This window comes from Trinickia sp. (assembly GCF_036503415.1).
GTDB lineage: Bacteria > Pseudomonadota > Gammaproteobacteria > Burkholderiales > Burkholderiaceae > Trinickia.
The window spans coordinates 1-56,882 of record NZ_DASXWY010000167.1 but is presented as its reverse complement, the minus strand read 5'-3'; the positions used below and the strand labels follow the sequence as shown (position 1 = coordinate 56,882).

Here is a 56,882-nt window from a genome sequence, read left to right as displayed (position 1 = left end):
CGACCGCAGCCTGTCGGCGCAGTGGGAGCATACGGTGCTCGTCACCGATACGGGTTTCGACGTGCTGACCGTTTCGGCCGGAACGCCCGAACGGCCCCGTCTGTCCGTCGCCGCCTAGCGGCGGCGCGCATCCGGTCAGTTGGCGGGGCCGCGGCGCGCATCGCGCGCGAGCGGCGGCGCCCGCTGCCTGGCCACCGTTTGTTGCCATCGTCAGCCGCATCTTCGTCGTCACATGAGCGTCCCAGCCGCCCTGCCCCACTCCATGTCGCTCAAAGCGGATTACCGCGTCGCCAAGACGGCGCTTCTCGATCGCTTCAAAACCGCCGGCAATGTCGATGCGGCCATGCGCGCGCTCGCGCGCGCCACGGACGACGCGTTGCGCCGCGCTTGGCTCGCCTGCGAAATGCCGGCCTCGCTCGCACTCGTCGCCGTCGGCGGGTACGGTCGCGGCGAGCTTTCGCCCTATTCCGACATCGACATTCTCGTGCTGTTGCACGAAACCCCCGGGCCCGAGCTCGAGGCGCGCATCGAGCGGTTCATCGGCATGGCGTGGGACCTCGGGCTCGAACTGGGCAGCAGCGTGCGCACCGTCGACGAATGCATCGACGAAGGAGAGCGCGACATCACGGTGCGCACATCCTTGCTCGAAGCGCGACGCATCACGGGCAGCACGGCGCTCTTTCAGCGTTTCGCACTGCGCTTTAACGAAACGCTCGACGCGCGCGCATTTTTCCAGGCGAAAGTCCTCGAAATGCGTCAGCGCCATGCGAAGTTCCAGGACTCGCCGTATAGCCTCGAGCCCAATGTCAAGGAAAGTCCCGGCGGGCTGCGCGACTTGCAGCTGATTCTGTGGATCGCCCGTGCCGCCGGCTTCGGCAGCAGTTGGCGCGAGCTCGACCAGCGCGGTCTCATTACGGCGCGCGAAGCGCGCGAGCTGCGCCGCAACGAAGGCTTCCTGAAGATGCTGCGTGCCCGTTTGCATCTGATCGCGGGGCGTCGCCAGGATGTGCTCGTTTTCGATCTGCAAACCGCTGCCGCCGAGAGCTTCGGCTACCACTCGACGCAGGCGCGGCGGGCGAGCGAGCAGCTCATGCGCCGCTATTACTGGGCAGCGAAAGCCGTGACGCAGCTCGCGACGATCCTGATTCAGAATGTCGAAGCGCAGCTCTTCCCGCGCACGAGCGGCATTACGCGCGTGCTATCGGATCGCTTCGTCGAGAAGCAAGGCATGATCGAGATCGTCAGCGACGACGTGTTCGAGCGCGCGCCGTCCGCCATTCTCGAGGCGTTCTTGCTCTACGAGGCCACGCCGGGCACCAAAGGGCTCTCCGCACGTACGCTGCGAGCGCTTTACAACGCCCGCGAAATCATGGATTCGCGCTGGCGCAAGGCGCCCGAGAACCGGCGCCTCTTCATGCAGATCCTCAAAGAGCCGCAGGGCATCACCCATGCACTGCGCCTCATGAATCAAACGAGCGTGCTCGGCCGGTATTTACTGAATTTTCGTCGCATCGTCGGCCAGATGCAGCACGACCTCTATCACGTCTATACGGTCGATCAGCACATTCTGATGGTGCTGCGCAATCTGCGCCGTTTCGCCCTGGCCGAGCATGCGCACGAGTACCCGTTTTGCAGTCAGTTGATGGCCAATTTCGAGCACCACTGGGTGCTCTACGTGGCCGCGCTTTTTCATGACATCGCGAAAGGCCGCGGGGGCGATCATTCGACGCTCGGCATGGCCGACGCGCGACGCTTTTGCCGCGAGCACGGCATCACGGGAGACGACGCCTCGCTGATCGTCTGGCTCGTGCAGCAGCATCTGACGATGAGTCAGGTTGCGCAAAAGCAAGACACGAGCGACCCGGCTGTCATCAAGCAATTCGCCGAACTCGTCGGCACCGAGCGGCGGCTCACCGCGCTATATCTGCTGACGGTCGCCGATATCCGCGGCACGAGCCCCAAGGTCTGGAACACCTGGAAAGGCAAGCTGCTCGAGGACCTTTACCGCATGACGCTCGCCGTGCTGGGCGGCGCACGCCCCGACGAGCACTCCGAGCTCAAGACGCGCAAGGAGGAAGCGCTCGCGCTGCTGCGGCTCGAGACCGTGCCGGAGAACGCGCAGCGCGCGCTGTGGGAGCAGCTCGATGTCGGGTACTTCCTGCGGCACGACGCCGCCGATATCGCCTGGCAAACGCGCGTGCTGTATCGCCACGTCGAAGCCGAGGCGCCCATCGTACGCGCACGCCCGGCGCCCATCGGCGAAGCGCTGCAAGTGCTCGTCTATGTGCGCGATCGCCCGGATCTGTTCGCTGGCATTTGCGCCTACTTCGAGCGCAACGGATTGTCCGTGCTCGATGCCCGCATCAGCACGACCCGCCACGGCTATGCGCTCGACAACTTCATCGTCGCGCATCCGGAGCAAGACGTGCAGTATCGCGATATCGCGAATCTCGTCGAGCAGCAGCTCAGTGCCTGGCTTTCATCGGGCGAGCCGTTGCCCGAGCCGTCCAAGGGCCGGCTGTCGCGCCTTTCGCGCACGTTCCCGATCACGCCGCGCGTCGATTTGCGGGCCGACGAGCGCGGCCAGTACTACATTCTCTCGGTCTCGGCAAACGACCGGCTGGGTCTGCTTTATTCGATCGCGCGCGTGCTCGCCAACCATTGTGTCGGCGTGCATGCCGCTCGCATCAATACGCTCGGCGAGCGCGTCGAAGACGTCTTCCTGCTCGATGGCCGGGGTCTGTCCGACAGCCGGCTGCAAATTCAGCTGGAAACCGAACTGCTGCGAGCCATCGCGCTATAGGCGCTGTTTCATTGCCGCTCTGGCCCTACGCCCGCGGTCCCGTTTTTTAGAGAATCTATGCGCGTCAAACTGACAGCCAAGCATCCGCGACCGGACACACCGGATCGCGCTCCCGTTCGTTCCGGCAGCCCGTCGGCACGCAAGCCGGCGCGAGGTGCCGCAGCGCCGCGTGCAGCGGGCACAGCGCCCGGCAAGGCAGCGCCGGCGCCACGCGCCCCCGCCGCGAAATCCGCGGGCGGCGCGCGGGGCGCGGGCACGGCACTCGCGCGTCGCACGCGCGAGGACAAGCCGGGCTCGTCGCCCGGTGAAAGAAGCCGGCGACCGGCAGCACCGGGCGCCCGCAGGGCAACCGCGTCCGGCAGTTCCCCGGCAGGCGCGCCGGCCGGCGTGCCGCGCGGCCGTGAGCGCGACAGCGTAGCGGGAACTCGCAGGGCTGCGGCAAGCAACGATAAGCGCACGGGGGGCGTCGCTAACGAAACGGGAACCCGCACGCCGAGAACCGGAACGGGCAGCGACAAACGCGCGGGCGCCGCCGGCGACGTGAGTCGGAGTGGCGCCCGTGCACCCCGGGCTGCGGCAAGCCACGACAGACGCACGGGGGCTGGGTTCAACGAAAGCGGAACCCGCACGCCGAGGACCGGAACGGGCAGCGGTAAACGCACGGCTGCCGCTGGGGACGTGAGTCGGAGTGACACCCGCGCGCCCAGGACCGCGGCGGGCAGCGGCAAACGTGGAGGCGCCACCGCGAGCGAAAGCGGAACTCGCGCGCCCCACCGGAGCGCAGCGGGCACGGGCAAACGCTCGGGCGCCGCCGTGCAAGCGCGGCCCGAGCGTAAGACCGGCTCGCCGGTCAAGCGCCAGGCGACGGAACGTGCGGAACGTCCGGAACGTGCGGACCGTGCGGACCGTGCGGACCGTGCGGACCGTGCGGGGCGTCCGGAGCGTGCCGGGCGTCCTGAGCACCGCCCGAGCGGTGCCGCCGCAGCTAAGGCCCCGGCGAACCCCGAAACGGCGGGGACGATGCGCCTATCGAAACGCATGTCGGAACTCGGTCTATGTTCGCGCCGGGAAGCCGATGAGTGGATTGCGAATGGCTGGGTGCGCGTCGATGGCGAACGAATCGATACGCTCGGCGCTCGCGTACGCCCCGATCAGAAGATAGACATCACGCGCGATGCGCACGCCGCGCAATCGCGGCAAGTCACGATCCTTCTGCACAAGCCCGTCGGCTACGTGTCGGGACAGGCCGAAGACGGCTACGAACCCGCCGTCACGCTCGTCACCGCAGCCAATCGCTGGGACGGGGACCGTTCGCCCGTGCGCTTCTCCCCGAGTCATCTGCGCGCGCTCGCGCCCGCTGGCCGCCTCGATATCGATTCGACGGGGCTGCTCGTGCTGACACAGGACGGCCGCGTCGCAAAGCAGCTGATCGGCGAGCATTCGAGCGTGGAAAAGGAATATCTCGTACGTGTGACCTACGGCGAGCACACGACCGATGTCGATCAGCACTTTCCCGCCGACAAACTCGCGTTGCTGCGGTTCGGTTTGTCGCTCGATGACGCGGCGCTGAAACCGGCCAAGGTCAGTTGGCAAAACGGCGAACAACTGCGCTTCGCCCTGCGCGAAGGCAAGAAGCGGCAAATCCGTCGCATGTGCGAACTCGTCGGCTTGCACGTCGTCGGACTGAAGCGCGTCCGCATGGGCCGCGTGGCGCTGGGCGCACTGCCGCAGGGAAAATGGCGCTATCTGCTTGCGGACGAGGCGTTTTGAACAGCGACGCCGTCCGGGGCTCGCTCTCGCGAGCTCGCCCGACGAACGGGAAGCGCGCGTCAGTCGTCGCTGTTGGGGTCGAGATCGGGGAAGAGCACCTCGGTGAAGCCGAAATTCGAGAAATCGGTTATCCGCATCGGATAGAGCTTGCCGATCAGATGATCGCATTCGTGCTGCACGACGCGCGCATGAAAGCCTTCCGCCACGCGGTCGATCGGCTGCCCATACTGATCGAACCCGTGGTAGCGGATCATCGAAAATCGTCCGACGATCCCGCGCATGCCCGGCACTGACAGGCACCCTTCCCAGCCCTCTTCCGTATCTTGCGATACCGGTGTGATGGTCGGGTTGATGAGCACCGTCTCAGGCACCGGCGGTGCCTCGGGATAGCGTTCGTTGTGTCCAAAGCCGAAGATGACCACCTGCTGATCGACACCGATCTGCGGTGCGGCAAGCCCCGCGCCGTTGGCGGCATGCATCGTCTCGAACATGTCCGCGATGAGTGCATGAAGCTCGGGCGTGTCGAAATGATCGACGGGGTGGGCAATGCGCAAAAGACGCGGATCGCCCATCTTGAGAATTTCGCGAATCATGGATTGTGACCCTCCAGAAGCTTGCGCATACCGTCTTCGTCGAGCACGGGAATGCCGAGTTCCTCGGCTTTCGCAAGCTTGCTGCCCGCCTCGCTTCCCGCCACCACATAATCGGTTTTCTTCGACACGGAGCCGGACACCTTTGCGCCGGCCGCCTCCAGCAGTTCCTTGGCGTCTTCGCGCGAGTATGTCGGCAGCGTACCGGTCAACACGACGGTCTTGCCGGCCAGCGCGCCTTGCGGCGCGCGCGGCGCCGGCGGCCCTTCGGGCCAGCTCACTTTGCCGGGCGCCCGCAACTGTTCGATGACAGTCCGATTGTGCTCTTCCGCGAAGAACTGATGAATCGACTCGGCCACGACGGGGCCGACATCGTTGACTTCGAGCAATTCCTCCATCGACGCGTTCATCAACGGATCGAGCGAGCCGAAATGGCGCGCGAGGTCCTTCGCCGTCGATTCGCCCACGTGCCGAATACCGAGCGCATAGATGAAGCGGGCAAGCGTCGTGTGCTTGGCCTGTTCGAGCGAATCCAGCAGATTCTGCGCCGATTTTTCGGCAAAGCGGTCGAGTTGGGCCAGCGTCGCAAAGCCCAGATTGAAAAGATCGGCCGGTGTACGCACGAGCTGCTGCTCGACGAGCTGGTCGATGATCCTTTCACCGAGCCCATCGATATCGAGCGCGCGGCGCTGCGCAAAATGCCAGATGGCCTGCTTGCGCTGCGCAGGACAGAACAGCCCCCCGGTGCATCGTGCGACGGCTTCGTCCGGCAGCCGCTCGATGCGCGAACCGCAGACCGGGCAGTGCGTGGGCATCACGAACTCGCGCGCGTTCTCGGGCCGGCGCTCGAGCATGACGGACACGAGCTCGGGGATCACATCGCCCGCGCGTCGTACGACGACGGTGTCGCCAATGCGGGCGTCCTTGCGGCGTACCTCGTCTTCGTTGTGCAAGGTGGCGTTCGTGACGGTCACGCCGCCGACGAAGACCGGCTTCAGCCGCGCCACCGGCGTAATCGCGCCCGTGCGCCCGACGTTGACGTAGATGTCGAGCAGCTCCGTCATGGCCTCTTCGGCCGGGAATTTATGCGCGAGCGCGAAACGCGGCGCTCTCGAAACGAATCCGAGCCGGTCCTGCTCGTCTCGCCGATTGACCTTGTAGACGACGCCGTCGATCTCGTAAGGCAACGACTTGCGTTTTTCGCCGATACGTCGGAAGAATTCGAGGAGCCCTTGCGCGCCGTTGACCGTGGCGCGTTCGGCGCACACCGGCAACCCGAGCTCGCCGTACCAGTCGAGCAGCGCGCTATGCGTACCGGGCATCTCGATACCGTCGAGTTCGCCGATGCCGTATGAAAAAAAGGAAAGCGGCCGATGAGCGGTGATTCTCGGATCGAGCTGCCGCAGACTGCCCGCCGCCGCATTGCGCGGATTCGCGAATTCGCGTTGCTCGGCTTCGCGTTGACGCGCGTTGAGCCGCTCGAAGTCGCGCTTGAACATCAGCACCTCGCCTCGCACCTCGACGAGGCGCGGCACGCGATCGCCCTTCAGCTTGAGCGGAATGGAACGGATCGTACGCACGTTCTGGGTCACATCCTCGCCCGTCGCGCCATCGCCGCGCGTCGCTGCCTGCACGAGCCGGCCGTTCTCGTAGCGCAGCGCGATCGCGAGGCCGTCGAACTTCAGCTCGCACGCGTATTCGACCGATTCGCTGTGGAGCACGTCGGCAACGCGTTTGTCGAAGGCGACGATATCTTCGTCGGTAAAGCCGTTGTTCAGCGAGAGCATCGGCACCGCATGGTGCACGGGCGCGAAGCCGCTCGATGCCTGGCCGCCGACACGCTGCGTCGGCGACTCGGGCGTGATCAGATCGGGGTGTTCGCTTTCGATGCGCTGCAGTTCGAGAAAGAGCCGGTCGTATTCGGCATCGGGCAGCTCGGGCTGATCGAGCACGTAGTACTGATAGTTGGCGCGATCGAGCTCCGCACGCAGCCATGCTGCGCGCTCGGCGGGTTGGTCTGTCGGTGCTTGTGCAGTGTGTGGGGCCATGCCGGGGCGCTCTTGTTCGATTTCGAGTTCACCCCGGCATTATCGCAGCGCCCGTCATGCGCGCAAGCCGTCCGGCGTCATTGACTGAATAACCGGCGCGTCGCCGCGGAGCCGGCGGGGATGCCGGCCTCCTCGAGCTTGGCGTAAAGCGTCATCAGTTGTTTTTCGATCGCCAGCAGCGCCGATTCGGGAAGCGGCCGACGCTGATCGTCGACGACACGCCCGCCGATGCGCTCGGCCAGCGACTTCGCATAGTCGCACATGAGCCTGAACGGCAGAATATCCTCGTCGGCCACCGGCACATCGAGAATCAGCGTGATCATCTGCCCGCCCTTGTAGGTCAGGTCATCGCGCAGGAAGTTGGTGTCGCCGAACTGCAGCATGAAAACGGGGCTTTGCCTAGCATCGAGCTTGACGAAGCGCGTACCGTCGCGCGAGAGCAGCAATCCGTCCTGGGAAGCCACGGCCTGCACGTAGTTGGCCGACCAGGGCGCCCCATCCGAGAGCACGTTGATCGACAACTGCGCGTCGCACTGCGCCGCGAAGCTGTCGAGTTCGCGCGCCATCGATACCGTTTCGAGCATGTCCGGAAATTCGGGCGCGCCGTCGACCGCGTCGGCGAACTGCTGCACCCCGGAGACGAATTCCGAGAACTCGAGCTCGTTCAACGCACCGCCGCGGTTCGCCAGCTGGACCGCCGCGCGCAGTTCGTCATAACGTTGCCCGTTTTGCAGCAGCTCCCAGGCGCCGGCGCCTTCGGCCTTGCCCTCGATATAGACGGGCTTGCTGCCGGCTCGGCGCAATCGCTGCGCGAACGGCACCGCTTTGTCGCCGGCAACGGAGCCGCCTAGCTTGATCGGCACCACGCAGTCGATGCGGCGATCGACGACATGCGGCGGCGCCGAGGAAATCGTCGTGGCAGCCGGCGCGACGGGCGCATCGGACATCTGCTCCGCGTGCCGCGCTCCTGGCACGTCGCGCGACAGATCGCCGTCGGGCACCGTCGCGTCCGCTTGAAGATCGGCCGGCGTGTCGAGCGGCGCGGCGCCGAAGCTCGGTTCGATCCTGGGCGCCTCGGCTGCGGCCGGCGCATCGGAGAGCGCCGGCTCGCGGCGAACGTTTGCGCGCGCGGGCTCGATAAACGGCCGCTCCTCCTCGGAATCGTGACGCGCAAGTGCTTCGGCGGCGTCGGGCGGCATCGGTCTTGGCATCCTGCGGCGCACTTTCGCCCCCTGCCATGCGTTGTATCCGACCACTCCCGCCACCACCACGGCGCCCGCGCCGATCAACCCGAGTGTCAACTCGTCCATGCACGCTCCATGAAGCACGTTCTTTCGTCGAGGGCGGCCGTGCAGTGTGCCGACCGCCGCTGTCGTTCGTTCAAGCCGTATTCTGTGCGAAACCGGCCGCGGTTTCCATGTCGACCGCCACGATGCGCGAGACACCCTGCTCCTGCATCGTCACGCCGATCAGTTGCTGCGCCATCTCCATCGCGATCTTGTTGTGCGAAATGAAGAGGAACTGCGTCTTTTCGGACATGGCGCGCACGAGATTGGCAAAGCGTTCCGTGTTTGCGTCGTCGAGCGGCGCATCGACCTCGTCGAGCAGGCAGAACGGCGCGGGATTGAGCTGGAACATCGCGAAGACGAGCGCCGTGGCCGTCAGCGCCTTCTCGCCGCCCGACAGCAAGTGGATGGTCGAATTTTTCTTGCCGGGCGGCTGGGCCATCACCTGCACGCCCGCATCGAGAATCTCGTCGCCCGTCATGATGAGCTTCGCCTGCCCGCCGCCGAAAAGACGCGGGAAGAGCTCGCCGAAATGCCGGTTGACTTCGTCGAACGTGCCTTGCAGCAGCGTACGGGTCTCCTGGTCGATCTTGCGGATGGCGTCTTCGAGCGTATCGATGGCGGCCGTCAGGTCGGCCGATTGCGCGTCGAGGAACGTCTTGCGCTCGGTCGCGGCCGCCAGCTCGTCGAGCGCCGCCATGTTGACGGGCCCCAACGCATTGATCGCGTTGTTGATGCGCGTCACTTCCCCTTGCAGGTACGACGGCTTCATATCCGGCGTCAACTTTTGCTGCAGCTCGGCTTCGTCGACACCCGCCTCGGCGAGTTGCTCGACGAACTGCTCGCCGGCGATGCGCGCCGCTTGCTCCTTCAACTGCAGTTCGGTGATGCGCTCGCGCAGCGGCTGCAGCGAACGCTCGGTCGTCAACCGCATTTCGTCGGCATGACGCAGCTTCGCCGTCAGGTCGTCGAGCTCGATGCGCGCGGCGCCGAGCGCGGCTTCCTTTTCGGCGCGCACGGCGAGCGCTTCCTGGAGGCCCGTATGCGCGGTCTGCTCGTTGATCGATTCCAGTTCCGCGCGGGCATCCTCGAGCGAGGCCGCGACGCGTTCGCTCTGTTCTTGCGCGATGTGAATGCTGCGCTTGAGCTCCTCGATCCGATTGGCCATGTTGCGCGCGGCGAAGCGCGCGTCGGTGGCCGCCCGGTCGAGATCGCGGGCCTCCGTGCGCGCCGCGCTCAGCGTTTCGTCGAGTGCTTCGAACGCGAGCTGATCGTCCTCGAAACGGGCCTGCAACGCGGCAAGCTCGCCGTCGTGGCGCTCGAAGTTCGCCTCGGATTCGGCGCGCTGCGCGCGCTGATCCTCGATCTGCGCGCCGATTTCGTCCAGTTCCTCGCGAATCTGCGTGCTGCGCTGGGTATAGCGCTCGTGCGCTTGCGTGAGCTTCAGCACGTCGAGCTGCAGCGCATGCACGCGCTGGGTCGCCCGCTCGAGCTGCGCGCGCGCATCGGCCAGCGCTTGCGTCGCCTGGGTGTGCGCCGCATCGGCGCGAATCGCCGCGGTCTTCGCCTCGTCCGCCAACAAAGTCTGCGCGCGCAATTGGCGTGTGAGGTTCTCGATCTCCTGCTCGCGGGCCAACATGCCGGCCTGCTCGGAATCCGCCGCGTAAAGCTGAACGCCTACACGCGTGAGTACGTGCCCCGCCTTGACGACGAAAGCCGCACCCTCCGGCAACTGCGTGCGCTGGGCGAGCGCCGAGCCCAGATCGTCGGCGACGTACACATGACCGAGCCAGTCGGCCAGCACCGCGCGCAGCCCCGCGTCGTCGATGCGCATGAGCGAGAGCAACGGCCGCAGGCCCGGGGCCTGCTCGCGCGGCACGCCAGCCGAAGGCGGCGCGTAGAACGCAAGCTTGGCCGGGGGCGCATCGCTCGCGAACGCCTTGACCCAGTCGAGATTGGAGATCTCGAGCGCGGCGAGCCGTTCGCGCAACACCGACTCGAGCGCCGTTTCCCAGCCCGTTTCGACATGCAGCTTCTTCCACAGACGCGGCAAACCTCCCAGTTCGTGTTTGTCGAGCCAGGGCTGAATCTTGCCGTCGGTCTGTACGTTTTCCTGCAAATGCTTGAGCGCGACGAGCCGCGCTTCGAGCTGATGGATGCGCGCCGTTTCCGTTTGCGTGCGCTCGTGCGCCTCGCGCCGCGCCGCATCGAGCGCCGGCAGCGCGCCCTCGGCCTCGGCCAGACGCGCCTGCGCATCGCGTTGGATCTCCTCATGCTCGGCAAGCTGCATGCGCCCTTCCTCGAGCTGCACCTCGTCCGGCGCGTCGAGGCCACCCGCCTCCGCCTTGAGGCGCTCGTGGCGCTGTTGCAACTGCTGCAACTGTTGATCGGCATTGCGCTGATGCGCTGCCTCGAGCTTGAGCGCCTGTTCGGTCTGGGCGATCTCGCCGCGCTCGTCGTTCAGCCGCGCCTGCGCATCGCGCCATTGCGCCTCGAGCGCCGGCAATGCATCGTGCTTCGCCGCCGCCGCGTCTTCGGCCAGCACTGCCTTTTCTTCGGCGATGGCAAGCTGTGCATCGGCATCCTCGAGCTCGCCGCGCGCCTTTTCGGCCTGCGCCTGCCATTGCTCGCGCTGCGCCGTCAGCGCCGCGATCTGGGCCTGCACGCGATTGCGCGACTCGACGATGAACTTGATTTGCGCTTCGAGCCGGCTCACCTCGGAATTCGCTTCGTACAGAGCGCCCTGCGCACCCTGCATTGCGTCGCTCGCGGCATAGTGCGCGACGCGCAACGTCTCCAGGTCGGCTTCGACTTCGCGCAGGCGCGCGGTCTGCGCCTCGAGATCGATTTGCGCCTCGGAAATGGCGCGCTGTTGCCGCGCCTGCTCGGCAGCGGCCTCGTTCTTGCGCAAGAGCCACAGCAGCCGCTGTTTTTCCTCGCCTTGCGCCTGCAGCGTCTTGAACTCGGTCGCGACGACCGCCTGCGCCTCGAGCTTTTCGAGGTTGGCGCTCAGTTCGCGGACGATGTCCTCCACACGCGTCAGATTCTCGCGCGTGTCGTGCAGGCGGTTCTCCGTCTCGCGGCGCCGCTCCTTGTACTTCGACACGCCGGCGGCTTCCTCGAGAAAGACCCGCAGATCTTCGGGCTTGGCCTCGATGATCCGGGAGATCATGCCCTGCCCGATGATCGCGTAGGCGCGCGGCCCCAGGCCGGTGCCGAGGAAGATGTCCTGAATGTCGCGCCGGCGCGCGGGCAGGTTGTTGATGTAGTAGCTCGACGTGCCGTCGCGCGTAAGCACGCGCTTCACCGCGATTTCGGCGTACTGCCCCCATTGGCCGGCCGCGCGGCCGTCGGCATTGTCGAATACGAGCTCGACGCTCGCGCGGCTGCCGGGCTTGCGCGCAGTCGAGCCGTTGAAGATCACGTCCTGCATCGACTCGCCGCGCAGCTCGGAGGCGCGCGACTCGCCCAGCACCCAGCGCACGGCATCGATGATGTTCGATTTTCCGCAACCGTTGGGCCCGACGACACCGACCAGTTGGCCGGGGACCTGGAAGTGGGTGGGATCGACGAAGGACTTGAAGCCAGCGAGTTTGATCGAGGTCAGACGCACGGCGATATCGCTGATTGAATAGGGGAAGGTCGAACGGACCGCGCAGCCGCATGGCCCGCGGGCAAGTGGCAATCATACCATCGCCCCAATCGCGTCCCGGCCCATCGAGCGACGCAGCGCAACGGGGCGAGCCAGGGCGGCTATAATGGCCGCCTTCTCGATCGTCGCCGCACCGCGGCCGAGCCTCGAGCGCGCTGGCGGGCTTGGCCCCGTAGGCGTCGCCGGATTCGGCATGGTAGCGGGCGAGCACAGCCGCTTTCGATTTCGTCAACGCCGAAGCCCAACGTGAACCCTCGACTCGACAGCCTCCAGCCTTATCCGTTCGAAAAGCTGCGCGCCCTGCTCAAGGACTCGGCACCGCCGAGCGCGCTGCCTCACATCAGCTTCGGCATCGGCGAGCCCAAGCACGCCACGCCGAAGGTCGTCACCGATGCTGTCGTGGCATCGCTCGATACGCTGTCGAACTATCCAGCGACGGCGGGCTCGCCCGCGCTGCGCGAGGCAATCGCGCGCTGGGCCTCCCGGCGCTATGGTCTGCCCGCGCTCGATCCGGCAACCGAAGTGCTGCCCGTGTCGGGTTCGCGCGAAGCGCTTTTTTCGCTTGCGCAAGCGGTGGTGGACGGCTCGCGCCCGGATGCGGTCGTGCTCTGCCCCAACCCGTTTTATCAGATCTATGAGGGCGCGGCGCTGCTGGCCGGCGCGCAACCGTACTTCGCGAACAGCGACCCGGCACGCAACTTCGCGTGCGACTACCGCGCCGTGCCGCGAGACGTCTGGTCGCGCACGCAGTTGCTGTATGTCTGCTCGCCGGGCAATCCGACCGGAGCGGTGCTGACGCTCGACGATTGGCGCGAACTGTTCGCGCTCTCGGACGAGCACGGTTTCGTCATCGCCTCGGACGAGTGCTACTCCGAGATCTATTTCGACGAAGCCAAGCCGCCACTCGGCAGCCTGGAGGCAGCTCACCGGCTCGGCCGCGGCTTCGAGCGTCTCGTCATGCTGTCGAGCCTGTCGAAGCGCTCGAACGTGCCCGGCATGCGCTCGGGCTTCGTGGCGGGCGATGCCCGATTGCTTCAACGCTTCTTGCTCTATCGGACCTATCACGGCGCCGCGCTTTCGCCTGTCTACCAGAGCGCGAGCATTGCCGCCTGGAGCGACGAAGCGCACGTGCGCGAAAACCGCGCGAAATACGTGAGCAAATTTTCGGCGGTCACGCCGATGCTTGCCGAGGTGCTCGACGTGAAGCTGCCCGACGCCGCGTTCTACCTCTGGGCCAACGTCGCACGCACCGGGCTCTCGGACACCGAATTCGCCCGGCGTCTTCACGCCGACTATAATGTGACCGTTTTGCCGGGCTCGTATCTCGCGCGCACCGCGCATGGCGTCAACCCCGGCCGGGATTTCATCCGCCTGGCGCTCGTCGCGAACGAGAGCGAGTGCGTCGAAGGCGCCCGGCGCATTGTCGATTTCTGCCGTTCGCTCGCTCGGTAGCGGTCGCGCCCGCGCGGCGGCTCGCCGCCGCCTGATTGCCGCACCGCTCAGCCGGGCCGGAACTGCCCATCCGATATCCACTTAGCCAAATCGAGACCATGTCGCAACAACTTCAGCAAATCATCGACACCGCCTGGGACAACCGTGCCGAGCTCTCGCCGAAGGCCGCGCCGGCCGAAGTGCGCGAAGCCGTCGCACATGCGATCGGCGAACTCGATCGCGGCGCGCTGCGCGTCGCCGAAAAGAAAGACGGTCAATGGGTCGTCAACCAATGGCTGAAAAAGGCCGTGCTGTTGTCGTTCCGGCTCGAGGACAATGCCCCGATGCCGGCAGGCGGCTACTCGCAGTTCTACGACAAGGTGCCTTCGAAGTTCGCCCATTACACGGCCGAAGACTTCGCGGCGGGCGGCTTTCGCGTCGTGCCCCCCGCCATCGCGCGCCGCGGTTCGTTCATCGCGAAAAACGTCGTGCTGATGCCTTCTTACACCAACATCGGTGCTTATGTCGACGAAGGCTCGATGGTCGATACCTGGGCCACGGTCGGCTCGTGCGCGCAGATCGGCAAGAACGTGCATCTGTCGGGCGGCGTCGGGATCGGCGGCGTGCTCGAACCGCTGCAGGCCAATCCCGTCATCATCGAAGACAACTGCTTCATCGGCGCGCGCTCGGAGGTGGTCGAGGGTGTGATCGTCGGCGAGAATTCGGTCATCTCGATGGGTGTGTACCTCGGCCAGAGCACCAAGATCTACGATCGCGAAACGGGCGAAGTCAGCTACGGCTACGTGCCGCCGGGCTCGGTCGTCGTCGCGGGCAATCTGCCCTCGAAGGACGGGTCGCATAGCCTTTACTGCGCGGTGATCGTCAAGAAGGTCGATGCCAAGACGCGTGCCAAAGTGGGCCTCAACGAGCTGCTGCGGGGCGATTGATGTCGGCCGCGCATACCGTCGTCTACGGCATTCCCAACTGCGATACCGTGAAGAAGGCGCGCACCTGGCTCGAAGCGCGCGGCGTGCCGTTCGAGTTTCACGATTTCAAGAAGGCGGGGCTGACCGCTTCGCTCGTGAACGCGTGGCTCGCCGACGTACCGTTGGAACTGCTGCTGAATCGCCGGGGCACGACGTGGCGGGGCCTCCCGGATGCCGCCAAGGCGGCCGCCGAGACGCGCGACGGCGCCGTTGCGCTCATGGTCGACAAGCCTTCCGTCGTCAAGCGCCCCGTGGTGGTGGTCGACGGCCGCGTGAAGACGCTCGGCTTTTCCGTCGAAGCCTACGAAACGCTTTTCGCGTAGCCCGGTGCCCCGGTGCACTGCCTGCCGCGCACCGGCGCGGCGTGCGTCGCACGGGACAACGCCTCGAACGCAACTGCCGGCCGCCGTGCGGCCGGCATTTTTTGTTGATACGGATTCGAATCCATGTCCGGCACCCTCGCCCTTACCGAACAGCTGATCGCGCGTGCATCCGTCACGCCCGACGATCAGGATTGCCAGCAGTTGCTGATCGAACGCCTGCAAGCCGTCGGCTTCACGTGCGAGACGATCGAAGCGCACGGTGTCACGAACTTGTGGGCCGTCAAGCGCGGCCGCAGCGGCGCAGGCGGAAAGCTGCTCGCGTTCGCCGGCCATACCGATGTCGTGCCGACGGGCCCGCTCGAACAATGGAGTTCGCCGCCGTTCGTCCCCACGCAGCGGGACGGCAAGCTTTACGGCCGTGGCGCGGCTGACATGAAGACATCGATCGCGGGCTTCGTCGTCGCGACCGAGGAGTTCGTCGCCGCTCACCCCGATCACGGCGGCTCGATCGCCTTTTTGATCACGAGCGACGAGGAAGGGCCCGCCACGTACGGTACGGTGAAAGTCGTCGAGGCGCTCAAAGCACGCGGCGAGACGCTCGATTACTGCATCGTCGGCGAACCCACGTCGGACGCGACACTCGGCGACGTCGTCAAGAACGGCCGGCGCGGCTCGATGTCGGGCAAGCTCACGGTCAAAGGGGTGCAAGGCCATATCGCCTATCCGCATCTCGCAAAGAATCCGGTTCATCTCCTGGCGCCCGCGCTGACGGAATTGGTTGCCGAACACTGGGACGCCGGCAACGAATACTTCCCCCCCACGACCTGGCAGGTCTCGAATCTGCACAGCGGCACCGGCGCGAGCAACGTGATTCCGGGGCGGGCCGAGTTGACGTTCAACTTCCGCTTCTCGACCGCGAGCACGGTCGAGGGGCTGCAACAGCGCGTGCATGCCATCCTCGATAAACACGGCCTCGATTACGAACTCGACTGGACCGTCAGCGGGTTGCCGTTTCTCACGCCGCGCGGCGAGCTGTCGAACGCGGTCGTCGCGGCCATCGGGCAGGAGACCGGCGTGAGCGCCGAGCTTTCGACGACAGGGGGCACCTCGGACGGACGCTTCATCGCGCGAATCTGCAAGCAGATCGTGGAGTTCGGCCCGCCGAACGGCAGCATTCACAAGATCGACGAACACATCGAGCTCGCTTTCATCGAGCCCCTCAAAAACATCTATCGGCGCGTGCTTGAAGCGCTGATCGCCTGATGCGCGAAGGAGCTGCAGCAATGACGACGCCGTTCATCACCGTTCGCGACCTGCTCCGTTATGCGGTCTCGCGCTTCAATGCCTCGGGGCTTGCTTACGGCCATGGCAGCGACAACGCCTACGACGAGGCTGCGTACCTGATCCTGCATACGCTGCACCTGCCGCTCGATACGCTCGAACCGTTTTTCGACGCCCGGCTGCTCGCCAGCGAGATCGAAGAAGTGCTCGCCGTGATCGCTCGCCGCGCCGACGAACGGCTGCCCGCTGCCTACATCACGCACGAAGCCTGGATGCACGGCCGGCGCTTTTACGTCGACGAACGCGTCATCGTGCCGCGTTCATTCATCGGCGAGTTGCTCGAAGACGGCCTGCAGCCCTACGTCGCGGACCCCGACGAAGTCGGCGCGGTGCTCGAACTCTGTACCGGTTCCGCATCGCTCGCCATCCTCGCCGCCCACGCGTTTCCGAATGCCGACGTGGATGCGGTCGACATCTCCGCGCCGGCGCTCGAAGTCGCCGCGCTCAACGTGACGGAGTACGGGCTCGAGGACCGCATTGCGCTGTTCGAAGGCGACCTTTTCGCGCCGTTGCCCGAACGCCGCTACGACGTCATCATTGCCAACCCGCCCTACGTGAACAGCGCATCGATGGCGGAGCTGCCGGCCGAGTATCGCCACGAGCCGGCCCTCGCGCTTGCCGGCGGCAACGACGGCATGGATATCGTGCGCCGCATCGTCGGGGAGGCGCGCAACTGGCTGACCGAAGAAGGTGTGCTCATCGTCGAGATCGGCAACGAGCGCGCACATGTCGAAGCGGCATTCGGCGGGCTCGATCTCGTCTGGCTGCCGACGAGCGCAGGCGAAGACAGCGTGTTCCTCCTTTCGGCGAACGATTTGCCGGCACCCTGAGGCACGCTTCGGCCTCACCCTCTTCCGCCCGCGTTTCGGTAAGATGCGCACGGGCGATGCGCGTGTCATCGCGGACGGAACAGGCTGTCTCATGCACTTCGAATTCAACTGGCTTTCGCTCGGCAGTCTCATCTTTGCGGCGCACGTGCTTGGCGCCGTCGCCGCTTGCCATGCGATCTTGCACACGCGCACCTCGCAAGGCGCCATCGCCTGGGCCGTCTCGCTCGTGGCGATGCCGTATTTCACGGTCGTTCCGTATCTTTTTCTCGGACGAAGCAAGTTCGCCGGCTATGTCGACGCGCGCCGGGTCGAGAACGAGCTGGTACGCTCGCGCGCCCACCCGCAGACCTGGGATACGAGCGCCTCGACGGCCGGCGCGCCCGCCGAGGCGCTCGGTCACCATGTCGTGCGCTCGCTGGCAAGCCTGAGCGGCATGCCGTTTCTGCCCGGCAACAGCGCACGCACGCTCGTCAACGGCGACGCGACGTTCGCCGCCATCCTCGACGCCATCGAGCACGCACAGCGCTACGTGCTCGTGCAGTTTTTCATCGTGCGCGACGACGCGCTCGGAAGAATGCTGAGGGATCTGCTCATCGCCAAAGCGGCCGCGGGCGTTCGCGTATCGTTTCTCTACGACAGCATCGGTTCGTTCGATCTGCCGCAGCACTATGTCCTGGCGCTGCGCGCGGCCGGCATCGACATCCATCCGTTTGCGACGAACCGGCGCTTCGTCAACCGCTTCCAGTTGAATTTTCGCAATCACCGCAAGATCGTCGTGGTGGACGGCGAACGCGCATTCGTCGGCGGCCATAACGTCGGCGTGGAGTATCTCGGCGGCAATCCGCGCCTCTCGCCCTGGCGCGATACGCACATCGAGTTGCGCGGGCCTGTGGTGGCGAGCGTGCAGTTCGTGTTCATCGAGGATTGGCACTGGGCCACGCAGGATCTGCCGCAACTGCCGCCGTCGCAAGCCGAGCAACCCGAGGCGGTGGGCGACATGCACTGTCTCGTCGTCGCACCGGGCCCCGCCGACAAGTTCGAAACCGGCTCGCTGTTTTTCGTGGAGGCGATCAATGCCGCCCAGACGCGCGTCTGGATCACGTCGCCCTATCTGATTCCCGACGAGGCGGTGTTCTCGGCGTTGCGGCTCGCCGTGATGCGCGGCGTCGATGTCAGGATCCTGATCCCGAGCCGCCGCGATCACTACGTGGTGTTCGAGGCATCGAAGCTGTATGCCTACGATCTGCTGCGGGCGGGCGTACGCATTTTCAGGTATCGGCCGGGCTTCCTTCACCAGAAGGTCGTGCTGATCGACGATATCGCCGCCGCGATCGGTAGCGCAAATCTCGACAATCGCTCGTTTCGCCTCAATTTCGAAATCATGGTGCTGACGATCGATCCTGGCTTTGCCCGCGAAGTCGAGGCCATGTTGCTTGACGACTTCGAACAGTCCTACCAAGTCGAGCGCAGCGAATACCACGATGCACCCGCGCGGCGGCGGATTCTGATGCATGTGGCTCGGCTTTTTTCGCCGATTCTGTGATGCACCGGCGCAGGGGCAAGCAGGGTGCCGCTTTACAGCAACGCCTCGATATCGCCCTCGAGTTCTTCGGGCTTCGTGGCCGGCGCATAGCGCTTGACGACGCGGCCGCTACGATCGACCAGAAACTTCGTGAAATTCCATTTGATCCAGCGCGTGCCGAGCACTCCTGGCGCCTGCCGCGTCAGATAGCGGTACAGCGGATGCGCGTTCGGTCCCTTGACATCTATTTTTTCGAACATCGGAAAGGCAACACCGTACTGCTTCTCGCAAAAGGTGCCAATCTGGGCCGCGTCCCCGGGCTCCTGCTTGCCGAATTGATTGCACGGAAAGCCCAGCACTTCGAAGCCGCGCGCGGCATAACGGTCATGCAGGCGTTGCAAGCCGGCATACTGCGGCGTGAACCCGCACTCGCTGGCCGTGTTGACGATCAACAGCACCTTGTCCCGGTAGCGTTCCAAGCTCACCGGCTCGCCGCCGAGTTCGCGTGCGGTAAATTCATAAAGCGATGTCATCGTGCCCTCTCCTGCGTTATCGTTCCCGACGAACCGGCAGTCTATGCGATATCGGGGCCAAACTGAGCGCGCCCGATCACGGCAGCCCCGTCTAAAATAGCGTTTTTCGAGCCGTCAAATTCCGTCGTGATCCGTTTCAACCAATTCAGCCTCTCGCGCGGCGTCAAGCCCCTTTTCGAAGCCACGTCGTTCGCCCTCAATCCGGGCGAGAAAGCCGGACTCGTCGGCGCGAACGGCGCGGGCAAGTCGACGCTCTTTGCCGTCTTGCGCGGCGAACTGCATGCCGACGCGGGCGATGTTTCGCTGCCGCCTACCTGGCGCATCGCGCATGTGGCGCAAGACACACCGGCCGCCCAGAAATCGGCCCTCGAATATACGCTCGACGGCGACGCCGATTTGCGCGAGGTCGAAGCGCGCATCGCCGCGGCCGAACGCGCCCATGACGGCGAGGCCCTCGCCCACGAGCATGCAGCCTTCGCCGATGCGGACGGCTATACGGCGCCCGCCCGCGCCGAGGCGCTGCTGCTCGGCTTGGGCTTTACGCTCGCGCAAACGCGCGAAAGCGTCGCGAGCTTTTCGGGCGGCTGGCGCATGCGGCTGAACCTCGCGCAGGCACTGATGTGCCGCTCCGATTTGCTGCTGCTCGACGAGCCGACGAATCACCTCGATCTCGACGCGATCGTCTGGCTCGAGGACTGGCTGCACCGCTACCCCGGCACACTGATCGTGATTTCGCATGACCGCGAGTTCCTGGACTCGGTCTGCAACGTCACGCTGCATCTGGAGAACCGGCGGGTGACGCGCTACGGCGGCAACTACTCGCAGTTCGAGATCCTTCGCGCGCAGCAGCTTGCGTTGCAGCAAAGCGCCTACGAGAAGCAGCAAAAAACGGTCGCCCATCTGCAAAGCTTCATCGATCGCTTCAAGGCCAAGGCCACCAAGGCCCGGCAGGCGCAAAGCCGCATGAAGGCGCTCGAGAAAATGGAGCTCATCGCGCCGGCTCACGTGGCGTCGCCTTTCACGTTCGAGTTTCGCGAGCCCGATGCCGCGCCGAATCCGATGCTCGTCATGGAGGACGTACGGTGCGGTTACCGTGGCGATGGCGGCGATGGCGGCGATATCGACATCCCGATCCTCGAAGGCGTGACGCTGTCGATCCAGAACGGTCAGCGCATCGGGCTGCTGGGCGCGAACGGCCAAGGCAAGTCGACGCTCGTCAAGACACTGGCTGGCACGCTCGAACCGCTCGCGGGCTCGATGCATCAAGGCCGCGGGCTCGTGATCGGCTACTTCGCCCAGCACCAGCTCGAAACGCTGCGGCCCGACGATTCGCCGCTCGCCCATCTGGCGCGCATCGCTCCCGATGCCCGCGAACAAGTGCTGCGCGACTTCCTGGGCGGCTTCAACTTTTCCGGCGACATGGCGAGCGCGCCCATTGCACCGTTCTCGGGCGGCGAAAAGGCGCGGCTCGCGCTGGCGCTCATCATCTGGCAAAAACCGAATCTGCTGTTGCTCGACGAGCCGACGAATCACCTCGATCTCGAAACACGGCACGCATTGACCATGGCGCTTGCGCAGTTCGAAGGGACGCTGATCCTCGTTTCGCACGACCGGCATCTGCTGCGAGCGAGCACCGATCAGTTCATGCTCGTCGCGCATCACCGTGTCGAGCCGTTCGATGGCGATCTCGACGACTATCGCGACTGGCTCCTCGAACACGCCGCGCAAGCGCGCAGCGCGGCCCGAGCGGCGCATGCCGAGGCTGGCGACGCGGTGGATGGCCTCACGGCCGGCGCGGCCAACCGCAAAGATCAGCGCCGCCAGGAGGCGCAGGTTCGACAGAAACTCGCGCAACTGAAAAAGCCGTTGCAAACGAGGATTGCCAGAATCGAGAAAGAGATGGAAACATTGAACACGCAAAAGGCAGCGCTAGACGCGTTCGTCGCGGATGCGGCCAGCTATGAGCCCGCCATGAAGGCCCGGCTGACCGAGACGCTCAGGCAGCAAGCCGATGTCCAATCGCGCCTGGAGACGCTCGAAGCTCAGTGGCTCGAAGCGCAGGAGGAACTCGAACAGATAGGCTAGCGCCCGGGCGCGGGCGCTCATTCGACCGAGAGGAGGTGTGCTCTTGACTGCCCCGTTGCGAGGTCTGCGCGTGCTGGACCTTACCCGTTTGCTGCCCGGACCGCTCGCCACCTTGCGGCTGGCGGAGCTCGGCGCCGACGTACTCAAGATCGAAGAGCCCGGAGCCGGCGACGGCGCGCGGGCGATGCTGCAAAGCGCGGCGGACCGGTCCGCGGGCCGGCCGAGCGCGTTTTACCGGCTCGTCAATCGCGGCAAGCGTGAAACGCGGCTGGACCTGAAGAGCGAGACGGGCCGCACGGTGTTGCGCGCGCTCGTACGCGAATCGCACGTACTCGTCGAGAGCTTCCGGCCCGGCGTGATGGCCCGCCTGGGGCTCGATTACGCAAGCCTCGCCAAAATCAATCCCAAACTGGTCTACTGCGCGATCACCGGCTATGGTGCAAATGGGCCCTTTGCGCATCGGCCCGGACACGACATCAACTATCTGGCTTACGCCGGTGTCCTCGATCAAATCCGAGGGGCGGACGGCACGCCCGTCATTCCCAACATTCAGATCGCCGATATTCTCGGCGGCGCATCGACGGCGCTCACCCAGATTCTTGCCGCGCTATGGCAGGTCACACAGGGAGGCGGCGGCTCGTTTCTCGACATATCGATGACGCATGCCATCCGCGCCTGCAACGTCGTGGCCCACGCCACACTCGAGAATGCCGGCGGGCAGCACGCCGCATCGGCGGAGCTCGCCGCCGGACACGGACTGATGAACGGCGGCGCGCCTTGCTACAACGTCTACAAGACGGCGGACGGACGCTGGCTGGCCATCGGCGCGCTGGAACTCAAATTCTGGGAGAAGCTGTGCCGCGCATTGGGGCGCGAGGATTGGACGAGTCGCCACTGGTGCCTCGGTCAGGCGGCGGGCGGCGCCGACGCTGCATCGCTGACGCACGAGCTGGCCGCGCGCATCGCCAGCCAGCCGCTTGCGGCCTGGCTCGCATTGCTCGAGCCGCTCGATTGCTGTGTGAGCCCCGTATTGACCGTCGATGAAGCGCGCCAGCACCTGTTGTTCACGACAACGGACGCGGACTCGTAGCGCGTACTTCGCGCGCCCGCGCCTGCTATATGCGCTCGCTGCGCAGGGCGCTATGCAGCTAGCGGCTACTCCAGCTCCTTGACGCGGCCGATCGCCTCGTCGATTCGCTCGACGGCCAATACCTGCAATCCCTCGATCGTCTGCTTCGGCGCATTCGCCTTCGGAATCAGCGCCGCCGTGAAACCGAGCTTGGCCGCTTCCTTGAGCCGTTCCTGGCCCCGCGGCGACGGCCGGATTTCACCGGCCAGACCGACTTCGCCAAACACGATCAGCCCTTTCGGCAGCGGCTTGTTGCGCATCGACGAGTGGATCGCAAGCAAGACAGCCAGATCCGCGGCCGGCTCCGCGATCTTCACGCCGCCCACCGCGTTGAGGAACACATCCTGATCGAAACAGGCGATGCCGGCATGCCGATGCAGCACGGCAAGCAGCATCGCGAGCCGGTTTTGCTCGAGCCCGACGGCCAGACGGCGCGGGTTCGGCACATGCGCCGTATCGACGAGCGCCTGAACTTCGACCAGTAGTGGCCGCGACCCCTCTTGCGTCACGAGCACGCACGAGCCCGGTACGATCTGCTCGTGCTGCGAGAGAAAAAGCGCCGAGGGATTCGCCACGCCGCGCAGCCCGCGTTCCGTCATCGCAAAAACGCCGAGTTCGTTGACGGCGCCAAAACGGTTCTTGAACGCACGCACGAGCCTGAACGACGAATGCGTATCGCCTTCGAAGTAAAGCACCGTGTCGACGATATGCTCCAGCACGCGCGGGCCGGCAAGACTGCCCTCCTTCGTCACGTGGCCGACCATGACGACGGTCGTCCCCGATTGCTTGGCGAGCCGCGTGAGCTGTGCCGCACACTCGCGCACCTGGGCGACGGAGCCCGGAGCCGAGCTCAGCGCGTCGGAATAGATCGTTTGAATCGAATCGACGACGGCGACATCGGGCCGCTCCGCCTCGATCGCCGCCTGGATCTTTTCCAGCTGAATCTCGGCGAGCAGCCTCAGCTCGGCCGCCTTCGAGCCTGGCTCCACAAGCGCCAGCCGCTGCGCACGCAAGCCGATCTGGGCCGCCGATTCCTCGCCGCTGATATAGAGTGCGCGGCGCTCTTCGGCCAGCGCGGCGAGCGACTGCAGGAGCAGCGTCGATTTGCCAATGCCGGGATCGCCGCCGATCAACACAACCGCACCTGCGACGAAGCCGCCCCCCAGCACGCGGTCGAACTCCCCGATGCCGGTGGAAAATCGCGGCACGTCGGCCGCTTCGATATCGGCGAGCCGTTGCACGGGGGCGGTTTTCGCGAGCGATTGGAAGCGATGCGCGCCGGCGGCCGGTGCGACCGTCTCGACGAGCGTGTTCCATGCTCCGCAGGCCGGGCACTGCCCTTGCCACTTGGGAGATTGTCCGCCGCACTCGGTACAGCTATACGTCGTTTTTTGTTTTGCCACGCGCTATGGGTCCGCTATCCGGCGGTGCCGGTTCTGCCGTTCTAGATGGTTTCAATGGTGGTCGACGGGTACAACGCAACAGGTGCGAAGCTATTCCGCGCGCACGGGCACGCGTTGCGCCACAGCGCACATGAGCTCGTAGCCGATCGTGCCGCAGGCGCGCGCGACATCGTCGATCGGCACCTGCGCGCCCCAGAGCTCCACGCGCGAGCCGACATTGGCCGCCGGGCACGGCGTGAGATCGACCGTCAGCATATCCATCGAAACACGTCCGATCACGCGCGTGCGAATGCCGTCGACCACGATCGGCGTGCCGTCGGGCGCACAGCGCGGGTAGCCGTCGGCGTAGCCGCAAGCCACGACCCCGATGCGCATCGGGCCCGGGGCCGAGAACGCCGAGCCGTAGCCGACGGTCTGCCCGGCGCTCAGCGTTTGGACGGCGATCAGCTCCGAGGCGAGCGTCATGGCCGGCTGCAGGCCGGTGCCTTCGATCGCGGCGGTGACGCCCGAGGGCGATGCGCCGTAAAGGATGATGCCGGGGCGCACCCAGTCGAAATGCGCGCCAGGGTGCCAGAGCGTGGCGGCCGAGTTCGCAAGACTGCGCGCGCCCGCGATTCCTTCGGCACCGCGTTCGAATGCCGCGAGTTGCTCGTCGACGCCGCGCTTGCCGTCCGCATCGGCAAAATGCGTCATCAACGCGATCTGACCGACTCCGGGGCACGCGCGCGCCCGTTCCCAGGCGGCCCGGAACTTCTCGGGCGTATACCCGAGCCGGTTCATCCCCGTATTCATCTTGAGTTGAATGTTGACGGGCTTCGAGAGCCTCGCCATTTCGAGCATGCGCAACTGCTCGTCGCAGTGCACCGTCGTCGTGAGGCTGTACCGGTCGATCACGTCGATGTCGGTAGGCCGGAAAAAACCCTCAAGCAGGAGAATCGGACCGGCCCAGCCGAGCTCGCGCAACTTGGCCGCCTCTTCGAGGTCGAGCAGACCGAAACCGTCGGTTGCCCGCAGGCCCGGGAACGCACGGGCCAATCCGTGGCCATAGGCATTGGCTTTGACGACTGCCCAGACCTTGGAGTTCGGCGCGTGGCGGCGGGCGACAGCGAGGTTGTTGGCCAGGGCGGCGGTATGGATCGTGGCGAGAAGCGGGCGCGGCATGGGTGTTTTCGTAAGAACTTAAGGGCGCAAGCAGGCGCTATCGGGCGCTCGTGGCGCTCCTTTCGCGCGGGTGAACGGCCGCTGGCGCCGCCTGGGCAACGCGAGCAGCCGTCCGAAGGCACCTATTTTCGTGATATAAAGCCGTGCGCACAACCCATTTCGAACGGCATAGGCCCAAACGCGTCGCTCGCGAGGAGCCAGGACAAGGCACAACGAGGACAGCATCGCATCTGATGAAAAAAGGTTTTTATTCCATCATGGCCGCGCAGTTTTTTTCGTCGCTGGCCGATAGTGCCCTTCTGATTGCCGCCATCGCTCTGCTCAAAGACCTGCATGCCCAGAACTGGATGACGCCGCTGCTCAAGCTGTTTTTCGTCCTCTCGTATGTGGTGCTTGCAGCGTTCGTCGGTGCGTTTGCCGATTCCCGCCCCAAAGGGCGCGTCATGTTCGTCACCAACACGATCAAGATCGTCGGCTGCATCGTCATGATGGTCGGAGCGCATCCGCTGCTCGCCTACGGCATCGTCGGGTTCGGCGCGGCGGCCTATTCGCCCGCCAAATACGGCATCCTCACCGAACTGCTGCCGCCCGAGCGGCTCGTCGCGGCAAACGGGTGGATCGAAGGGACCACGGTCGCATCGATCATCCTCGGTACCGTGCTCGGGGGCGCGCTCATCAGCCCCCATATCGCCGTGCACATCCTTCGGCACCATATTCCGTTCGTCGCCACGCCGGCCGAAGCCGCGATGCTCGTCATCGTCGGCATCTACTTCATTGCGGCGCTCTTCAACCTGCGCATCCCCGATACCGGCGCACGGTATCCGCGGCAGGAACACGGTCCGATCAAGCTCGTCACCGATTTCGCCGAGTGCTTCCTGACACTGTGGCGCGACAAGCTCGGCCAGATCTCGCTGGCGGTCACGACGCTGTTCTGGGGCGCGGGCGCGACGCTTCAGTTCATCGTGCTGAAATGGGCCGAAGTCTCGCTCGGCATGTCGCTGTCCGAAGGCGCGATTCTGCAGGCCGTCGTCGCCCTCGGGGTAGCCTTCGGCGCAATGGCAGCCGCAGCCAAAGTGCCGCTCAAGAAGTCGCTTACCGTACTGCCCGTCGGCGTGCTCATGGGCATCGCCGTCATGCTCATGGCCTTTTACACCCGCCATCTGATTCCCGCGAACTGGGGCCTTTACTTCGGGCGCGTGCATGTGCCCGGCTATCTGATCATTGCTTACTTGTTCCTGATGGTCGTCGGCGCCCTGTCGGGCTTTTTCGTCGTGCCGATGAATGCGCTGCTCCAGCATCGTGGGCACGTGCTGCTTTCCGCGGGACATTCGATCGCCGTGCAGAATTTCAACGAGAATCTGTCCGTGCTGATCATGCTCTGCCTTTATGCGGTGCTCGTCTGGCTCGACGTGCCGGTATCGATCGTGATCGTGCTGTTCGGTACGTTCGTCTGTCTGATGATGTGGGTGGTCATGCGGCGCCACCAAGCCAATCAGCGCGCTTTCGATGCAGTCGCGCTGATCGGCGAAGTCAAACACTGAGTCGAGCACGAAGCCGGCACCGGGCCGGGGAGTCGCCATGTCGCATGCCATACCGAACGTCCTTTCGATCGCCGGCTCCGACTCGGGCGGCGGCGCGGGAATCCAGGCCGACCTCAAGACGTTCTCGGCGCTCGGTGCCTACGGCGCGAGCGTCGTCACGGCGCTGACCGCCCAGAACACGCGCGGCGTCTTCGCCGTGCATGCGCCCGACGCGGCATTCGTCGGCGCCCAACTCGATGCGGTTTTCAGCGACATTCGCATCGATGCGGTCAAGATCGGCATGCTTGCCAACATCGATATCGTGCGCGCCGTAGCCGGTGCGCTGCGCCAGTACCGACCGCAGTTCGTCGTACTCGACACCGTCATTCTTTCATCGAGCCGGCACCCTCTTCTCGCCCCCGACGCCGTGGCCGCCATGCGCGACGAGCTCGTACCGATCGCAAGCCTCGTGACGCCCAATCTGCCCGAAGCGGCGGCGCTCCTCGGCGGCCCCGAGGCCACCGACGAGGCGGCCATGCTCGATCAGGCGCAGGCGCTGCGGGCGCTGGGCGCCCAAGCCGTATTGATGAAGGGCGGTCACCTGGGCGGTGCCCAAAGCCCGGATTGGCTCGTCGAAGCCACGAACACGAGGCGTTTCGGCGCGGCGCGGCTGACAGTACCGAATACGCACGGCACAGGCTGCACGCTCTCCTCCGCCATCGCCGCGCTGATGCCGCGGCATAGCGATCTCGGCGACGCAATCGCCGGTGCCAAGGCCTATTTGCTCGATGCGATGCGCGAAAGCGTACGACTCGACGTGGGTACCGGTACCGGCCCGCTCCATCACTTTTATCGCTGGTGGTAGGACTGCCGGGCGAAGACTGCCGCCGCCCGCGGCCAGCCGTCCGGGACGACGAAGCCGCGCGCCTGCTCGATCCAAGGGTCACCCGAGGCGCAACGGCTGAAGGCGGCCACCATCGTCGGTCCGCTCTGCGAGGCCAGGCGCGCGGCGAGCGCATCGGCCGACACGAATTCCCCCGCTTGCACCGCACGCTCGGATCGGGGGGCGAGCCACGCAAGGCGCGGTAGCACGGCCCAGGCGTCGGCACGGCCCGCGGCAAAACGCGGCAACGCCGTGCGCTCGAGCCAGAACCCCCGCGCGTGCCGCGGATCGATCGCCGCCGGCATCGGCGGCAGTTCGAGCCCGCCCGACGCTTCGTTCCATCGATAGAAAAGCCAGCCTTTCACGAACATCCGCGCGTCCCACGGGCCTGCATGACCGAGCGACGCGAACTCGTCGCGCGCGGAAAGCGGCAGTTGGTGCTCGACGAGATGCGCGAGCTTCAGATCGAAGCGGTCTTGCAAGCTCGGGCCCACGTAGTCGGCCAGCGAGGCATCGGTGACGCCCGCATGCAAATAGCATTTGACCGCGAGCTCCCAATGCAGACGGAGTCCGTCCGGTGTCCGGATCAGAAAATCGCATTCGCCGAGCGTGCGGCCTGCCCGGCGCAACGCCACGTTGGCCGCAACGAGCCTCAGCGAAGGGCCGTGCTCGAGGAAAAACGCGAGCAGGCATTCTGCGTAGCGGCCCAACCGGGTGAATCGCGATGCGGCAAGGCACTCGCGCAGCGGCGCCGGGTCGCGCTCGAGCGTCAGGAGCCACGCGACACTCGCCGCCGCGTCGGCCGGACTGTCGAAAGGCTCGGCAAGCATGCCGAGCGGTGGCTGCGGCCGCAAAAGCGACGGGCTCAAAAGCAGCCATGCGAGATCCCGGACGGACGGCTCATGGAGCCGCTCGAGCAACGCATCGAGCGCGGCCGCCTCGGCTGCCGGCTCGAACGCGCTCATTCACCCGCCCGTTCGGAAAGCGCTTGCCGATAGGTGTCGTCCGCGAGACATAGGTCAGCCCACGCTTTCGCCTTGTCCGGCAGACTGCGCAGCAGATAAGCGGGGTGATAGGTGACGACGACGGGCACGCCCTCGTAACGGTGCACGCGTTGGCGCAGCGACGAAATGCTCGCATCCGTCTTCAACAGGTTTTGCGCCGCGACGCGCCCCAGCGCGACGATCAGTTTTGGCTTGAGGAGCGCGACTTGTCGCTGGAGGTACGGTTCGCAGCGCGCCACCTCGTCGGGCTCCGGATTGCGGTTGCCGGGCGGGCGGCATTTGACGACGTTGGCGATATAGACGTTCTCGCCGCGCGCGAGCGCCAGCGCGCGCAGCATGCTGTCGAGCAGCTTGCCGGCCTGGCCGACGAACGGTTCGCCTTGCTTGTCCTCGTTTTCGCCCGGCGCCTCGCCGATCAGCATCCAATCGGCCTCGCGATCGCCGACCCCGAACACGGTGCGCGTGCGTTTCTCGCACAGGCGGCACTGCTCGCAGCCGGCCACGCGGGCTTCGAGCGCCTCCCAGTCGAGCGCCGCGACATCGGCGCGATCGACCGTCGGCGCCGGCTGAGACGGTTGCACCGCAACTTCGCCGAATGCTTCGAGCAACGCATCGGCTTCGTGCTCGGGTGGGTCGGGGGGCTCGGCACGCGACGCCGTGCCACCGCCGCGCCGAGCCCAAAGCGGTGCAAGCCCCAGCATGTCCAGCGCGGCTTCATCGAGCGCCATGCGCATCCTCCTTCGGAAATGTGAATCGCATGACGAGTGCGTCCTCGCGGCCGCGATGCCGCGCCGGATAGTAGTGCTTGCGGCGCCCGATCGTCGAGAAGCCGAAGCGTTCGTACAGCTTCACGGCCCGGACGTTGGACGGCCGGACCTCGAGCAGCAGGCCCGTCAGGCCCTTGCTGCGCGTGAGACGCGCAGCTTCGCGCAACAACGCGAGGCCCGCGCCCGTGCGCTGCGCCTGCGGCGCGACGCATAAATTGAGCAGGTGCATTTCGTCGACGACAGGCATCAGCACGCAGTACCCGATGAGCGTGCCGGTGACGTGGCGCATGCAAACGCCGAAGTAACCATTGCGCAGCGAGTCTTCGAAATTGCCGCGTGACCAGGGGAACTCGTAGGCTTCGCGCTCGACATAAGCCACCTCGTCGAGATCGGCATCGGTCATCGGCGAGATATACCGATCGGCCAGCAACACGCCACTCATTGCCCGCGCCCCTCCTCGCGCACCGCGCGGACCGCTTCGCGTTCGGCGCTCGTTTGAGCCACCTTGTCGCGAATGTACTCGGGGGCGGCCTGCTCGGCCGACACGACACGCCCGGCGCGATAGGCTCGCCACGCCGCATGCGCGAGCGGCACGGCATGCGGCACCGCTTCGCCGTCCACTGTCCGCGCAGCGCCAGCCGCGGCGAGCCGGTCCCCGAACGCGGCCGCCGCATTGCCGGCCAGCGTGAACGGCTCCGAAGGAATGGCGAGCGCGCCGGGATCGCCGAGGGCGGGTGCCGAAACGATGTGCCATTCGGCGGCATCCGCGCTCCACGCGTAATCGGCCCAGTAGACCTCGCCCATGCGCGCATCGAGCACGGCGAGCACTCGCGTGGCCGCGGGGTCGCGCAAACGCGCGCTTTCGGCGCAGGCGAGCAGCGTGCTCACGGGGACCACCGGTAGCGCGAGACCGAAGGCCAGGCCTTGCGCGACGCCTGCCGCGGTGCGTAGCCCCGTGAACGAACCGGGGCCGGCGCCAAAGGCGATCGCATTGCAATCGCGCAACGCCAAACCGGCTTCGTCGAACAACTCCTTCACGGCGGGCAGCACGCGCGCGCTGGAGACCGCGCCCGTTTTCTCATGCCGAGCCAGCACGCGCGGCGCCGCGGCGGGCGGCTGGCCGGTGCGGGCGTCGGCGTCGAGCAGCGCCACCGAGCAATATTCGGTCGAGGTATCGAGAGCAAGCAGAACGGTTCGGGTCATGGCCGCTATTGTAATGCGGCGCCCGTCGGTTCCGGATCGCAAACCGGCAGCCCGCACGGCCCCACCTGTGCGGCCCGACCTGTGCGGCCCAAGCGTTTGGAAGGTTTGCTCGATGTTTTCGGAGACGGAGCTTGCTATGATCGGCCGCCCAATCGCTCCACAGGGAGAATCCAATGAGCACACTCGATGCGCGCTTCGAGCAGGCACAGACGGACGTCAAGGCGCTACCGGAGAAACCGGGCAACATGACGCTGCTGCGCCTTTACGCGCTTTTCAAGCAGGCCACGGAGGGCGACGTGCAAGGCGAAAAACCCGGTTTCGCCGATATCGTCGGCAAGTACAAACACGACGCGTGGGCTTCACTGAAAGGAACCGCGCAGGACCAGGCGAAGCAACAGTATGTCGAGCTGGTCGAGTCGCTCAAAAACGGCACGGCATCGTAGCAACCGCCAGTTTTTGGCGTCGTGGGTGGCGCAGCGCAGCAAAAACCCTTATACTGCGGCCTGCGCTTCGCCACACAAATGTGCCAAAGGTGTTTTCGGCCTTTCCCGCGGTGCAGCGCTGCGTAGCGTTTTGCTCCAATCCAGTTTAGAAACTGTCCCCTCCTGCCCAGGCCCCTGCGGGCCGCCTCGATCAGGCTGGCGGCGATGCCACACCGGCATCCCGCACTCGATACAGCTTCTAACGAAAAGCTCGCCGTAACTTGCGGGCTGCCCCCGTTTTTCGATTTGCTCGCTGAAGTATTGCATGCTGAATCCGACGACTTGGGTGATGCCGATTGGCGCCGACGTTCCTTCCCACAGTTGTTAAGGATTCTCATGACCTCGAGCTTCACCTCTCCCATGACCGCCATCGCCGATCAAGCACTCGGTCTCGACATCGATACCGCGCCCGCCGCACCCGCCGCCGACTCCGTCGAGACGGCCGGTTCCGGCTTCGCCGCGCTCGGTCTGTCGTCCGAGATCGTTTCGGCGCTGATGGCCGCGGGCTACGTCAAGCCCACCCCGGTGCAAGAACGCGCGATCCCCGCCGCCATCGCCGGGCGTGACCTGCTCGTCTCGAGCCCGACCGGTTCGGGCAAGACGGCGGCGTTCATGCTGCCGGCGATCGAGCGTTTCGCTCAGTTGCAAAAGACGAAAACCGCCGAGCCGCGCGAGGCAGCGGGCGACCGCCGCCCGCGCCGCGGCCCGCCCGTGGCACAGCCGAGCCTGCTCGTGCTGACTCCGACGCGTGAGCTGGCCATGCAGGTGACGACGGCCGCATCGACGTACGGCAAGCACCTGCGGCGTCTGCGTACGGTCAGCATTCTGGGCGGCGTCGCCTACGGTCAGCAGTTGACGCTGCTGGCGAAAAACCCCGAGATTCTCGTTGCCACGCCGGGACGTTTGCTCGATCACCTCGAGCGCGGCCGCATCGATTTGTCGCTGCTGCAAATCCTCGTGATCGATGAAGCGGACCGCATGCTCGACATGGGCTTCATCGAGGATATCGAAACGATCGTCGCGGCCACGCCGGCCACGCGCCAGACGATGTTCTTCTCCGCTACGCTCGACGGCAAGATCGGCTCGCTGACGAACCGGCTGCTGCGCAACCCCGAGCGCATCGAAATCGAGCATCGCCCCGAATCGCGCGACAACATCTCGCAAGCGATTCACTACGTCGACGACCGCGACCACAAAGACCGCCTGCTCGAGCATTTGCTGCGCGACACGGCGCTCGACCAAGCGATCGTCTTCACCGCAACGAAAAGCGAAGCCGACCAGCTGGCCGGCCGTCTCGCCGATGCAGGCTTCGCTTCGGCGGCGCTGCATGGCGATCTGCCGCAAGGCGCCCGCAATCGCACGATCCGCGCGCTGCGCGAGCGCCGTGTGCGCGTGCTCGTCGCGACCGATGTGGCTGCGCGCGGCATCGATATCCCCGGCGTCACGCACGTGTTCAACTACGACCTGCCGAAGTTCGCGGAAGACTACGTGCACCGGATCGGCCGTACCGGCCGGGCCGGACGGACCGGCACGGCCGTCAGCCTCGTCAATCACGCCGAATTCGGTGCGCTCAAGCGCATCGAGCGGTTCGTGCGTACGACGCTGCCCGTCAATGTGGTCGTAGGCTTCGAGCCGCGCAAGGCACCGCCGACGAATAATCGCGGCGGTTTCGGTGGCCGCGGCCGGCCTGGCAGCAGCAGCGCTCCTCGCCGGTTCGGCTCGAACGCAAACGGCGGTGCGCGCAGCGGCAGCGGCTCGTACAGCCACGGCGAAGGCCGTGGCGCCCCCGCCGGCGGCCGTCCCAACGGCGGCGGTTCGCGCGACGGCTATCAGGGTCGGCGTGGCGATTCGGCACGCGGTGGCGCACGCCGCAGCAGCTAACGACTGATGTATCGCGCTTTGCGAGGCCGACGGCCCCGCAAAGCGGGTTCCTTCAAGACCGGTGTCCATGGACACCGGTTTTTTTTTGCCGACTGAGTCGGGCCTTCAGCACAGGCAGGCATCCAACGCGGAGATCGAACAGCATTTCACAATGCGGAAAATTTTTTTGCGTCGTAAAAAACCGTGCTGCGTGGCACAACGTCAGTCGTTGCAGCATAGAAAACCATCTTTCACATTGTGATATATCGTCATAACTAGTTGATAACTAAATAGAATTTTTGTCTAAAAAAGCGGGTAGCATGGCTGTTGCTAAGTTTTGGGTTTGCCTAGACTCTTATATAAGACTTCGTCACGTCGGTGGCACGCGGCAGATGAATCGGTTTTTCCCTCATACGCAACCAGGAGCACACCATGTCACGTCAGCAGCAGGCTCAGGAACTTCAACGCCAGTGGGAAACGGACGCACGCTGGAAAGGCATCAAGCGCAGCTATACCGCCGAAGATGTCGTCCGTCTGCGCGGCTCCCTGCAAGCGGAACATACGCTCGCCCGCGTGGGAGCCGAAAAGCTCTGGAAGGGCGTCAATACCGAACCGTTCGTCAATGCGCTCGGCGCGCTGACGGGCAATCAAGCCATGCAGCAGGTCAAAGCCGGCCTGAGAGCCATTTATCTGTCGGGCTGGCAGGTGGCTGGCGACGCGAACGTTGCCGGCGAGATGTATCCCGATCAGTCGCTCTACCCCGCCAATTCGGTGCCGCTCGTCGTGAAGCGCATCAACAATACGTTGTCGCGCGCAGACCAGATCCAATGGTCCGAGGGCAAGAATCCCGGCGATGAAGGCTATATCGATTTCTTCGCGCCGATCGTTGCGGATGCCGAAGCCGGCTTCGGCGGCGTGCTCAACGCATTCGAGCTCATGAAAGCCATGATCGAGGCGGGCGCCGCCGGCGTGCATTTCGAGGACCAGCTCGCTTCGGTCAAGAAATGCGGCCACATGGGCGGCAAAGTGCTCGTGCCGACGCGCGAAAACATTGCCAAGCTGACCGCGGCGCGGCTCGCGGCCGACGTATGCGGCGTGCCGACCGTTCTCATCGCGCGCACCGACGCCGAAGCGGCGGATCTCGTGACCTCGGATATCGACGAAAACGACCGCCCGTTTCTGACCGGCGAGCGGACTGTGGAGGGCTTTTACAGGACGAAGCCGGGCCTGGCGCAAGCCGTGTCGCGCGGCCTGGCCTATGCGCCCTACGCCGATATGATCTGGTGCGAGACCGGCAAGCCGGACCTCGAATACGCCAAGAAATTCGCCGAAGCGATCCACAAGGTCTTCCCCGACAAGCTGCTGTCGTACAACTGCTCCCCGTCGTTCAACTGGAAGAAGAATCTCGACGACGCGACGATTGCCAAGTTCCAGAAGGAACTGGGTGCGATGGGCTACAAGTTCCAGTTCATCACGCTCGCCGGCTTCCATGCGCTGAATTACTCGATGTTCCACCTCGCGCACGGCTATGCCCGCACGCAGATGAGTGCCTTCGTCGAGTTGCAGCAAGCCGAATTCGAAGCAGCCGAGAAGGGCTTTACGGCGGTCAAGCATCAGCGCGAAGTCGGCACCGGCTACTTCGATGCCGTCACGCAAACGGTCGAAAGCGACGCGTCGACGACGGCGTTGCACGGCTCGACCGAAGACGAACAGTTCTTCGATAGCAAGAAGGTCGCTTAAAGCAGGTCGGCAAGTGCGGTCGCTGCGCCGCGGCCCAACCGCCCGGCGCAGCCGAACCTCTGGCCCGGCAACGCCGACGCGTCGCCGGACGCCGGCTCAGCGATAGACGATCACGGGAATCGTGGTGTGCGTGAGCACGCGCTGCGTCTCGCTACCGATCAGGAGACTGCCCAGCCCACGGCGCCCATGCGACGCCATGAAAATGACGTCGCAGCCGCCGCGTTCGGCCGCATCGATGATCCCGAGATACGGCGAAGGATGCGCGCTCGTCTCGCTCCTGCAGCTCACTCCGACGCGCTCGGCAGCCGCTTCGATCTCGTGCAGAAGCACGCGCGCTTCGCGCTCGCTGCGGGACTGAAAGTCTTCGGGCGGCTCGATCACCACCTCGGCGTAGGGCGAATACGGGTACTGCGGCAAGCAGGTGTAGGCAGTCACCCGCGCACCGACCGTTCGCGCAAGATCGATCGCCCCGTCGATCGCTTTTTGCGACAAGTCCGAACCGTCGGTCGGAACCAGGATGTGCTTGAACATGGCCCTCTCCAGTACTGGCGACATCGCGCAGGGACACCCGCAGCGTCTTTTGCGCGCCTTGCGCCGGGTGCCTGAAGTCGATTGTAGTGCCCGCACCGCCCGGCTTTCGCGCGGCTACGGGACAGTCCGCATATCGAAAACCCGCCTGACACTATTGCCAGTAGCCGGGCTGAGCGTAGGTGTGCTTGAGGAAATCGAGGAAAAGACGGACGCGCAGCGGCAAATGCCGCCGTTGTGCGAACACCGCCTGAATGCCGATGGGCGGCGCCGCGAACCGGTCGAGCACCGTGACGAGGCGCCCCGCCGCGATGTCGCCACCGACCTCCCACCAGGAGCGCCAGGCAAGCCCGTGGCCGGCGAGGCACCACTCATGCAGGACCGCGCCATCGGAGCACTCCACCGCGCCGCCGACCTTGATCGACACGACCTCGCCCGCCTGCTGGAAGGTCCAGACTCGCTGCTGGTTCGCGTTCGCCGCCAGCGTGAGGCAGTTGTGGCTCGCAAGCGCGGCGAGCGAATCCGGCGCGCCGTGACGCGCGAGATAGGCGGGCGCGGCCACACAGACGCGCCGGTTTTCGCCGAGCTTGAGCGAGACGAGCGAGGAGTCGGACAGGTCCCCGAGCCGCACGGCGCAGTCGAAGCCCTCGTTCACGAGATCGACGAGCCGATCCGACAGGTCGAGCGTGACGGAAACGTCGGGATGAGCCGCCGCGAACTCGGGCACGAGCGGCGCCACGTGCTTGCGGCCAAAGCCGGCCGGTGCCGATACGCGCAGATGGCCGCTCGCCTTGACGCCGCCGGCCGACACGCTCGCCTCCGCATCCGCGAGATCGCTGACGATCCGCTGACAATCCTCGAGAAACGCCGCCCCCTCGAACGTGAGCGTCAGTTTGCGCGTCGTCCGCACGACAAGCCTCACGCCGAGCCGCTCTTCGAGTGCGTCGAGCCGGCGCCCGATGACGGCGGGCGCCACGCCTTCGGCCTGGGCGGCCGCGGAAAGACTGCCTTTCGCCGCCACGGCGACGAAGGTCTCGATTTGCTTGAAGCGCGCCATGACCGGGGGTGTAGAGATTCGAACAACCGCAGATTATGTATCAAAAAGTCAAAGATCAATTAACTTCCAAGCGCTTTTTTATACCAAATCATCACCAATAGAATGAGCGATTTTGCCATTTGACCGACCAAGGAGAAACACATGGCGAACACGTTGTCGCTGCCGCAAGGCATGGAGATCACCGGCCCGATCGAGCCCGGTTTCGAAACCATCCTGAGCCCCGACGCGCTTGCGCTCGTCGCGAAGCTGCATCGTCGGTTCGAGCCGCGCCGGCGCGAATTGCTCGAGCGGCGCGCGGCGCGCACGCGGCGGCTGGACGCGGGGGAGCGTCCCGACTTCCTGGCCGAAACGCAGTCGGTGCGCGACGGCGATTGGAGCATTGCGCCGCTGCCCGAGGATCTGGCATGCCGACGTGTCGAAATCACGGGCCCGGTCGAGCGCAAGATGATCATCAATGCGCTGAACTCGGGTGCGGACGCCTATATGACCGACTTCGAGGATTCGAATACCCCGAACTGGCACAACCAGATCACCGGGCAATTGAACCTCAAGGATGCCGTGCGCCGGACGATCTCGCTCGAACAGAACGGCAAGCAATATCGGCTCAACGACAAGGTCGCCACACTGATCGTGCGTCCGCGCGGCTGGCATCTCGACGAAAAACACGTCAAGGTCGACGGCCAGCGCGTCTCGGGCGGCATCTTCGATTTCGCGCTCTACCTCTTTCACAACGCACAAGAATTGATCGCGCGAGGTAGCGGCCCCTACTTCTACCTGCCGAAAATCGAAAGCCATCTCGAAGCGCGCCTGTGGAACGATGTCTTCATCGCGGCGCAGGAAGCGATCGGACTCGCGCGCGGGACGATCCGGGCTACGGTGCTCATCGAAACGATCCTCGCCGCCTTCGAGATGGACGAAATTCTCTACGAGTTGCGCGAGCACAGCTCGGGGCTCAACGCCGGCCGCTGGGACTACATCTTCTCGGCCATCAAGAAGTTCAAGAACGACGAAGCGTTTTGCCTCGCGGACCGCGCTCAGATCACGATGACCGTGCCGTTCATGCGCGCCTACGCGCTGCAGTTGCTGAAGACGTGCCACCGACGCAATGCGCCCGCGATCGGCGGCATGAGTGCGTTGATTCCGATCAAGAGCGACGCCGCGGCGAACGAGAAAGCGATGGCGGGGGTGCGCGCCGATAAGGCGCGCGATGCAACCGACGGTTACGACGGCGGCTGGGTCGCGCATCCCGGCCTCGTGCCGCTCGCGATGGAAGAATTCGTCAAGGTGCTCGGCGACAAGCCGAATCAGATCGGCAAACGACGCGACGATGTACAGGTCACCGCCAAGGACCTGCTCGACTTTCGCCCCGAAGCCCCGATCACCGAGGCGGGTCTGCGCAACAACATCAACGTCGGCATCCATTACCTCGGTTCGTGGCTCACGGGGAACGGCTGCGTGCCGATTCACAATCTGATGGAAGACGCGGCAACCGCCGAGATCTCGCGCTCGCAGGTCTGGCAATGGATCCGCTCGCCGAAGGGCACGCTCGACGACGGCCGCAAGGTCACGGCCGAGCTGGTCCGCGCGCTGGCGCAACAAGAGTTGGAAAAAGTAAAGCAGGCCGTTGACGGGGAAGCGGCGCCTTATGAGCGTGCGGCGCAGATCTTCGAGCAGATGTCGACGTCGGAGCAGTTCACCGAATTCCTGACCTTGCCGCTCTACGAGGAAATCTGATCCGGCGACCGCGTCGCGCCCCGGGCCCGTTGCTGTCAGCTACGCTCAGCTGCCATAGCGGAGCTCGGGTGCCGCGTCGCGTGCGATGCGGTAGCGGACCCAGTCGCCCGCGCGGATTAACAAGCGCTCGGCGACGGACTCCGCCGCCACCGGATAGAACAAACACCGCAGTTCCCGTCCAGCAACGTTGACGCCGATCTCGCGCAAGCGAAAGAGGCCCTCGACGCCGGGATAGACTTCCTCGATCTCGTTGAGCACCGGCAGGAGCGCATCGTCGATCTCGTAGACATCGCCGCGCACTGCGGGAGCCTCGCGGTCCGGCACAAGTCCTGGATAGCTGCCGAAATCGTATAGCCGCCCCTGCACCGAAGCCGCGCCGAGGAGCCGTGGGGCCGGCAGCCCGTGACGCGCGGCGGCCTGGCCGATGTCGTTCACTTCGCCTTCGCGCAAAGTGCCATATACGAAAACGTGTAGCATCTCCACCCCACTGTTCCGGTGCCTTACTCGTTCATACGCCGGTGCCCGGTCGCCGCTCGCGCCGGACATGCATTATGCATGCCGGTCCCCCGAGAGCGATAGTATGCTAACGCAACCATGACCTTACGAGCCTTGGCACCGCCCGCCGCACGCGTGCATTTCGTCGACATTCCGCCCGAATTCGCACCGACGCGCGCCCATCCGATCCGTGTCCGTTCGCGGCCCATGCCGGCCGGCGAACGCATCACCATGCACATGCACGCGTGGGCACAGCTGGCCTACGCCCCGCGCGGCGTGTTGCGGCTCGCGATCGAGAGCAGTAGCTGGATCGTGCCGCCGTCGAGAGCAATCTGGGTGCCGCCGCATGTACCGCATGAAGTGGTCGTCGTCGAGGAGGCCTACATGCGCACGCTTTATATCGACGAGTCCGCGGTTCCGGCCGGGCTCGAGAGCTGCCGTGTCATGGAGGTCTCGTGTCTGTTGCGCGAAGTCATTGCGGCGATGGATATGGCCGATCTCGCGCCGGCTCGCGAGAAGCTGCTCGGCGCGCTCGCGCTCGACGAGCTTGCCCGCGCTGCCCCGTTGCCGCTGTCGGTCCCGATGCCGCGGGAAAAACGGCTCCGTGCATTATGCGAAGCGCTGCTCGCGGATCCGGGCAATACCGATTCGCTCGAATACTGGGCGGCGAGCGTGGGCGCCAGCACGCGCACGATCGCGCGTCTTTTTCGGCAGGAGCTCGGCATGAGCTTCTCCCAGTGGCGACAGCAAGCGGTCCTCGCACGCGCCATTCCTTTGCTCAACCAAGGGCTCGCGCTTTCGCGGATCGCGCGCGAACTCGGTTATCAGAGCCAAAGCGCGTTTTCGGCGATGTTCCGGCGCGCGTTCGGCGAGAGCCCGCGCGCGTTCATGGTGCGCGGCCATGAACGCACCGAGGCCCCTCCCGGGGAGGCCGACGACGAAATCGAGAGTGCTGCCGAAGCCATGTCGCACCGCTGAGCATTACGCTGGCGCCGCAGAACCGGCCGCTCAGACGCGCCGCGTCATATGCCGGATTGCGCCGAACTGCGCCAACCGAGGGCCGGCGCTCCGGTAACCCATACGCAGATAGAGCCGCGCGGCCGGGTTATCGACGAATACACGCAATTGCAGTTCCTGCAAGCCGCGTTCGCGTGCCCATCGGTGGCAAGTTCTCAGCAAGAAGGTGCCGGCGCCCTGACGCCGGTGGTCAGCGGCGATCTGCACGTCGCGAATATGAAGCGAATCGCCCTCTTCCGTCATCCGCAGCACGCCGATCGGTTCGCCGTCCGACTCGAGAACGAAGTTCTCCGACTCGCACCAGCTCGCGTAGAACAGATCGGCCCGCCAGACGAGGTGATGGCGCTCGTAGTAACCGTTCATGTTCGCACGGGTCAGCGCTTCCGCAAAGACGAAGTCGTCGGGCACGGCTTCGCGCAGATGAAACGGCAACGGGGCATCGGAGGGGTCGAACATCGCAGCCGGAACGAGGAGCAATCCCAGACACGGTAAGCCAGGGCGACGCGGCTGGCAACCGAGAATTTCCCCGGCGCTGCGCTTTCGCCGTAGATTGGCCGAGCGGCTAAAAAAAAGCCCGTTCGAACGCATGCTCGAACGGGCTTTCTTCATTTTTGGCGGAGTGGACGGGACTCGAACCCGCGACCCCCGGCGTGACAGGCCGGTATTCTAACCGACTGAACTACCACTCCAGTCTTGGCATCGTGGCGCCAGAGTGTCGGTCTTGTCTCTGGCGCTGCGGCGCGCTTTTCAGCAGCGCCGCGATGTTTGGCGTCCCCTAGGGGATTCGAACCCCTGTACTCACCGTGAAAGGGTGATGTCCTAGGCCTCTAGACGAAGGGGACAACGTACAGCTTGCACTTCTATTAAAAAAGCCCGTTCAAGCATGAACTGAACGGGCTTTGTCTGGCGGAGTGGACGGGACTCGAACCCGCGACCCCCGGCGTGACAGGCCGGTATTCTAACCAACTGAACTACCACTCCAGTCTTGGCATCGTGACGCCAGAGTGTTGGTCTTGTCTCTGGCGCTGCGGCGCGCTTTTCAGCTGCACCGCGATGTCTGGCGTCCCCTAGGGGATTCGAACCCCTGTACTCACCGTGAAAGGGTGATGTCCTAGGCCTCTAGACGAAGGGGACAAAATTCTCACGTTACTGCTCGACTTACTGCCGCGATCGACTTTTCGTCAAAAGCGAAGATCGCCATTCTATCTTCGCGTGCCGCGTTTGTGAAGTATTTTCTTCTTCACCGCCCAGCGCAACTTGCGCAAGAGCGAAGCCCGCGATTATACGCACCCATTTTGCCTGTTCGCAAGCGCTTTTGGGCGCGCCGGCGGGCTCTCTTCAGGCCGCGAGCGCTTGCAGCAACGCATCGACGCTGGCTTTGGCGTCGCCGAACAACATGCGTGTGTTGTCCTTGTAAAAAAGCGGATTGTCGACTCCCGCGTACCCCGAAGCCATGCTGCGCTTGGAAACGACGACCGTGCGCGCTTTCCAGACTTCGAGCACCGGCATGCCCGCGATCGGACTGGTGGGATCTTCGAGCGCGCCGGGATTGACGATGTCGTTCGCGCCAATCACGAGCACCACGTCGGCGTGCGCGAAATCGTCGTTGATTTCATCCATCTCGAGCACGATGTCGTACGGGACCTTGGCCTCGGCAAGCAGCACGTTCATATGTCCGGGCAAACGACCGGCAACGGGGTGAATACCGAAGCGCACTTTCACGCCCATCGAAGTCAGCTTGCGCGTGATTTCGCTGATGGTCGACTGCGCCTGCGCGACCGCCATGCCATAGCCGGGCACGATGATGACGTCCGACGCGTCGCGCAGCAACGCGCCCACTTCGTCCACCGTCGCGGCCACGACTTCGCCGGCAGCCTGTGTACTGCTCGCGGCGCTCGTCGTGCCGAAGCCCCCGAGAATCACCGAGATGAAACTCCGATTCATCGCGCGGCACATGATGTAGCTGAGAATCGCACCGCTCGAGCCCACGAGCGCGCCCGTCGTGATGAGCAGATCGTTATCGAGCATGAAGCCCGTGGCCGCCGCGGCCCACCCCGAATAGCTGTTGAGCATCGATACGACGACAGGCATGTCGGCGCCGCCGATGGCCATGACGAGGTGGACACCCAGCGCCCCTGCAAAGACGATCATCGTCAGCAGTGCGAACAAACCCGCATCGGCCGACGGTGCCGTGAGAAACCGGTAACCGAGCGCAAGCGCGACAGCCACGATGCCGAGGTTCAGTGCATGTCGCCCCGGCAAGATGAGCGGCTTGCCGCCGAGCGTGCCTTGCAGTTTCAGGAACGCCACGATCGAGCCTGTGAACGTGACCATCCCGATCAGCGCGCCGAGATAGATCTCGCATTCGTGGATGACGCGCGCGGCGCCCGCGAGCCCGGCGAGCGGTGCCAAATAGCTGTTGACGGCCGTCACGACGGCGGCCAGCCCCACGAAGCAGTGCAGCACGGCCACGAGCTGCGGCATTTGCGTCATTTCGACGCGCTTGGCGAGCAGCGCCCCCAGTGTGGCGCCCGCTGCCGCGCATACGAGCACGACCGCGAGGCTCACGCCCGGCGCAATCAAGAGCGTCGCGGCAATCGCGACGAGCATGCCGAGCATCCCATAGAGATTGCCGCGCCGTGCGCTGACCGGATGGCTGAGCCCGCGCAGGCTCAGGATGAACAGCGTGCTCGCGCCCAGATACGCGATATTGCCGATTCCATTGAGCATCGCTCAGGACTCCTTATGAATTGCGCTGAAACATCTTCAGCATGCGTTGTGTGACGAGGAACCCGCCGGCGATGTTGATCGTCGCGACAAAGAGCGCAATGCCGCCCAGCACGGTCACGAGCGCATTGCCGGTGCCGAGCTGCAGGAGTGCGCCAATGACGATGATTCCGCTGATCGCATTGGTCACGCTCATCAACGGCGTATGCAGCGCAGGCGTCACGTTCCAGATGACCTGATAGCCCACGAACACGGCCAGCACGAACACGGTCAGATGCGAAACGAACGAAGACGGCGCGAGCGCGCCCAACGCGAGAAGCGCCAGTACGGCGATGCCCAGCAGCACGGCCGAAGCTGCGCCCGACGCACGCGCGGCCGTCCCGGCTTCGCTCTTGTCGGCCATCCCAGGCACCGCATGCGGTACCGCGCCCGGCGCGGGGCGATGCAGCGCGACAGCGGGTTGCTTCGGCGCGGGCGGCGGCCAGGTGAGCTTGCCCGCATAGACCACCGTGGCGCCGCGCACGACCTCGTCGTCCATATCGATTCGCAACGTGCCGTCCTTTTGCGGCGTCAGATCGGTCAGCAAATGCCGGACGTTGGTGGCATAGAGCTGGCTCGATTGGGTTGCCATGCGGCTCGGCAAATCGGTATAGCCGACGATGGTCACACCGTGTTCGACGACGGCCTCGCCCGGCTTCGTCAGCTCGCAGTTGCCGCCCTGCTCGGCCGCCATATCGACGATCACGCTGCCGGGGCGCATCGATTCGACCATCTGCCGGGTGATCAGCTTCGGTGCCGGCTTGCCCGGAATCAACGCGGTCGTGACGATGATGTCGATTTCCTTGGCCTGCGCCGCGAACAGTGCCATCTCCGCTTCGATGAAGCGCGCACTCATCTCTTTCGCGTAACCGCCTGCCCCGCTGCCCTCCTCGTCGATGTCGACGGTCAGAAACTCGGCACCGAGACTCTGCACCTGTTGCTCGACCTCGGGGCGCGTATCGAAAGCGCGCACGATCGCGCCTAGCCCGCGCGCCGCACCGATCGCGGCGAGACCCGCCACGCCGGCGCCGATGACCATGATCTTCGCGGGCGGCATCTTGCCCGCGGCCGTGATCTGACCGGTAAAAAGCCGGCCGAAGCGATACGCGGCTTCGATCACCGCGCGATAGCCGGCCATGTTCGCCATCGAACTCAGCGCATCGAGCTTTTGCGCGCGCGAAATACGCGGCACGCAATCCATCGCGAGCGCATTGGCGCCGCGAGCGGCCAGCGCATCGACGAGCGAGGGATGCTGCGCAGGCCAGAGAAAGCCGATCAGCGTCGCGCCCGGTCCGAGGAGCGTGGCCTCGTCGACCCCAAGCGCGGGATGGTGCTCGGGCGGCCGGACCTTGACGACGACATCGGCCTCGCTCCATAGGGCGCGCGCATCGGTGACGATCCGAGCCCCCGCCGCGCGATACGCTTCGTCATCGAACGCGGCCGCCGCACCCGCTCCCATTTCGACGCTCACTTCATAGCCGAGCTTGCGCAATTGTGCGACCGTCTCGGGCGTGGCGGCGACACGCCGCTCGCCCGGATGCACTTCTTTCGGCACCGCAATGGTCATCGCCATATCAGCCCCTCGCGCCAAGCACGTTGGACAGGGCGCCGATGCCCTCGATCGACACACTGACCTCGGCACCATCCTTGATGGAACCCACGCCGACAGAGGTGCCGCACGCGATGACATCGCCCGGCATCAGCGTCATGTCGTGCGAGATCATGCTCACCTGTGCCTCGGGCGAAAAAATCATGTCCGCCAGCGGATAATTCTGCCGCTCGACATCGTCGAGGCGCGTCACGACATGGGCGTTGCGCCAGTCGAAATCGGTGCGGATGGCCGGGCCGATGCAGCTGAACGTGTCGAACCCCTTCGCCCGGCACCATTGTGCGAAGTTGGGATCCTCGTTGAGCAGCTCGACAGCCGTGACATCGTTGATGCAGGTATAGCCGAAGATGCAGGCCGCGGCCTCGTCGACGGACACGTCGCGGCATTGTCTGCCGATCACGATGCCGAGTTCGCCCTCATAAGCGATCTTGCCGCCGTAGCCGGTCGGCCGCCGGATCGGCTGCCCCGGGCCGATCACGGACATCGGAGGCTTGATCAGAAACAGCGGATGCGAAGGCGCCGCCTTGCCGAGCTTTTCGGCCAGCGCGTAAAAGTTGTTCCATAAAGCGATGACCTTGGTCGGCGCGCACGGGCTCACGAGCCGCACGTCCTCGAGCCGCCGCCGGGATCCGGTCGCACGAGCCGCGCCAAACATATCGCCCTCGTACTCGGCCACGCAATCGTCTTCGAGTACACCGAAGCCGACGCTTCCGCCGGACGAGTGAAAGCGTATCCACGAACTCATCGGGATATCTCCTGAAGTTGAATTGGGCTTGTCGGGCGAGCCGATGCGATGCAACGCAATGCCCGCCCGTTGCAACGCGGCGCGATGCGCGGCCCGCCGAGCGGGCCGCTGCATTTCGCCGGTGCAGTTCCGATCAGATCGCGCCTGCCGCGCGCAGCTCCGCAATCTGATCGGCAGAAAATCCGAGCTCCGCCATGACCTCGTCCGTATGCTCGCCAAGCAGTGGCGAGCGCGTGACGACGGTCGGGCTGTCGGAGAGCTTGATCGGGTTACCGACGCTCAGGTACGACCCGCGCACCGGATGATCGACCTCGACGATCGTGCCCGTCTTGCGCAGCGACTCGTCCTCCGCGATCTCCTTCATCGACAGCACCGGACCGCACGGGATGTCGTAGCGGTTCAGAATCTGCATCGCCTCGACCTTGGTCTTGCTCATGGTCCACCGTTCGATCTCGGCGAAGATATCCTTGAGTCGCGGCAGCCGCGCATCGGGGGTCGCGTAGTCGGGATCGGTGACCCACTCCTCCTTGCCGATGACGTTGCAGATCTTGCCCCACACGGGCGCCTGCGCAATGAAATAGATGTAGGCGTTGTAATCCCACTCCCAGTTCTTGCAGCGCAGGATCCAGCCCGGTTGGCCGCCGCCCGACGCATTGCCCGCACGCGGCACGGCCGGACCGAAGGTGCCCGCGGGATGCTGCGGATACTCGCGCAGCACACCGGTGCGATCCAGGCGCTGCTGATCGCGCAGCTTCACGCGGCAAAGATTGAGCACGGCGTCTTGCATGGCCGCCAGCACGTACTGTCCGCGGCCCGTCACGGTGCGCTGGTAAAGCGCCGTCACGATGCCGAGCGCGAGATGCAGCCCGGTGCCGCTATCGCCGATCTGCGCTCCGCTGACGACGGGTGGCCCATCGTCGAAACCCGTAGTCGATGCCGCGCCGCCCACGCACTGGGCGACGTTTTCATAGACCTTGCAGTCCTCGTACGGTCCCGGCCCGAAGCCCTTGACCGAAGCGAGGATCATGCGCGGATTCAACTCCTGTATGCGCTCCCAGCCGAAGCCCATGCGCTCGAGCGCGCCCGGCGCGAAGTTCTCGACGAGCACGTCGCATTTCCGGATCAATGCCTCGAGCACTTTCTTGCCTTCGGGATGCTTCGCGTCGATGGTCACCGAACGCTTGTTGTGATTGAGCATCGTGAAGTAAAGACTGTCGGCATCGGGAATGTCGCGCAGTTGTTCGCGCGTAACGTCGCCCGCTCCTGCCCGCTCGACCTTGATGACGTCCGCGCCAAACCAGGCCAGTAGCTGCGTGCAGGTTGGCCCGGACTGCACATGCGTGAAATCGAGGACACGCACCCCCTTCAATGCCTTGCCCACTTCCTGTCTCCAATATTCATTCGTATCGATCAGCGCCGATTGCGATGGCGCAAGGTGCCGCATTCCCAGTCGGTCGGCGGTGTGCGAGTCCGTCAGCGCGACGATCCGGCCGAGACGACGAGCGCCATCGCGGCCCGGCGCGCCGCCGCGAGCGCGGCGGCTTCGCTCGCGAAGACCGCATCGTCGACGACCCGCTGAAACGGCAGCAGGCTCACATGCTCCTGCGGCTCGCCGTCCGCCGCATCGCGCACCGCCGCGAAGGCTGTCCATCCGCCGTTGTCGATCAGTTGCCTCGCCGACAGCTCGAGCCGAAACCGGCCCAGTATTTCCACCTGCATCACACGCCCCTTCGTTGTGCTCTCCCGCATCGCGTGCGGCTTGCCGGCCGAGCCGCGCTTCACGCGCCAGCGCGCGCTTCGAGCTCCGCGAGCCTTTTGCGCAAATTGCGATCTTCCTGGAAGCGGCTCGTCTCGTCGCGAATCACCGCGACGATCCCCGTCAATGCGCCGTCAGCCGAATGAAGCAGCGCGACCGTAAACGCGATCGACAGCGCACGGCCATCCTTGTGCACGGCCGGTACCTTCAACACGTCGTTGCCGTAGCGCGTCTGGCCCGTCTCCATCGTCTTCCGATAGCCGTCCCAATGACGCTGCTGCAAGCGTTGAGGGATGATCAGATCGAGCGACTGGCCGAGCGCCTCTTGCTCCGTGAAGCCGAACATGCGTTCGGCCGCGGGGTTCCACAACGTGATGCTGCCCTCGGCGTCCGAGACGACGACCGCATCGCCGATAACCGAAAGCAACTGCTGCAAATCGACTGTCGTTTTCATGGCGCATATCCCATTCGTATTGACGGGGGCAGTATATCGACCGCCCCCGCCGCTTTCGCGCAGACCGTCAGACGGCACCGATCTCCTTCATTTGGGAGATCTGTTCCTGGGTATAGCCAAGCTGTTGCAGAACCTCCTCCGTGTGCTCGCCGAGCAGCGGCGACGACGTGATCTCGGGCTTGAGGTCCGAGAACTTGATCGGGCTGCCAACCGTCAGGTAGGTGCCGCGTACCTTGTGCGGCACTTCGACGATCGAACCCGTCTTGCGCATCGATTCGTCATAAGCCAGCTCCTTCATGCTGAGCACCGGCGCGCACGGAATGTCGAACTTGCGCAGGATGTCGACCGCTTCGAACTTCGTCTTGTCGCCAAGCCACTCTTCGATCTTGCCGAAGATGTCGAAGATATGCGGTTGACGGGCCTCCGGCGTCATGTAGTCGGGATCGTTGATCCATTCCGGACGGCCGAGGGCGCGGCAAATCGGTTCCCACGCATGGTCCTGGACCGTGAAGTAGATATAGGCGTTCGGATCCGTCTCCCAGCCCTTGCACTTGAGCACCCAGCCCGGCTGCCCACCGCCGCCCGCATTGCCGCCGCGCGGTACGACGTCGGTGAACGTGCCGTGCGGATACTGCGGGTACTCCTTCAGGAAGCCCACGCGCTCGAGACGCTGCTGATCGCGCAGTTTGACGCGGCACAGGTTCAGCACCGCATCCTGCATCGCGACTGCCACCTTTTGCCCCTTGCCCGTCTTCTGGCGGCCGATGATCGCCGTCAGGATGCCGATCGCAAGATGCATGCCGGTGTTGGTATCGCCGAGCGCGGCCGCGCTGATCGTCGGCGGGCCGTCCCAGAAGCCGGTCGTCGAGGCGGCGCCGCCCGCACACTGGGCGACGTTCTCATACACTTTCAGATCGGAATAGTGATGCCCCTCCGAGAAGCCTTTGACCGATGCCACGATCATCTTCGGATTGAGCTCCTTGATGCGCTCCCACGAAAAGCCCATGCGATCGAGCGCGCCGGGGCCGAAGTTCTCGACGAGAACGTCCGATTCGCGGATCAGCTTTTCGAGCACCGCCTTGCCCTCGGGCTTCTTGGTGTCGAGCGTCAGCGAACGCTTGTTGCTGTTGAGCATCGTGAAGTACAGCGCGTCAGCGTCGGGAATGTCGCGCAGCTGATTGCGCGTCACGTCGCCGGCGCCCGGGCGCTCGACCTTGATCACGTCCGCACCGAACCAGGCGAGCAGCTGCGTGCAGGCGGGGCCGGCCTGAACATGCGTGAAATCGATGATCTTGATGCCGTCTAACGGAAGGCTCATTGTTTTCTCCTGATGTATGGGAATCTCGAGCGTTATTTCTTGCTTGCCGCGCTTTGCGGATTGAGGTTGGTGAGCCGGCCGCTTTCGGTGCCCGCCGATTCGTCGATGACGGCGTTGATGAGCACCGGCTTGCCGAGCGCGATCGCTTCGTCGAGTGCCTGTTGGAGCGCTTTCGTGGTCGTCACGTGATAGCCCTTGCCACCGAACGCTTCCATCATCTTGTCGTAGCGCGCACCCTTGACGAACACTGTCGGCGCGACGTCTTTTCCACCCGACGGGTTGACGTCCGTGCCGCGATAAACGCCGTTGTTGTTGAACACGACGATGCACACGGGCAGGTCGTAGCGGCAGATCGTCTCGACTTCCATACCGCTGAAGCCGAAGGCGCTGTCGCCCTCGATCGCGATGACCTGCTTGCCGGTTTCGACGGCAGCGCCCACCGCGAAGCCCATGCCGATACCCATGATTCCCCACGTGCCGCAGTCGAGCCGCTTGCGAGGCTGGTACATGTCGATGATGCTGCGCGCGTAATCGAGCGTATTGGCGCCTTCATTGACGATCGTGATGTCGGGGTTGGCCTTGACGACGTCGCGCAGCACGCTCAGCGCGCTGTGGAAGTTCATCGGCGTGGGATCGGCCGCGAGCGTGGCCGCCATCTTCGTCAGGTTCTTGTTCTTGCGTTCGGCCACGGCTGCGAGCCAATCGGCCGCCGGCTTCGGGAAGTCCGCGCCGATGCCTTCGGCGAGCGCCGCGACGCATGAGCCGATATCGCCGATCACCGGTGCCGCGATGGCCACGTTGCTGTCGATCTCGGTCGGAGCGATATCGAGCTGAATGAACTGTTTCGGGCTGCCCCAGGTCTTGCCCTTGCCGTGCGAAAGCAGCCAGTTCAAGCGCGCGCCGATCAACATGACCACGTCCGATTCGGCGAGCACGAAAGAACGCGCCGCGGACGCCGATTGCGGATGATTGTCAGGCAACAGGCCCTTGGCCATCGACATCGGCAGATAGGGAATGCCCGATTTCTCGACCAGCTCTCGGACGGCGGCGTCGGCCTGCGCATAGGCCGCGCCCTTGCCGAGCAGAATCAGCGGACGCTTGGCGCGCTTGAGCAATTCGAGCGCCCGGCTCACCGATTCCGGCGCGGGCAATTGGCGCGGCGCGGCATCGACCACGCGCACGAGCGATTTCCGGCCGGCCGCGGCATCCATGGTCTGCGCCAGGAGCTTGGCGGGCAGATCGAGATAAACACCGCCGGGACGGCCCGAGACGGCCGCACGAATCGCGCGGGCCACGCCGATGCCGATGTCTTCCGCATGGAGGACGCGGAATGCAGCCTTCGCGTGCGGCTTCGCGATATTGAGCTGGTCCATCTCCTCGTAATCGCCCTGCTGCAGATCGACGATTTCGCGCTCGCTCGAGCCGCTCACGAGAATCATCGGAAAGCAGTTCGTCGTCGCATTGGCAAGTGCGGTCAATCCGTTCAAAAAGCCAGGCGCCGAAACCGTCAGGCAAAGCCCTGGCTTTTGCGTGAGATAACCCGCGGCTGCCGCGGCGTTGCCTGCGTTTTGCTCATGTCGGAAGCTGATGACCCGCATGCCCTCGGCTTGCGCGAGACGCGCAAGGTCGGTCACGGGAATGCCCGGCAACCCGTAGATCGTCTCGATGCCGTTCAGCTTGAATGCGTCGATGACGAGATGAAAGCCGTCGGTCATCGGCGGTGTTTCGGTAGCGGGGATCGTCTCCGGCTCGATCGTCCCAACGACTTCTGCCATGTCTTGCCTCCTTGGCGCAGATGTTTGGTGTTTCTGGTGATATACAATATTCCACACACAGTATTAGTCAAGGCTTTTTTTGCGGCCCGTTGAACGTTGCTGCAGTGCGATTCCCCTCAGCCCTCGACGCGACCCACCGCTGACCGTTTTTCGGTTGCGGTGCACAAGCGAGCCGCCTCTCGAGCTCGCCCTGATTCCGTTGCTTTACCGATACCGCTGCTTCAATCGAGGAAGTCGCAATGCGCCTCGACGAACGCCGCGAGATCGAGCGAATGCTGTCTTACGAGGCGCTCGGCGCGCTCGGTATCGCGCGCCTCGAGGGCTTCGATGATTCGCATGTGATCGCCGATCGAGCGCGAGGCGCGATCGCTGCGCGCGATCGTCATGCGCCTGATCGCGCGCACATGCATGAAGATGTTCTTGACCGTTTCGATGAGAACCGGCGAGTCCGACAACTCGACGAGCGATTGGTGAAACGCGATATTCGCCTCGGAGTACTCCTCGACCTGGTCCGCGGGCGCCGTCTCGCCGAAGTCGTCGAAGAGCCGCCGCAGCCGCGCGAGGTCGTCGTCGGTCGCCCTCAGCGTCGCGAGACGCGCGGCCATGCTTTCGAGCGCCGCCCACATGTGGATCATCTCGACGATCTCGCGCTTGGTCTTGCGCAGGATGTAGACGCCGCGCCGCGGCACGGTCCGCAAGAACCCTTCCTGTTCGAGCAACGTCATGGCCTCGCGCACGGGCGTACGACTTACACCGAGCGCCTCGGCCAGCTCCTTCTCGTCGAGGCGGACCGCCTCGCGCGAACGGTAAATGTCCGTCTCGGCAATCGCACGCTTCAGGCTCGCGTAAGCCTGGTCGCGCAGCGACGCCGAGGCGCCGATCGGCGCCAACGTCAATGCCGCCGGTACACCGCGGCTCTCAGCTTCCCTCTCCATGGCTCTCTGTCCCCTCGCCTCTTCGATATTCTCAATACTGTATATCAGATATCTACCAGACCCAAGCGTTCCGATGCAGTGGCTACGCGAGGAAAGAGGGGCGGGTCGTTGCAGCGAGGCCGCCGCAGCGCGGCTGGCGTGGGTATCCATATGTATTGCCTTATGGTTTTCCAATAAAACTTTAACTATCGACTATCCAATCGGCGCTTTATGCTCTAGTCAAATCATCGATTCACCGATTCATCGATCCGGAGGAAAGGGCTATGAGCCAGGCATTCATCGAGGGGCGCGAGGCCGAGGCCGATCTGCACGCGCATGTGTGCGCCTACAACATGGCGTTCGAGGAGTTGGGACTGCGCTTTCGGTGGGATGCGCGCACGCTTGCATCGCTTGCCTGCATCGAGGACGAAGCGATGCGGATCGTGACGTACATCGAGACTCACCATCCGCATCTGCTCAAGGCCTACAGCCCGGAATTCCTGAGCCACGCCATCCTGACGAGGAAAAACGCGCAGCGCCCCGAGCCGCTGCCGATTCTCGACACGGCGATCCACATGGAAACGAACCGCCCCTCCGTCGTGCAGGTCCGCGCGCGCGATACGCAGGTCCAGACCGATTACAGCTTGCCCATGCTCGCCGGCGCCTGATCCGGTATTCATCAGTACTCCTAATCTTTTCTCGTAACGCCGCGCATTCATCGCGCGGCGTTTTTGTTGCTTGTTACTTGCCGGAGCTTGTTACTTGCCGGAGCTTGTTACTTGCCGGGGCTTGTTACTTGTCGAGGCTTGTTACTTGCCGAGGCTTGCCGTGTCTTGTTGGTGCTGCGCGCGAGTCGAGCTCGCGCAATCCGTCCGTCCAAAAACATTGGGCGCCTTGCCCGAAACCGAGCAAGGCGCCCATTAGCCTGCGATCAATGCGTCAGCGACGACGACGAACGAGGTGCCGCAACGAACGACTCACCCTCCCCCTGCGACTCGATCCAACGCGAGCGCATGGGGGCGAGCAGGAATTTCGCCGCGACCCCCGCAGTGATCGTGATGGCGGCCGACACCAGGAACACCGCGTTCCATCCGCCGGCGGAGGCCAGGATCGATGCGAGCGGCACGAGCAGCGACGCGGTACCTTTGGCTGTATAGAGCAGCCCCGCATTGCCCGCGGCGAATTTGCTGCCGAACGTGTCCGCGCAGATGGCGGGGAAGATCGAGAAGATTTCGCCCCAGCACAGGAAGATCAGCGCCGCGAACGTCATGAACGCATAGGGGTTCGTGCCGTACTGCATGAGGCCGAGCAGCGCGAGGCCTTCGCCGATGAAGACGATGAACATCGTGTTTTCACGGCCGATCTTGTCCGAGACGAAGCCGCACAGCGGCCGCGTGAAGCCGTTGCAGATGTTGTCGATCGAAAGCGTCATCGTCAGCAGCGGCAACGTCAGCCCGAAGAGCGTCATCGGCAAGCGCGCCAGGCCCATATCCTTGGCGATCGGCCCGATCTGCGCCGTTGCCATCAACCCGCCGGCCGCCACAGCGACGAACGAGATATAGATGGCCCAGAAGACCGGCGTACGAGCCATCTGGCCAGGCGTGTAGTCGACCTTCGTGACCGCGAACTTGCGCTTGGGCGCGACCGCGCCGCGGCCCGTCGGTTTGGCGAGCAGCATGGCGAGCACGAAGATGGAGGCTCCTTGCAGAATGCCGAAGAAGAAGAACGCGTGTTCGTAGCCCGAGCGCGTGATCATGTTGGCGATCGGAATCACGGTGACGGCCGCGCCCGCACCGAAACCAGCGGCAGTGAGCCCCGCCGCGAGACCGCGGCGATCGGGGAACCACTTCAGCGCATTGCCGACACACGTACCATAGACGCATCCCGCCCCAACTCCGGCGATGACCGAGGCTGCATAGAGCTCAGGCAGCGTGGTGGCAAACGAATAAATGACCCATGCCAGGCCCGCGCAAACCGCGCCGAGCGCCACCACCGGCCGTGGGCCGAAGCGGTCCACGAGCCACCCTTCCACGGGAACGAGCCAGGTCTCGGTCAGAATGAAGATCGAGAAAGCCAGCTGGATCGACGCAGGTTCCCAATGGTGCCGCGCCTGCATCGGTGCGACAAACAGTGTCCACGCGTACTGAAGGTTGGCCACGAGTGCCATACAGAGCATGCCGATGAACAGCTGAGACCACCTGCCCTTCCAAAATGCAGCGTTTCCGTCCATTTGCTTCGTCTCCATCCATCTAATTATTGAAAAGCGAGAGGCGCAACGGGCCTACACTCTTAATTCATTCATTCTTTATGAATCATTTATAAAATCGAGTGAGTGCCTGAGCCCTTGAATGCGATGAGTGAAAAGGCAACCAGCCGGCGGCATCGACGTGACAGACTCGCGCCTGGGCTCCAGCCGCCTTGCTGCGCGGCGCGGCGCCGATGCGCGCTTTCCTGTTCGATGACAAAGCCTGATTGCATAGACGCATGCTAGGGGCAGCGATGAATTACCGATAATCAAAGTTTGTTACCGTCTCGATTCACTTTCGTTTATGGACCGGCCGAGCACGGCTCGGAGCCCACGGCGCAACACGTTGCGGGATTGCCGGTCTCTCGCCTACTCAAGTCAGGTCGCTCCTGCCGGGTGTTATCCCTAATGCGCGCAAAGTGCGCTTCGTCGGCAAAAGGGGCGGACGCATAGGGTCTTTGCTAAGTTAGGAAAACCTGAAGTTTGTTACGATGACGATCCAGTTTTGCTTATGGACCCGCTTCGGCCATGACTATCAGAAATGCAACGCTTCGGCAGCTGAAGGTCTTCGAAACGGTTGCCCGCCTCCTGAGCTTTTCACGTGCCGCAGAGGAGCTTCATCTGACGCAGCCGGCGGTCTCCACGCAGGTTGCTCAACTCGAAGAGCACGCGGGGTTGCCTCTTTTCGAACAGCTTGGGAAGAAAATCTACCTGACGCCGGCCGGCACCGAAATGCTGCAGTTCAGCCGCACGATCCTTCAGCAATTCCAGCAGGAGGACGAAGCGATGAGCCAGCTCAAAGGTATCTCCGGCGGTACGCTCAATGTCGCCGTCATCAGCGCGGGCGATTATTTCTTTCCACGTTTGCTCGCCGAGTTCACACGCCGCTATTCCGGGGTGACATTCAATCTCGCGGTCCACAACCGCGAGGAATTGCTTCAGCAGTTATCGACGAATCAGACCGACTTAGCGGTCATGGTCCGCCCGCCGGTCAATATGGACGTCACGACCGAGCCGTTCGCGCCCCATCCCTATGTCATCGTCGCGGCACCGACGCATCCGCTCGCGTCGAAACGCTTCATCACCATGGCACAACTGGCCGACGAGCCGTTCATTGTGCGCGAGCGCGGCTCGGACACCTGGAATTCGATGCAGGAGGGACTCGCCGGCCGGCTCGAGCACCCGAAGGTGGCCATGGAGATCAAGAGCACCGAGACGATCAAGCAAGCCGTGATCGCGGGTATGGGCATCGCTTTCCTGTCGGCTCACACGATCAGTCTCGAATTGCAAGTCGGCAATCTCGTCGTGCTCGACGTCGAGGGCTTCCCCGTCATGCTCAACTGGTATGTCGTGCACCGCAAGAACAAACGCCTGCCTCCCGTTGCGGAAGCCTTCAAGCGTTTCCTGATCGACGAAGGCGCGGCATTGCTCGAGCAGATTACCCGGGTTGGCGCGCTGACCGCGAAGCACGCCTGAACCCGGGCCGCGCGATCAGTCGAGAAAATCGCAATGCGCGTCGACGTAATCGGCCAAATCGAGTGAATGTTGACGGACGAGTCGCTCCGCCAGCTCGGTATCGCGTTTTTCGAGCGCTTCGATGATGCGCAGATGGTCGACGATCGAGCGAGCGGCACGGTCGCTTTGCGAAATCGTCATTCGCCGGATCGCCCGGACGTGCACGAAGATGTTCTTGATCGTTTCGAGGATGATCTGCGATTTCGACAGTTCGACGATCGCCTGATGGAACGCGATGTTCGCATCCGAATACTCTTCGATATGCTCGGCGGGAGTCGTATCGCGGAAGTTGTCGAACATGCGGCGCAAGCGGGCGATTTCCTCGTCCGTCGCGTGCAGCGTCGCCTGGCGCGCCGCCATGCTCTCGAGTGCGGCCCACATCTGGATCATTTCGACGATCTCGCGCCGGCTCTTTCGCACGATGTAAATCCCGCGGCGCGGAACCGTGCGTAAAAAACCCTCCTGTTCGAGCAGCGTCATCGCTTCCCGAATCGGCGTTCGGCTGACGCCGAGCGTTTCGCTCAGCATGCGCTCATCGAGCCTCACGGGCTCCCGCGTCGCGTAGATATCGGCGTCCGCAATCGCCTTGCGCAGCATCGCATAAGCCTGATCGCGCAAGCTGACGCTCGCGCCGATCGATTTCAGCGAAAGCGTGAGCGGTGAAGCGGTAGTTTTAGTTAGCAGTTCTGACGACATTTAGTGCCTCACGAGTCCGCCCCGGGCGTGCCCCAGCGTGCACGCCGGCGCCCTCCACTTCGCCCAGGCCGACGAAACGCCCGTGTTTGGCCGCGAGATCCGCGACCGATGCGGGCAGCCATTGCGAAATCAAGTAGGTAGCGAGGCTGCCAAGACCGACGGCCGCGAGCGAAAGCAACGACAAGTTCGGAAGTTCCACCAGTTCCATTTCCCACTCCAGGAGAAGTTTGATCAGATGGTAGCCATGGTAATGCTGCGACGCGGCGGCCGTCAATATTTTGTATGTGATATTTCACGGAATCGCCGCGATCCGTTGTTTCAGCGACACGTACGTGGAGGAGCCCCACGCACGCGGAGTAGCGGGCGACGCACGACCGACAGGATACCGCGCCGCACGGATGTCAGCGGGTAATCGCTTGGACCAAAAGGGGAATCAGGCGGACTTCGGGATGCGGACACCGTCGCCGCAGGCGCGGCAACGGTGTGCGGGAGAGAAAAAAGGCTGGCGGGAATCGGCCGGGAAGCAGTTCCCCCTACGATGCGTTACGCCGCGCGAGCCCCTTGCGTGACGCCGGGAGGCTGCGAGGCGGCCCGGGCAGCCGTCTGCGCAAGCGCGTGCTGCGCCGTTTGCTCCCGGAGCTTGATCAACGCGAGAACGGTGTCGATGATCGGGGTCGCCTGGCCAACGAGGCGGCCCATCTCCTGCACGACGGTCAGCAACGGATCGATTTCCATCGGACGGCCGGACTCGAGATCCTGAAGCATCGAAGTCTTGTGCGCCCCAACGGCGCCCGCACCGTCGATGCGCCGCTCCACATCGACGCGGAAATGCACTCCGAAGCGATCCGCAATCGACTTTGCCTCGAGCATCATCGTTCGGGACACGGCACGCGTGCCGGGGTTGCTCGTGATGACGTCGAGCGTCGCATGCGTCAATGCGCTGATCGGGTTGAAGCAGAGATTGCCCCAGAGCTTGAGCCAGATTTCATCGCGGATGTCGTCACGGATCGGCGCATCGAAGCCGGCCGCCACCATCATTTCCTGCAACGCGAGGATGCGCTCGGTTTTCTCGCCGCTCGGCTCGCCTATCGGAAACTTCTTGCCGTAGACATGGCGTACGACACCGGGCTCGACGATCTCCGCAGCCGGATACAGCACACAGCCGATCGCGCGTTCGGGCCCGAGGCGTTTCCATTGCGTGCCGCCCGGATCGACGCTGTCGAGCATGGTGCCGGCGAATACGCCCCCGTGGCGATAGAAGTACCAATACGGGATGCCGTTGATGGCCGTCACGATCGCGGTATTCGGGCCCAGCAACGGCTGCATTGCGTCGACGACGCCGGCCACGGAATGCGCCTTGAGTGCGACGATGACGTAGTCCTGCTCGCCAAGCTCGCGCGGATCGGACGTGCACCGCACGTTGACCACACGCTCGCCCTCTTCCGTTTGAAGCCGGACGCCATTCTTCTGCATGGCCGCGAGATGAGGGCCGCGCGCGATGAAGCTCACATCGGCACCGGCCAGTGCAAGCTGTGCGCCCATGTAAGCGCCGATCGCGCCGGCGCCATATACACAGATCTTCATATGGGTTCCCTAAAGTGAAGTCACGAAAGCGGTGGCGCGCGGCTCGAGTTCGGCGCGGCGCAGCGAAAGCGCCTCGCGAACGATCTCGCGCATCGTGGACGCACTGGCCGCGTCGAGCGCGTTCAGTAGGACGCGTCGCATGCGCGGCTCCCAAAAGGAGCGGATATGCTCGGCGATGCCGGCGAGGGCCTCGTCGCGATCGGGCATCGACTCGAAGAACTCGCCGATGCGGTTGGCCATCTCGATCAGGTGCTGCTCGTTCATCGTCGGTCTCTCACTGTGCTCATTTGCCCGTGCCCGCATGGGCCGCGCCGCGCTCGCG

General features: G+C 64.5%; 48 protein-coding genes, 4 tRNA genes and 1 pseudogene (1 of these 53 running past the window's edge). 20 read left to right on the top strand and 33 right to left on the bottom strand.

Annotation, left to right across the window (positions count from 1 at the left end):
- The 3 genes from map to VGL01_RS21040 all read left to right on the top strand — a co-directional run.
- Positions 1-118, top strand: partial view of a type I methionyl aminopeptidase gene (map, locus tag VGL01_RS21050; protein ID WP_331572781.1) — the 3' end only. It extends 689 nt beyond the left edge of the window; 118 of the gene's 807 nt are visible here — the last part of the coding sequence; its start codon lies off the left edge, out of view; the stop codon is at positions 116-118.
- Between the two features lie 114 nt (positions 119-232).
- The gene (locus VGL01_RS21045) at positions 233-2,803 is read left to right on the top strand and encodes a [protein-PII] uridylyltransferase (protein ID WP_331572779.1); all 2,571 of its coding nucleotides are present in this window, start codon (positions 233-235) and stop codon (positions 2,801-2,803) included.
- A 1,020-nt stretch (positions 2,804-3,823) separates the two neighbouring features.
- A complete protein-coding gene (locus tag VGL01_RS21040; protein WP_331572777.1) occupies positions 3,824-4,573 on the top strand; it encodes a pseudouridine synthase in 750 nt (249 codons plus the stop codon).
- Between the two features lie 59 nt (positions 4,574-4,632).
- Here VGL01_RS21040 and def read toward each other — a convergent pair whose 3' ends face one another.
- From def to smc, 4 genes are all read right to left on the bottom strand, one after another.
- Positions 4,633-5,166, bottom strand: a complete 534-nt coding sequence (def, locus tag VGL01_RS21035) for a peptide deformylase (RefSeq protein WP_331572775.1) — start codon at positions 5,164-5,166, stop codon at positions 4,633-4,635.
- Entirely contained in the window at positions 5,163-7,211 is a 2,049-nt protein-coding gene (gene ligA / locus VGL01_RS21030; RefSeq protein WP_331572773.1) for an NAD-dependent DNA ligase LigA, read from the bottom strand. Before ligA ends, def begins: the two co-directional genes overlap by 4 nt.
- A 77-nt stretch (positions 7,212-7,288) precedes the next feature.
- The gene (locus VGL01_RS21025; protein ID WP_331572771.1) at positions 7,289-8,521 is read right to left on the bottom strand and encodes a cell division protein ZipA C-terminal FtsZ-binding domain-containing protein; all 1,233 of its coding nucleotides are present in this window, start codon (positions 8,519-8,521) and stop codon (positions 7,289-7,291) included.
- Positions 8,522-8,591: 70 nt separating this feature from the next.
- Positions 8,592-12,110 (bottom strand): chromosome segregation protein SMC, encoded by a 3,519-nt coding sequence (smc, locus tag VGL01_RS21020; protein ID WP_331572769.1) that lies wholly within the window; start codon positions 12,108-12,110, stop codon positions 8,592-8,594.
- Between the two features lie 285 nt (positions 12,111-12,395).
- Here smc and dapC point away from each other — a divergent pair, with 285 nt between their 5' ends.
- The 6 genes from dapC (at position 12,396) to cls (ending at position 18,603) form a co-directional block, all read left to right on the top strand.
- Positions 12,396-13,601, top strand: a complete 1,206-nt coding sequence (gene dapC, locus VGL01_RS21015) for a succinyldiaminopimelate transaminase (RefSeq protein WP_414720316.1) — start codon at positions 12,396-12,398, stop codon at positions 13,599-13,601.
- A 98-nt stretch (positions 13,602-13,699) separates the two neighbouring features.
- On the top strand, positions 13,700-14,527 hold the full coding sequence (gene dapD, locus VGL01_RS21010) for a 2,3,4,5-tetrahydropyridine-2,6-dicarboxylate N-succinyltransferase (RefSeq protein WP_331572767.1): 828 nt from the start codon (positions 13,700-13,702) through the stop codon (positions 14,525-14,527).
- The gene (locus tag VGL01_RS21005; RefSeq protein ID WP_331572765.1) at positions 14,527-14,889 is read left to right on the top strand and encodes an ArsC family reductase; all 363 of its coding nucleotides are present in this window, start codon (positions 14,527-14,529) and stop codon (positions 14,887-14,889) included. Before dapD ends, VGL01_RS21005 begins: the two co-directional genes overlap by 1 nt.
- Positions 14,890-15,012: 123 nt before the next feature.
- Positions 15,013-16,152, top strand: a complete 1,140-nt coding sequence (gene dapE, locus VGL01_RS21000) for a succinyl-diaminopimelate desuccinylase (RefSeq protein ID WP_331572763.1) — start codon at positions 15,013-15,015, stop codon at positions 16,150-16,152.
- 20 nt (positions 16,153-16,172) lie between these two features.
- Positions 16,173-17,060, top strand: a complete 888-nt coding sequence (gene prmB, locus VGL01_RS20995; protein WP_331572761.1) for a 50S ribosomal protein L3 N(5)-glutamine methyltransferase — start codon at positions 16,173-16,175, stop codon at positions 17,058-17,060.
- A gap of 91 nt (positions 17,061-17,151) precedes the next feature.
- Positions 17,152-18,603, top strand: a complete 1,452-nt coding sequence (gene cls / locus VGL01_RS20990; RefSeq protein WP_331572759.1) for a cardiolipin synthase — start codon at positions 17,152-17,154, stop codon at positions 18,601-18,603.
- A gap of 32 nt (positions 18,604-18,635) precedes the next feature.
- On the opposite strand, the gene VGL01_RS20985 is transcribed toward cls, so the two are convergent.
- Positions 18,636-19,115 carry a glutathione peroxidase gene (locus tag VGL01_RS20985; protein WP_331572757.1) on the bottom strand — a complete coding sequence of 160 codons (480 nt, stop codon included), beginning with the start codon at positions 19,113-19,115 and terminating at the stop codon, positions 18,636-18,638.
- 126 nt (positions 19,116-19,241) lie between these two features.
- On the opposite strand from VGL01_RS20985, the gene VGL01_RS20980 reads away from it, so the two are divergent.
- Entirely contained in the window at positions 19,242-21,200 is a 1,959-nt protein-coding gene (locus tag VGL01_RS20980; protein ID WP_331572755.1) for an ATP-binding cassette domain-containing protein, read from the top strand.
- 37 nt (positions 21,201-21,237) lie between these two features.
- A complete protein-coding gene (locus VGL01_RS20975; protein ID WP_331572753.1) occupies positions 21,238-22,290 on the top strand; it encodes a CaiB/BaiF CoA-transferase family protein in 1,053 nt (350 codons plus the stop codon).
- Between the two features lie 65 nt (positions 22,291-22,355).
- Here VGL01_RS20975 and radA read toward each other — a convergent pair whose 3' ends face one another.
- Complete coding sequence (gene radA, locus VGL01_RS20970) at positions 22,356-23,732, bottom strand: DNA repair protein RadA (RefSeq protein WP_331572751.1); 1,377 nt, start codon at positions 23,730-23,732, stop codon at positions 22,356-22,358.
- A 90-nt stretch (positions 23,733-23,822) separates the two neighbouring features.
- Positions 23,823-24,893: an alanine racemase gene (gene alr, locus VGL01_RS20965; protein WP_331572749.1), complete on the bottom strand. Its 1,071-nt coding sequence runs from the start codon at positions 24,891-24,893 to the stop codon at positions 23,823-23,825.
- Positions 24,894-25,126: 233 nt separating this feature from the next.
- Between alr and lplT the strand changes: the two genes are divergently transcribed.
- Both lplT and thiD read left to right on the top strand, forming a co-directional pair.
- Positions 25,127-26,434 (top strand): lysophospholipid transporter LplT, encoded by a 1,308-nt coding sequence (gene lplT, locus VGL01_RS20960; RefSeq protein ID WP_331572747.1) that lies wholly within the window; start codon positions 25,127-25,129, stop codon positions 26,432-26,434.
- 37 nt (positions 26,435-26,471) lie between these two features.
- The gene (thiD, locus tag VGL01_RS20955) at positions 26,472-27,278 is read left to right on the top strand and encodes a bifunctional hydroxymethylpyrimidine kinase/phosphomethylpyrimidine kinase (protein WP_331572746.1); all 807 of its coding nucleotides are present in this window, start codon (positions 26,472-26,474) and stop codon (positions 27,276-27,278) included.
- Here thiD and VGL01_RS20950 read toward each other — a convergent pair.
- The 4 genes and pseudogenes from VGL01_RS20950 to tsaB all read right to left on the bottom strand — a co-directional run bounded on the left by VGL01_RS20950 (position 27,263) and on the right by tsaB (position 30,270).
- Positions 27,263-28,261 carry a DUF1853 family protein gene (locus tag VGL01_RS20950; protein WP_331572745.1) on the bottom strand — a complete coding sequence of 333 codons (999 nt, stop codon included), beginning with the start codon at positions 28,259-28,261 and terminating at the stop codon, positions 27,263-27,265. The two genes, thiD and VGL01_RS20950, sit on opposite strands and share 16 nt — an antisense overlap.
- Positions 28,258-28,839 (bottom strand): annotated as a pseudogene (locus VGL01_RS20945) (uracil-DNA glycosylase); the annotation flags it as partial. The pseudogene VGL01_RS20945 and the gene VGL01_RS20950, both read right to left, overlap by 4 nt.
- A 175-nt stretch (positions 28,840-29,014) precedes the next feature.
- Complete coding sequence (gene rimI, locus VGL01_RS20940) at positions 29,015-29,509, bottom strand: ribosomal protein S18-alanine N-acetyltransferase (protein ID WP_331572741.1); 495 nt, start codon at positions 29,507-29,509, stop codon at positions 29,015-29,017.
- Positions 29,506-30,270: a tRNA (adenosine(37)-N6)-threonylcarbamoyltransferase complex dimerization subunit type 1 TsaB gene (tsaB, locus tag VGL01_RS20935; protein ID WP_331572739.1), complete on the bottom strand. Its 765-nt coding sequence runs from the start codon at positions 30,268-30,270 to the stop codon at positions 29,506-29,508. Before tsaB ends, rimI begins: the two co-directional genes overlap by 4 nt.
- 173 nt (positions 30,271-30,443) lie before the next feature.
- Between tsaB and VGL01_RS20930 the strand changes: the two genes are divergently transcribed.
- The 3 genes from VGL01_RS20930 (at position 30,444) to aceA (ending at position 34,352) form a co-directional block, all read left to right on the top strand.
- Positions 30,444-30,713, top strand: coding sequence for an acyl-CoA-binding protein (locus tag VGL01_RS20930; RefSeq protein ID WP_331572737.1), 270 nt, complete (start codon positions 30,444-30,446; stop codon positions 30,711-30,713).
- Between the two features lie 375 nt (positions 30,714-31,088).
- Entirely contained in the window at positions 31,089-32,633 is a 1,545-nt protein-coding gene (locus VGL01_RS20925; RefSeq protein ID WP_331572735.1) for a DEAD/DEAH box helicase, read from the top strand.
- A gap of 411 nt (positions 32,634-33,044) precedes the next feature.
- Positions 33,045-34,352, top strand: coding sequence for an isocitrate lyase (gene aceA / locus VGL01_RS20920; protein WP_331572733.1), 1,308 nt, complete (start codon positions 33,045-33,047; stop codon positions 34,350-34,352).
- A gap of 96 nt (positions 34,353-34,448) precedes the next feature.
- On the opposite strand, the gene VGL01_RS20915 is transcribed toward aceA, so the two are convergent.
- A complete protein-coding gene (locus VGL01_RS20915; RefSeq protein ID WP_331572731.1) occupies positions 34,449-34,883 on the bottom strand; it encodes a universal stress protein in 435 nt (144 codons plus the stop codon).
- 151 nt (positions 34,884-35,034) lie between these two features.
- On the bottom strand, positions 35,035-35,937 hold the full coding sequence (locus VGL01_RS20910) for a LysR family transcriptional regulator (protein WP_331572729.1): 903 nt from the start codon (positions 35,935-35,937) through the stop codon (positions 35,035-35,037).
- A 141-nt stretch (positions 35,938-36,078) separates the two neighbouring features.
- Here VGL01_RS20910 and aceB point away from each other — a divergent pair, with 141 nt between their 5' ends.
- On the top strand, positions 36,079-37,671 hold the full coding sequence (gene aceB / locus VGL01_RS20905; protein ID WP_331572727.1) for a malate synthase A: 1,593 nt from the start codon (positions 36,079-36,081) through the stop codon (positions 37,669-37,671).
- A gap of 45 nt (positions 37,672-37,716) precedes the next feature.
- On the opposite strand, the gene VGL01_RS20900 is transcribed toward aceB, so the two are convergent.
- On the bottom strand, positions 37,717-38,148 hold the full coding sequence (locus VGL01_RS20900) for a gamma-glutamylcyclotransferase family protein (protein WP_331572832.1): 432 nt from the start codon (positions 38,146-38,148) through the stop codon (positions 37,717-37,719).
- Positions 38,149-38,265: 117 nt separating this feature from the next.
- Between VGL01_RS20900 and VGL01_RS20895 the strand changes: the two genes are divergently transcribed.
- Positions 38,266-39,144, top strand: a complete 879-nt coding sequence (locus tag VGL01_RS20895; protein ID WP_331572725.1) for a helix-turn-helix transcriptional regulator — start codon at positions 38,266-38,268, stop codon at positions 39,142-39,144.
- A gap of 30 nt (positions 39,145-39,174) precedes the next feature.
- Here the strand turns inward: VGL01_RS20895 and VGL01_RS20890 are convergent, their stop codons facing one another.
- The 14 genes from VGL01_RS20890 to VGL01_RS20825 all read right to left on the bottom strand — a co-directional run bounded on the left by VGL01_RS20890 (position 39,175) and on the right by VGL01_RS20825 (position 50,541).
- On the bottom strand, positions 39,175-39,639 hold the full coding sequence (locus VGL01_RS20890) for a GNAT family N-acetyltransferase (protein WP_331572723.1): 465 nt from the start codon (positions 39,637-39,639) through the stop codon (positions 39,175-39,177).
- A gap of 156 nt (positions 39,640-39,795) precedes the next feature.
- Positions 39,796-39,872 (bottom strand) — tRNA-Asp (locus VGL01_RS20885).
- Between the two features lie 77 nt (positions 39,873-39,949).
- A tRNA-Glu gene (locus tag VGL01_RS20880) sits at positions 39,950-40,025 on the bottom strand.
- A 62-nt stretch (positions 40,026-40,087) separates the two neighbouring features.
- Positions 40,088-40,164 (bottom strand) — tRNA-Asp (locus VGL01_RS20875).
- A 77-nt stretch (positions 40,165-40,241) separates the two neighbouring features.
- Positions 40,242-40,317 (bottom strand) — tRNA-Glu (locus VGL01_RS20870).
- 204 nt (positions 40,318-40,521) lie between these two features.
- A complete protein-coding gene (locus VGL01_RS20865; RefSeq protein WP_331572721.1) occupies positions 40,522-41,913 on the bottom strand; it encodes an NAD(P)(+) transhydrogenase (Re/Si-specific) subunit beta in 1,392 nt (463 codons plus the stop codon).
- A gap of 13 nt (positions 41,914-41,926) precedes the next feature.
- Positions 41,927-43,522 carry a Re/Si-specific NAD(P)(+) transhydrogenase subunit alpha gene (locus VGL01_RS20860; RefSeq protein ID WP_331572719.1) on the bottom strand — a complete coding sequence of 532 codons (1,596 nt, stop codon included), beginning with the start codon at positions 43,520-43,522 and terminating at the stop codon, positions 41,927-41,929.
- A 1-nt stretch (position 43,523) separates the two neighbouring features.
- Positions 43,524-44,303 carry a fumarylacetoacetate hydrolase family protein gene (locus VGL01_RS20855; RefSeq protein WP_331572718.1) on the bottom strand — a complete coding sequence of 260 codons (780 nt, stop codon included), beginning with the start codon at positions 44,301-44,303 and terminating at the stop codon, positions 43,524-43,526.
- A gap of 133 nt (positions 44,304-44,436) precedes the next feature.
- Positions 44,437-45,684 (bottom strand): formyl-CoA transferase, encoded by a 1,248-nt coding sequence (frc, locus tag VGL01_RS20850; RefSeq protein ID WP_331572830.1) that lies wholly within the window; start codon positions 45,682-45,684, stop codon positions 44,437-44,439.
- Positions 45,685-45,776: 92 nt separating this feature from the next.
- The gene (locus tag VGL01_RS20845) at positions 45,777-46,052 is read right to left on the bottom strand and encodes a hypothetical protein (protein WP_331572716.1); all 276 of its coding nucleotides are present in this window, start codon (positions 46,050-46,052) and stop codon (positions 45,777-45,779) included.
- Between the two features lie 29 nt (positions 46,053-46,081).
- On the bottom strand, positions 46,082-46,513 hold the full coding sequence (locus tag VGL01_RS20840) for a PAS domain-containing protein (RefSeq protein ID WP_331572714.1): 432 nt from the start codon (positions 46,511-46,513) through the stop codon (positions 46,082-46,084).
- Positions 46,514-46,580: 67 nt separating this feature from the next.
- Positions 46,581-47,831 carry a formyl-CoA transferase gene (frc, locus tag VGL01_RS20835; protein ID WP_331572712.1) on the bottom strand — a complete coding sequence of 417 codons (1,251 nt, stop codon included), beginning with the start codon at positions 47,829-47,831 and terminating at the stop codon, positions 46,581-46,583.
- Between the two features lie 32 nt (positions 47,832-47,863).
- Positions 47,864-49,606 carry an oxalyl-CoA decarboxylase gene (gene oxc, locus VGL01_RS20830; RefSeq protein WP_331572710.1) on the bottom strand — a complete coding sequence of 581 codons (1,743 nt, stop codon included), beginning with the start codon at positions 49,604-49,606 and terminating at the stop codon, positions 47,864-47,866.
- A gap of 221 nt (positions 49,607-49,827) precedes the next feature.
- On the bottom strand, positions 49,828-50,541 hold the full coding sequence (locus tag VGL01_RS20825; protein WP_331572708.1) for a GntR family transcriptional regulator: 714 nt from the start codon (positions 50,539-50,541) through the stop codon (positions 49,828-49,830).
- 263 nt (positions 50,542-50,804) lie between these two features.
- Here VGL01_RS20825 and VGL01_RS20820 point away from each other — a divergent pair, with 263 nt between their 5' ends.
- Complete coding sequence (locus VGL01_RS20820; RefSeq protein WP_331572706.1) at positions 50,805-51,188, top strand: hypothetical protein; 384 nt, start codon at positions 50,805-50,807, stop codon at positions 51,186-51,188.
- Between the two features lie 263 nt (positions 51,189-51,451).
- Here VGL01_RS20820 and oxlT read toward each other — a convergent pair whose 3' ends face one another.
- Positions 51,452-52,750, bottom strand: coding sequence for an oxalate/formate MFS antiporter (gene oxlT / locus VGL01_RS20815; RefSeq protein WP_331572704.1), 1,299 nt, complete (start codon positions 52,748-52,750; stop codon positions 51,452-51,454).
- A 543-nt stretch (positions 52,751-53,293) separates the two neighbouring features.
- Between oxlT and VGL01_RS20810 the strand changes: the two genes are divergently transcribed.
- Entirely contained in the window at positions 53,294-54,241 is a 948-nt protein-coding gene (locus tag VGL01_RS20810) for a LysR family transcriptional regulator (RefSeq protein ID WP_331572702.1), read from the top strand.
- Positions 54,242-54,256: 15 nt separating this feature from the next.
- Here the strand turns inward: VGL01_RS20810 and VGL01_RS20805 are convergent, their stop codons facing one another.
- The 4 genes from VGL01_RS20805 to VGL01_RS20790 form a co-directional block, all read right to left on the bottom strand.
- Positions 54,257-54,976, bottom strand: a complete 720-nt coding sequence (locus VGL01_RS20805; protein WP_331572700.1) for a GntR family transcriptional regulator — start codon at positions 54,974-54,976, stop codon at positions 54,257-54,259.
- Positions 54,954-55,184, bottom strand: a complete 231-nt coding sequence (locus VGL01_RS20800) for a hypothetical protein (protein WP_414720315.1) — start codon at positions 55,182-55,184, stop codon at positions 54,954-54,956. The genes VGL01_RS20805 and VGL01_RS20800 overlap by 23 nt, the downstream gene beginning before the upstream one ends.
- Before the next feature lie 335 nt (positions 55,185-55,519).
- On the bottom strand, positions 55,520-56,560 hold the full coding sequence (locus VGL01_RS20795) for a 2-dehydropantoate 2-reductase (protein ID WP_331572698.1): 1,041 nt from the start codon (positions 56,558-56,560) through the stop codon (positions 55,520-55,522).
- A gap of 9 nt (positions 56,561-56,569) precedes the next feature.
- Positions 56,570-56,824 (bottom strand): formate dehydrogenase subunit delta, encoded by a 255-nt coding sequence (locus tag VGL01_RS20790; RefSeq protein WP_331572826.1) that lies wholly within the window; start codon positions 56,822-56,824, stop codon positions 56,570-56,572.
- Positions 56,825-56,882 lie beyond the last annotated feature (58 nt).

What these genes read in the sequence shown, in the direction of transcription:
- VGL01_RS21045 (WP_331572779.1), top strand. Translation starts at nt 233, where the DNA reads ATGAGCGTCCCAGCCGCCCTGCCCCACTCCATGTCGCTCAAAGCGGAT.
- VGL01_RS21040 (WP_331572777.1), top strand. Translation starts at nt 3,824, where the DNA reads ATGCGCCTATCGAAACGCATGTCGGAACTCGGTCTATGTTCGCGCCGG.
- def (WP_331572775.1), bottom strand. Translation starts at nt 5,166, where the DNA reads ATGATTCGCGAAATTCTCAAGATGGGCGATCCGCGTCTTTTGCGCATT.
- ligA (WP_331572773.1), bottom strand. Translation starts at nt 7,211, where the DNA reads ATGGCCCCACACACTGCACAAGCACCGACAGACCAACCCGCCGAGCGC.
- VGL01_RS21025 (WP_331572771.1), bottom strand. Translation starts at nt 8,521, where the DNA reads ATGGACGAGTTGACACTCGGGTTGATCGGCGCGGGCGCCGTGGTGGTG.
- dapD (WP_331572767.1), top strand. Translation starts at nt 13,700, where the DNA reads ATGTCGCAACAACTTCAGCAAATCATCGACACCGCCTGGGACAACCGT.
- VGL01_RS21005 (WP_331572765.1), top strand. Translation starts at nt 14,527, where the DNA reads ATGTCGGCCGCGCATACCGTCGTCTACGGCATTCCCAACTGCGATACC.
- dapE (WP_331572763.1), top strand. Translation starts at nt 15,013, where the DNA reads ATGTCCGGCACCCTCGCCCTTACCGAACAGCTGATCGCGCGTGCATCC.
- prmB (WP_331572761.1), top strand. Translation starts at nt 16,173, where the DNA reads ATGACGACGCCGTTCATCACCGTTCGCGACCTGCTCCGTTATGCGGTC.
- cls (WP_331572759.1), top strand. Translation starts at nt 17,152, where the DNA reads ATGCACTTCGAATTCAACTGGCTTTCGCTCGGCAGTCTCATCTTTGCG.
- VGL01_RS20985 (WP_331572757.1), bottom strand. Translation starts at nt 19,115, where the DNA reads ATGACATCGCTTTATGAATTTACCGCACGCGAACTCGGCGGCGAGCCG.
- alr (WP_331572749.1), bottom strand. Translation starts at nt 24,893, where the DNA reads ATGCCGCGCCCGCTTCTCGCCACGATCCATACCGCCGCCCTGGCCAAC.
- lplT (WP_331572747.1), top strand. Translation starts at nt 25,127, where the DNA reads ATGAAAAAAGGTTTTTATTCCATCATGGCCGCGCAGTTTTTTTCGTCG.
- thiD (WP_331572746.1), top strand. Translation starts at nt 26,472, where the DNA reads ATGTCGCATGCCATACCGAACGTCCTTTCGATCGCCGGCTCCGACTCG.
- VGL01_RS20950 (WP_331572745.1), bottom strand. Translation starts at nt 28,261, where the DNA reads ATGAGCGCGTTCGAGCCGGCAGCCGAGGCGGCCGCGCTCGATGCGTTG.
- rimI (WP_331572741.1), bottom strand. Translation starts at nt 29,509, where the DNA reads ATGAGTGGCGTGTTGCTGGCCGATCGGTATATCTCGCCGATGACCGAT.
- tsaB (WP_331572739.1), bottom strand. Translation starts at nt 30,270, where the DNA reads ATGACCCGAACCGTTCTGCTTGCTCTCGATACCTCGACCGAATATTGC.
- VGL01_RS20930 (WP_331572737.1), top strand. Translation starts at nt 30,444, where the DNA reads ATGAGCACACTCGATGCGCGCTTCGAGCAGGCACAGACGGACGTCAAG.
- VGL01_RS20925 (WP_331572735.1), top strand. Translation starts at nt 31,089, where the DNA reads ATGACCTCGAGCTTCACCTCTCCCATGACCGCCATCGCCGATCAAGCA.
- aceA (WP_331572733.1), top strand. Translation starts at nt 33,045, where the DNA reads ATGTCACGTCAGCAGCAGGCTCAGGAACTTCAACGCCAGTGGGAAACG.
- VGL01_RS20915 (WP_331572731.1), bottom strand. Translation starts at nt 34,883, where the DNA reads ATGTTCAAGCACATCCTGGTTCCGACCGACGGTTCGGACTTGTCGCAA.
- VGL01_RS20910 (WP_331572729.1), bottom strand. Translation starts at nt 35,937, where the DNA reads ATGGCGCGCTTCAAGCAAATCGAGACCTTCGTCGCCGTGGCGGCGAAA.
- aceB (WP_331572727.1), top strand. Translation starts at nt 36,079, where the DNA reads ATGGCGAACACGTTGTCGCTGCCGCAAGGCATGGAGATCACCGGCCCG.
- VGL01_RS20900 (WP_331572832.1), bottom strand. Translation starts at nt 38,148, where the DNA reads ATGCTACACGTTTTCGTATATGGCACTTTGCGCGAAGGCGAAGTGAAC.
- VGL01_RS20895 (WP_331572725.1), top strand. Translation starts at nt 38,266, where the DNA reads ATGACCTTACGAGCCTTGGCACCGCCCGCCGCACGCGTGCATTTCGTC.
- VGL01_RS20890 (WP_331572723.1), bottom strand. Translation starts at nt 39,639, where the DNA reads ATGTTCGACCCCTCCGATGCCCCGTTGCCGTTTCATCTGCGCGAAGCC.
- VGL01_RS20865 (WP_331572721.1), bottom strand. Translation starts at nt 41,913, where the DNA reads ATGCTCAATGGAATCGGCAATATCGCGTATCTGGGCGCGAGCACGCTG.
- VGL01_RS20860 (WP_331572719.1), bottom strand. Translation starts at nt 43,522, where the DNA reads ATGGCGATGACCATTGCGGTGCCGAAAGAAGTGCATCCGGGCGAGCGG.
- VGL01_RS20855 (WP_331572718.1), bottom strand. Translation starts at nt 44,303, where the DNA reads ATGAGTTCGTGGATACGCTTTCACTCGTCCGGCGGAAGCGTCGGCTTC.
- VGL01_RS20845 (WP_331572716.1), bottom strand. Translation starts at nt 46,052, where the DNA reads ATGCGGGAGAGCACAACGAAGGGGCGTGTGATGCAGGTGGAAATACTG.
- VGL01_RS20840 (WP_331572714.1), bottom strand. Translation starts at nt 46,513, where the DNA reads ATGAAAACGACAGTCGATTTGCAGCAGTTGCTTTCGGTTATCGGCGAT.
- frc (WP_331572712.1), bottom strand. Translation starts at nt 47,831, where the DNA reads ATGAGCCTTCCGTTAGACGGCATCAAGATCATCGATTTCACGCATGTT.
- oxc (WP_331572710.1), bottom strand. Translation starts at nt 49,606, where the DNA reads ATGGCAGAAGTCGTTGGGACGATCGAGCCGGAGACGATCCCCGCTACC.
- VGL01_RS20825 (WP_331572708.1), bottom strand. Translation starts at nt 50,541, where the DNA reads ATGGAGAGGGAAGCTGAGAGCCGCGGTGTACCGGCGGCATTGACGTTG.
- VGL01_RS20820 (WP_331572706.1), top strand. Translation starts at nt 50,805, where the DNA reads ATGAGCCAGGCATTCATCGAGGGGCGCGAGGCCGAGGCCGATCTGCAC.
- oxlT (WP_331572704.1), bottom strand. Translation starts at nt 52,750, where the DNA reads ATGGACGGAAACGCTGCATTTTGGAAGGGCAGGTGGTCTCAGCTGTTC.
- VGL01_RS20810 (WP_331572702.1), top strand. Translation starts at nt 53,294, where the DNA reads ATGACTATCAGAAATGCAACGCTTCGGCAGCTGAAGGTCTTCGAAACG.
- VGL01_RS20805 (WP_331572700.1), bottom strand. Translation starts at nt 54,976, where the DNA reads ATGTCGTCAGAACTGCTAACTAAAACTACCGCTTCACCGCTCACGCTT.
- VGL01_RS20800 (WP_414720315.1), bottom strand. Translation starts at nt 55,184, where the DNA reads ATGGAACTGGTGGAACTTCCGAACTTGTCGTTGCTTTCGCTCGCGGCC.
- VGL01_RS20795 (WP_331572698.1), bottom strand. Translation starts at nt 56,560, where the DNA reads ATGAAGATCTGTGTATATGGCGCCGGCGCGATCGGCGCTTACATGGGC.
- VGL01_RS20790 (WP_331572826.1), bottom strand. Translation starts at nt 56,824, where the DNA reads ATGAACGAGCAGCACCTGATCGAGATGGCCAACCGCATCGGCGAGTTC.